At 61.8% G+C, this 57671-nt stretch carries 50 protein-coding genes (2 of these 50 running past the window's edge); 19 read left to right on the forward strand and 31 right to left on the reverse strand.

What is annotated here, in order from left to right; all coding sequences use genetic code 11:
* A protein-coding gene (locus ACTJK7_RS20795; RefSeq protein WP_064383270.1) for an ammonium transporter crosses the window boundary here: on the forward strand, positions 1-195 show its 3' portion. The gene continues 1014 nt to the left of window position 1, outside the view; the window shows 195 of its 1209 coding nt (coding positions 1015-1209); its start codon lies beyond the left edge, outside the window; its stop codon occupies positions 193-195.
* Here ACTJK7_RS20795 and ACTJK7_RS20800 read toward each other — a convergent pair.
* A complete protein-coding gene (locus tag ACTJK7_RS20800; protein WP_440780166.1) occupies positions 192-1904 on the reverse strand; it encodes a cation:proton antiporter in 1713 nt (570 codons plus the stop codon). The genes ACTJK7_RS20795 and ACTJK7_RS20800 overlap by 4 nt on opposite strands.
* 190 nt (positions 1905-2094) lie before the next feature.
* Here ACTJK7_RS20800 and ACTJK7_RS20805 point away from each other — a divergent pair, with 190 nt between their 5' ends.
* The 3 genes from ACTJK7_RS20805 to ACTJK7_RS20815 all read left to right on the forward strand — a co-directional run bounded on the left by ACTJK7_RS20805 (position 2095) and on the right by ACTJK7_RS20815 (position 3777).
* Entirely contained in the window at positions 2095-2331 is a 237-nt protein-coding gene (locus ACTJK7_RS20805; protein WP_007955734.1) for a glutaredoxin family protein, read from the forward strand.
* A 165-nt stretch (positions 2332-2496) separates the two neighbouring features.
* Positions 2497-2814: a transcriptional regulator gene (locus tag ACTJK7_RS20810; RefSeq protein WP_085655135.1), complete on the forward strand. Its 318-nt coding sequence runs from the start codon at positions 2497-2499 to the stop codon at positions 2812-2814.
* Between the two features lie 69 nt (positions 2815-2883).
* Positions 2884-3777, forward strand: a complete 894-nt coding sequence (locus ACTJK7_RS20815; protein WP_064383265.1) for a pseudouridine synthase — start codon at positions 2884-2886, stop codon at positions 3775-3777.
* An 82-nt stretch (positions 3778-3859) separates the two neighbouring features.
* On the opposite strand, the gene ACTJK7_RS20820 is transcribed toward ACTJK7_RS20815, so the two are convergent.
* Positions 3860-4081 (reverse strand): YgdI/YgdR family lipoprotein, encoded by a 222-nt coding sequence (locus tag ACTJK7_RS20820; protein WP_039770418.1) that lies wholly within the window; start codon positions 4079-4081, stop codon positions 3860-3862.
* Between the two features lie 78 nt (positions 4082-4159).
* Positions 4160-4762 carry a molybdenum cofactor guanylyltransferase MobA gene (gene mobA / locus ACTJK7_RS20825; RefSeq protein ID WP_085655133.1) on the reverse strand — a complete coding sequence of 201 codons (603 nt, stop codon included), beginning with the start codon at positions 4760-4762 and terminating at the stop codon, positions 4160-4162.
* A gap of 81 nt (positions 4763-4843) precedes the next feature.
* Here mobA and moaB point away from each other — a divergent pair, with 81 nt between their 5' ends.
* Together moaB and ACTJK7_RS20835 are read left to right on the forward strand one after the other, a co-directional pair.
* Complete coding sequence (gene moaB / locus ACTJK7_RS20830; protein WP_064383262.1) at positions 4844-5383, forward strand: molybdenum cofactor biosynthesis protein B; 540 nt, start codon at positions 4844-4846, stop codon at positions 5381-5383.
* Positions 5367-6593, forward strand: coding sequence for a molybdopterin molybdotransferase MoeA (locus ACTJK7_RS20835; RefSeq protein WP_108562897.1), 1227 nt, complete (start codon positions 5367-5369; stop codon positions 6591-6593). Before moaB ends, ACTJK7_RS20835 begins: the two co-directional genes overlap by 17 nt.
* 56 nt (positions 6594-6649) lie before the next feature.
* Here ACTJK7_RS20835 and ACTJK7_RS20840 read toward each other — a convergent pair whose 3' ends face one another.
* Positions 6650-6958, reverse strand: coding sequence for a hypothetical protein (locus tag ACTJK7_RS20840; RefSeq protein WP_170928973.1), 309 nt, complete (start codon positions 6956-6958; stop codon positions 6650-6652).
* 315 nt (positions 6959-7273) lie between these two features.
* On the opposite strand from ACTJK7_RS20840, the gene yegS reads away from it, so the two are divergent.
* Positions 7274-8191, forward strand: coding sequence for a lipid kinase YegS (yegS, locus tag ACTJK7_RS20845; protein ID WP_085655128.1), 918 nt, complete (start codon positions 7274-7276; stop codon positions 8189-8191).
* Here the strand turns inward: yegS and ACTJK7_RS20850 are convergent.
* From ACTJK7_RS20850 to ACTJK7_RS20860, 3 genes are all read right to left on the reverse strand, one after another.
* Entirely contained in the window at positions 8175-8834 is a 660-nt protein-coding gene (locus ACTJK7_RS20850) for a response regulator (protein ID WP_007955750.1), read from the reverse strand. The genes yegS and ACTJK7_RS20850 overlap by 17 nt on opposite strands.
* Entirely contained in the window at positions 8831-9724 is an 894-nt protein-coding gene (locus ACTJK7_RS20855) for a sensor histidine kinase (RefSeq protein ID WP_108562896.1), read from the reverse strand. The genes ACTJK7_RS20850 and ACTJK7_RS20855 overlap by 4 nt, the downstream gene beginning before the upstream one ends.
* Positions 9725-10206: 482 nt before the next feature.
* A complete protein-coding gene (locus tag ACTJK7_RS20860; protein WP_011335268.1) occupies positions 10207-10677 on the reverse strand; it encodes a hypothetical protein in 471 nt (156 codons plus the stop codon).
* Between the two features lie 452 nt (positions 10678-11129).
* Here ACTJK7_RS20860 and ACTJK7_RS20865 point away from each other — a divergent pair, with 452 nt between their 5' ends.
* Together ACTJK7_RS20865 and ACTJK7_RS20870 are read left to right on the forward strand one after the other, a co-directional pair.
* A complete protein-coding gene (locus ACTJK7_RS20865) occupies positions 11130-12065 on the forward strand; it encodes a chemotaxis protein CheV (RefSeq protein ID WP_003226705.1) in 936 nt (311 codons plus the stop codon).
* Positions 12066-12155: 90 nt separating this feature from the next.
* Positions 12156-12962: an MOSC domain-containing protein gene (locus tag ACTJK7_RS20870; protein ID WP_064383254.1), complete on the forward strand. Its 807-nt coding sequence runs from the start codon at positions 12156-12158 to the stop codon at positions 12960-12962.
* A gap of 71 nt (positions 12963-13033) precedes the next feature.
* Here the strand turns inward: ACTJK7_RS20870 and ACTJK7_RS20875 are convergent, their stop codons facing one another.
* The 8 genes from ACTJK7_RS20875 to ACTJK7_RS20910 all read right to left on the reverse strand — a co-directional run bounded on the left by ACTJK7_RS20875 (position 13034) and on the right by ACTJK7_RS20910 (position 22364).
* Entirely contained in the window at positions 13034-13318 is a 285-nt protein-coding gene (locus tag ACTJK7_RS20875; protein WP_440780165.1) for a pyrimidine/purine nucleoside phosphorylase, read from the reverse strand.
* 81 nt (positions 13319-13399) lie between these two features.
* Complete coding sequence (locus tag ACTJK7_RS20880; RefSeq protein ID WP_064383252.1) at positions 13400-13942, reverse strand: exonuclease domain-containing protein; 543 nt, start codon at positions 13940-13942, stop codon at positions 13400-13402.
* 69 nt (positions 13943-14011) lie between these two features.
* A complete protein-coding gene (locus ACTJK7_RS20885) occupies positions 14012-15973 on the reverse strand; it encodes an acetyl/propionyl/methylcrotonyl-CoA carboxylase subunit alpha (protein WP_440780164.1) in 1962 nt (653 codons plus the stop codon).
* Between the two features lie 117 nt (positions 15974-16090).
* The gene (locus ACTJK7_RS20890) at positions 16091-16888 is read right to left on the reverse strand and encodes an enoyl-CoA hydratase/isomerase family protein (RefSeq protein ID WP_236197117.1); all 798 of its coding nucleotides are present in this window, start codon (positions 16886-16888) and stop codon (positions 16091-16093) included.
* Positions 16885-18042: a citronellyl-CoA dehydrogenase gene (gene atuD, locus ACTJK7_RS20895; protein ID WP_007908685.1), complete on the reverse strand. Its 1158-nt coding sequence runs from the start codon at positions 18040-18042 to the stop codon at positions 16885-16887. The genes ACTJK7_RS20890 and atuD overlap by 4 nt, the downstream gene beginning before the upstream one ends.
* Positions 18043-18071: 29 nt before the next feature.
* Positions 18072-19688, reverse strand: coding sequence for a geranyl-CoA carboxylase subunit beta (atuC, locus tag ACTJK7_RS20900; protein ID WP_440780161.1), 1617 nt, complete (start codon positions 19686-19688; stop codon positions 18072-18074).
* A 3-nt stretch (positions 19689-19691) separates the two neighbouring features.
* Positions 19692-20561 carry an SDR family oxidoreductase gene (locus ACTJK7_RS20905; protein ID WP_108562889.1) on the reverse strand — a complete coding sequence of 290 codons (870 nt, stop codon included), beginning with the start codon at positions 20559-20561 and terminating at the stop codon, positions 19692-19694.
* 12 nt (positions 20562-20573) lie between these two features.
* Positions 20574-22364 (reverse strand): acyclic terpene utilization AtuA family protein, encoded by a 1791-nt coding sequence (locus ACTJK7_RS20910; RefSeq protein ID WP_108562888.1) that lies wholly within the window; start codon positions 22362-22364, stop codon positions 20574-20576.
* A 194-nt stretch (positions 22365-22558) separates the two neighbouring features.
* Here ACTJK7_RS20910 and ACTJK7_RS20915 point away from each other — a divergent pair, with 194 nt between their 5' ends.
* From ACTJK7_RS20915 to ACTJK7_RS20925, 3 genes are all read left to right on the forward strand, one after another.
* Entirely contained in the window at positions 22559-23182 is a 624-nt protein-coding gene (locus ACTJK7_RS20915; protein WP_007955773.1) for a TetR/AcrR family transcriptional regulator, read from the forward strand.
* A gap of 90 nt (positions 23183-23272) precedes the next feature.
* Positions 23273-24070 (forward strand): substrate-binding periplasmic protein, encoded by a 798-nt coding sequence (locus tag ACTJK7_RS20920; protein WP_064384020.1) that lies wholly within the window; start codon positions 23273-23275, stop codon positions 24068-24070.
* Between the two features lie 87 nt (positions 24071-24157).
* A complete protein-coding gene (locus tag ACTJK7_RS20925) occupies positions 24158-25171 on the forward strand; it encodes a GNAT family N-acetyltransferase (RefSeq protein ID WP_440780160.1) in 1014 nt (337 codons plus the stop codon).
* A 72-nt stretch (positions 25172-25243) separates the two neighbouring features.
* Here ACTJK7_RS20925 and ACTJK7_RS20930 read toward each other — a convergent pair whose 3' ends face one another.
* Complete coding sequence (locus ACTJK7_RS20930) at positions 25244-25798, reverse strand: RNA polymerase factor sigma-70 (protein WP_011335256.1); 555 nt, start codon at positions 25796-25798, stop codon at positions 25244-25246.
* 379 nt (positions 25799-26177) lie between these two features.
* Here ACTJK7_RS20930 and ACTJK7_RS20935 point away from each other — a divergent pair, with 379 nt between their 5' ends.
* Positions 26178-39179: a non-ribosomal peptide synthetase gene (locus ACTJK7_RS20935; RefSeq protein WP_440780159.1), complete on the forward strand. Its 13002-nt coding sequence runs from the start codon at positions 26178-26180 to the stop codon at positions 39177-39179.
* A 243-nt stretch (positions 39180-39422) separates the two neighbouring features.
* Positions 39423-40235, forward strand: a complete 813-nt coding sequence (locus tag ACTJK7_RS20940) for an alpha/beta fold hydrolase (protein WP_108562885.1) — start codon at positions 39423-39425, stop codon at positions 40233-40235.
* Between the two features lie 31 nt (positions 40236-40266).
* Here the strand turns inward: ACTJK7_RS20940 and dsbG are convergent, their stop codons facing one another.
* The 4 genes from dsbG to ACTJK7_RS20960 all read right to left on the reverse strand — a co-directional run bounded on the left by dsbG (position 40267) and on the right by ACTJK7_RS20960 (position 44409).
* A complete protein-coding gene (dsbG, locus tag ACTJK7_RS20945) occupies positions 40267-41037 on the reverse strand; it encodes a thiol:disulfide interchange protein DsbG (RefSeq protein ID WP_085655122.1) in 771 nt (256 codons plus the stop codon).
* Entirely contained in the window at positions 41013-41885 is an 873-nt protein-coding gene (locus ACTJK7_RS20950) for a TlpA disulfide reductase family protein (RefSeq protein WP_108562884.1), read from the reverse strand. Before ACTJK7_RS20950 ends, dsbG begins: the two co-directional genes overlap by 25 nt.
* Entirely contained in the window at positions 41885-43615 is a 1731-nt protein-coding gene (gene dsbD / locus ACTJK7_RS20955) for a protein-disulfide reductase DsbD (RefSeq protein ID WP_440780158.1), read from the reverse strand. The genes ACTJK7_RS20950 and dsbD overlap by 1 nt, the downstream gene beginning before the upstream one ends.
* 122 nt (positions 43616-43737) lie before the next feature.
* Positions 43738-44409: a hypothetical protein gene (locus ACTJK7_RS20960; RefSeq protein WP_440780157.1), complete on the reverse strand. Its 672-nt coding sequence runs from the start codon at positions 44407-44409 to the stop codon at positions 43738-43740.
* 304 nt (positions 44410-44713) lie between these two features.
* Here ACTJK7_RS20960 and ACTJK7_RS20965 point away from each other — a divergent pair, with 304 nt between their 5' ends.
* The 5 genes from ACTJK7_RS20965 (at position 44714) to ACTJK7_RS20985 (ending at position 49170) form a co-directional block, all read left to right on the forward strand.
* Entirely contained in the window at positions 44714-45394 is a 681-nt protein-coding gene (locus ACTJK7_RS20965) for a response regulator (protein WP_064378569.1), read from the forward strand.
* Positions 45394-46716 (forward strand): ATP-binding protein, encoded by a 1323-nt coding sequence (locus ACTJK7_RS20970; protein WP_108562881.1) that lies wholly within the window; start codon positions 45394-45396, stop codon positions 46714-46716. The genes ACTJK7_RS20965 and ACTJK7_RS20970 overlap by 1 nt, the downstream gene beginning before the upstream one ends.
* Before the next feature lie 106 nt (positions 46717-46822).
* Complete coding sequence (locus ACTJK7_RS20975) at positions 46823-47308, forward strand: GNAT family N-acetyltransferase (RefSeq protein WP_108562880.1); 486 nt, start codon at positions 46823-46825, stop codon at positions 47306-47308.
* A gap of 142 nt (positions 47309-47450) precedes the next feature.
* Positions 47451-48863 (forward strand): aspartate aminotransferase family protein, encoded by a 1413-nt coding sequence (locus ACTJK7_RS20980; RefSeq protein WP_108562879.1) that lies wholly within the window; start codon positions 47451-47453, stop codon positions 48861-48863.
* A gap of 82 nt (positions 48864-48945) precedes the next feature.
* Positions 48946-49170, forward strand: a complete 225-nt coding sequence (locus ACTJK7_RS20985) for an MbtH family protein (protein ID WP_011335246.1) — start codon at positions 48946-48948, stop codon at positions 49168-49170.
* Positions 49171-49380: 210 nt separating this feature from the next.
* Here ACTJK7_RS20985 and ACTJK7_RS20990 read toward each other — a convergent pair whose 3' ends face one another.
* The 11 genes from ACTJK7_RS20990 to soxR form a co-directional block, all read right to left on the reverse strand.
* A complete protein-coding gene (locus ACTJK7_RS20990; RefSeq protein ID WP_440780156.1) occupies positions 49381-50280 on the reverse strand; it encodes a metal ABC transporter substrate-binding protein in 900 nt (299 codons plus the stop codon).
* Positions 50281-51180, reverse strand: coding sequence for a metal ABC transporter permease (locus ACTJK7_RS20995; protein ID WP_085655116.1), 900 nt, complete (start codon positions 51178-51180; stop codon positions 50281-50283).
* Positions 51180-51923 (reverse strand): metal ABC transporter ATP-binding protein, encoded by a 744-nt coding sequence (locus ACTJK7_RS21000; protein WP_064378562.1) that lies wholly within the window; start codon positions 51921-51923, stop codon positions 51180-51182. The genes ACTJK7_RS20995 and ACTJK7_RS21000 overlap by 1 nt, the downstream gene beginning before the upstream one ends.
* Positions 51920-52849 (reverse strand): metal ABC transporter substrate-binding protein, encoded by a 930-nt coding sequence (locus ACTJK7_RS21005; protein ID WP_064378561.1) that lies wholly within the window; start codon positions 52847-52849, stop codon positions 51920-51922. The genes ACTJK7_RS21000 and ACTJK7_RS21005 overlap by 4 nt, the downstream gene beginning before the upstream one ends.
* A 35-nt stretch (positions 52850-52884) precedes the next feature.
* Positions 52885-53451 carry a DUF6162 family protein gene (locus ACTJK7_RS21010; RefSeq protein ID WP_064378560.1) on the reverse strand — a complete coding sequence of 189 codons (567 nt, stop codon included), beginning with the start codon at positions 53449-53451 and terminating at the stop codon, positions 52885-52887.
* Complete coding sequence (locus tag ACTJK7_RS21015) at positions 53448-53780, reverse strand: hypothetical protein (protein ID WP_064378559.1); 333 nt, start codon at positions 53778-53780, stop codon at positions 53448-53450. The genes ACTJK7_RS21010 and ACTJK7_RS21015 overlap by 4 nt, the downstream gene beginning before the upstream one ends.
* On the reverse strand, positions 53777-54319 hold the full coding sequence (locus tag ACTJK7_RS21020; protein WP_085655110.1) for a thiamine pyrophosphate-binding protein: 543 nt from the start codon (positions 54317-54319) through the stop codon (positions 53777-53779). Before ACTJK7_RS21020 ends, ACTJK7_RS21015 begins: the two co-directional genes overlap by 4 nt.
* Complete coding sequence (locus tag ACTJK7_RS21025) at positions 54316-55515, reverse strand: PepSY-associated TM helix domain-containing protein (RefSeq protein ID WP_108562877.1); 1200 nt, start codon at positions 55513-55515, stop codon at positions 54316-54318. Before ACTJK7_RS21025 ends, ACTJK7_RS21020 begins: the two co-directional genes overlap by 4 nt.
* A 252-nt stretch (positions 55516-55767) precedes the next feature.
* The gene (locus ACTJK7_RS21030) at positions 55768-56643 is read right to left on the reverse strand and encodes an alpha/beta fold hydrolase (RefSeq protein WP_108562876.1); all 876 of its coding nucleotides are present in this window, start codon (positions 56641-56643) and stop codon (positions 55768-55770) included.
* 141 nt (positions 56644-56784) lie between these two features.
* Complete coding sequence (locus ACTJK7_RS21035; RefSeq protein ID WP_074687912.1) at positions 56785-57243, reverse strand: VOC family protein; 459 nt, start codon at positions 57241-57243, stop codon at positions 56785-56787.
* 153 nt (positions 57244-57396) lie between these two features.
* Positions 57397-57671 carry the 3' portion of a redox-sensitive transcriptional activator SoxR gene (gene soxR, locus ACTJK7_RS21040; RefSeq protein ID WP_440780154.1) on the reverse strand. It continues 184 nt past the right edge of the window, so only the last 275 of its 459 coding nucleotides appear in the window; the start codon falls outside the window, past its right edge — the gene reads right to left on this strand; it ends in the stop codon at positions 57397-57399.

Here is a 57671-nt window from a genome sequence, read left to right on the forward strand (position 1 = left end):
CTGGGTGGGCTCGGCGGTGTCAGCCTGATCAGCCAGTTGATCGGCACCGCCCTTGGAGTGGCGGTGGCGTTGATCGGCGGTTTCGCCGTGTACGGCTCGATCAAGGCGCTGCATGGTCTGCGCCTGAGCCAGGAACAGGAGTACTACGGCGCTGACCTGTCGCTGCACAAGATCGGCGCGGTGAGCCAGGACTAGGTCTCTTCATCGTCGGCTCCGGGGTAAAAACCGTGAAGCAGGCGATAACGATCAATGCGCACCTGATCGACTTTCTCCTGCACCCGGTGCGCGGGAAACCCAAGCAGGATCAGGGCGTGGGAACCGAGCATCAGGCTCGACTCCAGCAGTTCCGGCACCACTTCGCTGGCGCCGGCTGCTTTCAACTCGGCCGACTGGCTGTCGTCCCGGGTGCGCACCAGGATCGGCACTGTCGGGTTGAGGCGTCGGGCCTCCTTGAGAACCCGCAGGGCCACGTCGGCTTGGTCCACGGCAATCACCAGCAATCTGGCGCGCAATAAGCCGACGGCGATCAAAAGATCGCCGCGGGTTGAATCGCCGTAGTGGACGTCGCGTTCGGCGGTGGCGGCTTCCTGTATCCGCACCGGATCGTTGTCCAGCGCGACGTAGGTTTGCCCGGCATTGCGCATGAAGCGTCCGATCGACTGACCGACACGGCCGTAGCCACAGATCACCACATGCCCGTCGAACCCGGCATTGAGGGCACTGATTTCCTCGATCTGTGCTTCCTGATTGGGCTTGCGGTGCAGGGCGGCGGCGATGCGTGGAGCGGCGCGTAACAGCAGGGGTGTCAGCAGCATCGAGCAGAACGTGGCGGCGAGCAGCAGGGCACCGAGTTCGGCGGGGAGCAGCCGTGTCTGTTGCATCTGCGCCATCAGGGCGAAGCAGAACTCACCGCCCTGGGCGAGGGCAAGGCCGCTGCGCCAGGCCGTTTCACTGTCGCTGCCGCGCCATTTCACCAACAGCGCCACCACCAGACCTTTGATAACCAGTAATCCCAGAGTCATGCCGATAATCAGCAGGCTGTGGCTGGCGAACAGTTGCAGGTCGATCAGCATGCCGATGCTGACGAAAAACAGTCCCAGCAGAATGTCGCGAAACGGCCGGATATCGGCCTCGATCTGATGCCGGTAATGGCTCTCGCCCAGCAGCATGCCCGCGAGGAACGCGCCGAGGGCCGGAGACAGGCCCAGCAGGTGGGTCAGCCAGGCTGTCAGCAATACGATCACCAGGGCCAGCAGCACGAACAGCTCCGGCGAGCGCGACGCCGCGACTTCCTGGAACAGGCGGGGCAGCAGCCAGCGGCTGGCCAGCAACAAACCGAAAAACAGCAATACGGTCTTCAACAAGGTCAGGGGCAGCGCCCAGTACCAGGCCTGATCACTGCTGCCGGCGAATACCGGCACCAGCGTGAGCAGCAATACGGCTACCACATCCTGAAACAACAGAACGCCGACGGCGTTCTGGCCGTGGCTGCTGAAGATTTCGCCGAGACTACCCAATTCCTTGGTCACAATCGCCGTGGATGACAGCGACAGGCCGGCGCCCAGCAGCAAGGCCGGTATGGCCGGCATGCCCAGCAGCATCAGCACGCCTCCCAGCAGAAGAGTGGTGACCAGCACCTGCTGGCTGCCCAGACGGAAAACCACCTGGCGCAGGGCAATCATTTTCGACAGAGAGAATTCCAGCCCCAGGGAAAACAGCAGAAACACCACGCCCAGTTCGGCAAGATCCGGCAAGTGTTCGCTTTCATTGATCCAGTCGAACGCCTTCGGCCCGACCATCAACCCCACGCACAGGTAGCCCAGCACAGGGGGCAGGCGCAGGCGTCGGAACAGGGCAATCATCACCAGGGACGACGCCAGAATGATCAGCAGATTGGCAAACACAAGACACTCCGGGACAGGTCAGGCTCTTCAAGCGTAGAGGTAAAAAACACCGGAGCATCGCGTAAATGGCGATTTTGTGGGCTGATTTACATCAGGGTTTTACGAGGGGCGGGATCGAACCCGGAGGGTGGGTCGACGGGCTTTGCGGGCAAGCCTAGAATGATCACTCGATTTTTGGGGTTGAGCGCACATGCTTCCTGAATGCCAGTTGTTCGGCACCCTGGGGTGCCATTTGTGTGAAGTCGCGGAGGCCGAACTGATGCCGTTTGTCGAGCATGGTCTGCTGGTTGAGCTGGTGGATATTGCTGACGATGAATCGTGGTTCGAGGCCTACAGCCTGCGGATCCCGGTCTTGCGCAGGGTCGATACCGGCGCGGAACTGGGATGGCCATTCAGTGCCGATCAGGTGGTGGCCTTCCTGCGTTGAGGTTTTTTTCTTTTCTGCATTGATGGCGTCCGCCACCTTCGCTTAATCACGGCTTGGCACTGTTCGGGTTATTCGGTTACTGTATGCGCATACAGTAATTGGGTTGGCCTGCCATGCCGTTCTCGGGCATTCATCAGGGCAAGCCGGATGTCAGAGGGAGCAACCGTGGTCAATGTCGAACAGTTGAAAAGCAGCGTGAACGGGATGTCGATTGACGTGGTGAGCGAGGCCGTCCGCGAATTGCGCCTGGACGGTCTGGTCACGGAAGGCAAGACACCCTTCAACAAGCTGCATTTCAATACGTGTTTTGCCGAGATCGAAGCCTTGTTCCAGCGTGCCGGCTATCACAAGCAACTGGATGTGGTCGGATATCAGGGACTTCTGTACGCCTTGTACGATCCGGGCCGCTGGGAGGCCGTGGATGTGTTGCGCTGGCTCAAAGAGTTCACCGAGGCGGCGGCGCTCAAATCGATCCCCGCCTGATTCTGCGCTAGGTCTGCTGCGTTCGGTGTTGGATAATGCCGTTCTGCTTTGAGGGTTCGAGTTCTCCATATGTCCAGTACGCCCACGTTTTCCGCCGCACAGAATCAGGCCAGCACGCTTTATCTGCCCCCCGGTAACTGGCGGACAGTGCTCGACTGTCTGTGTGAGCATTTCAGTGCCATCGGGCGCGACCAGTGGCTGGATCGAATCGCCCGGGGGCGGGTGCTTGATGGCCACGGCCAACCAATCGCGCTGGATTTGCCCTACAAAGAAGGGCTGCGTATTCACTACTTTCGAGAAGTGCCGGATGAAAAGCCGATCCCGGTAGTCGAGTCGATCCTGTATGCGGACGATCATCTGGTGGTGGCGGACAAGCCGCATTTCCTTCCTGTGACCCCGGCAGGCGAGTACGTCGAACAGACGTTGCTTCGCCGGTTGATCCGGCGTCTGGACAATCCTCATCTGGTGCCGCTGCACCGGATTGACCGGCACACGGCTGGGCTGGTGATTTTCTCTGCCAACCCGCAGACGCGGTCGGCGTATCAGTCGCTGTTCCCGACGCGGCAGATCGAGAAGCGCTATGAGGCCATTGCTGCCGCGCTGCCCGGGCTGGAATTCCCGTTGGTGCACAAGAGTCGCATGATCGATGGCGAACCGTTTTTCCGCATGCAGGAAGGGCCGGGTGTGAGTAACACCGAAACGGCGGTGGAGGTGCGTGAAAAGAATGGTGACCTATGGCGGTACGGCCTCTATCCGGTAACCGGCAAGAAGCATCAGCTGCGGGTACACATGACGGCGCTCGGGGCGAGCATCTGCAATGATCCGTTTTACCCTGAAGTGCTCAAAGACGCGGTGGATGATTATGCCAATCCGCTGAAACTCCTGGCGCAAGGCCTGCGGTTCATTGATCCGGTTACGGGAGAGCCCCGTGAGTTCGAGAGCCGCATAACGCTGGATTGGTGATCCCGACATCGATCCTTTTCGGTGAGATACGAAAAAGCCCGCATATTGCGGGCTTTTCTGTATCGGGTGTCGAACTGAAAAATCAGAGCTCTTTGACAGTACGAACCTGATCCTTGTTGATGCGAGTGTGCTTGCCGTCCAGTTGTTCGAATTCGTAGAAGCCCGAATCTTCATCATACTTGGGGGCGTCGACAGCCTGGATTTCGCGACCGTCATTCAAGGTGATCACTGTTGGCGAAGCGCAACCGGCGAGGGTGGCGAGGCCCAGTGCGAGCATGAAAGTGGCGAGGGTCCGTTGAGTCATGAGTGTGTCTCCGAAGGGAAATTCTTTTGGTTACTGAGCTTGAGACGTATACAAGGCGTGCAAGTTCCTTGAATGCTGTCAGTCTGACACAGTGTTGTGTGAACTCAACAGTTCAGGGGTGTTGAGGTTAGCCAGGCGTGGGTCGTTGTCAGGGCAAATCAGGGCCTGGGCATCAAGGTCGCGCATCAGCCGGCCGGGGCTGCGTTCTCCCGCGTTCCAGGCTCTTTCGAATGCGGGCAGGAGTGCCGCGGGAATCACGCAAAGCAGGGGCTCCCAATGTTCGTCATGTCGCAACATTAAAGGTTTTTCAGGATTCAGACCGGCCGCCTCGCGCATGTCTCGCAACAGCGCAAGATCGATTCGCGGCACATCGCAGGGCAGCACCAGCAGATGGGGGTGGCGAGCGGCTTTCAGACCCGCAAGTATTCCAGCCAGCGGGCCGGGAAAATCTTCCTCGTCATCGCTCACCAGTTGGTCGGCAAAGGGTGCATAGCGCTCACGATTGCGGTTGCACGAAATGATCAGATCATCTGTCATCGGACGAACCTTGCGCTGCAGATGCGCAATCAGCGGTTCACCGTGCCATTGCACAAGTCCCTTGTCCTGTCCGCCCATTCGCTGACCGCGTCCACCCGCCAGCAGCAGGACGGAGCAGGGTGATAATGGCGTGTTCGAGGTCATGGCAGCTCTCCGCAGGGGCGGCGTAAAAAGGGGGCGCTGTGATATAACACCGGGCTGTTTCTCCTACAACTGGACGAGCCTATGAAAGCCAAGGCTGATGTGCCTTTCGCACCACTCAATATCGCGGTGCTGACGGTCAGCGACACCCGAACCCTGGAAACCGATACTTCCGGTCAGGTCTTCGTCGACCGCTTGATGGCCGCAGGTCACCATCTGGCGCAGCGGGTGCTGCTCAAAGATGACCTGTACAAAATCCGTGCGCAAGTCGCTCAGTGGATTGCCGATGACGTCGTGCAAGTGGTGCTGATTACCGGCGGAACCGGTTTCACCGGCCGCGACAGCACCCCGGAAGCGGTCGCTTGCCTGCTGGACAAGCAGGTTGATGGTTTTGGTGAGCTGTTCCGCCAGATCTCGGTGGCCGACATCGGCACCTCCACCGTGCAATCCCGGGCTTTGGCGGGACTGGCCAATGGCACGCTGGTCTGCTGCCTGCCAGGTTCAACCAACGCGGTCCGTACCGGTTGGGACGGCATACTCGCCGAGCAACTGGACTCACGTCACCGCCCGTGCAATTTCGTCACTCATCTGAAACAGGCGGCGCCTTGTGAATCCCGTGGGTAAGCCGGGCAAGACCGGCAGCCTGATGCCTGTCGAAGCGGCATTGGCGCGGTTGCTGGAAATGGCCGAGGGCTCGCGGATTGTCGAGAGCGAGTGTTTGCCACTGGCGCAGGTTCAAGGGCGGGTGCTGGCGCAGGATCTGGTTTCGACACTGGATCTGCCGCCATGGCCGAACAGCGCCATGGACGGTTATGCCTTGAATCTGGCCGACTGGACCGGCGAGCCGATGCCGGTCAGTCAGAAGATCTTTGCCGGACAGGCGCCCGAGCCCTTGAAGCCGGGTACCTGTGCCCGGATCTTTACCGGCGCGCCGGTGCCTGCGGGTGCCGACTGTGTCGAGATGCAGGAAAACGTCGAGATTCATGCCGATGAGCGCGTGAGGTTCATCGAAACGATGGTGGCAGGGCAGAACATTCGCCCGCAAGGGCAGGAAACGACTGTCGGGGAATTGGTCCTGGCCGCCGGAACCCGGCTGGGTCCGATCGAACAGGGGCTGGCCGCATCGCTGGGTTGTGCAGAGCTCGAAGTGGTTCGCCGGGTTCGTGTGGCGGTGCTGTCCACGGGGAACGAATTAGTCGAACCGGGCACAACACTGGGGCCGGGACAGATCTACAACAGCAATCGGGTGTTGTTGTGCAGCTGGTTGCAGCGTTTGGGATGTGAAGTGGTGGATGCCGGTATTCTGCCTGATGACCTGTACATCACCCGTGAGCGACTTGGAGAGCTGCAGAATGTAGACCTTATTCTGTCGACCGGTGGCGTATCGGTCGGAGAAGCGGATTTCCTTGGAATTGCATTGAGGGAAGAGGGTGAGCTGACCCTCTGGAAACTGGCAATCAAACCCGGCAAGCCGCTGACGGTCGGACATTTTCGTGGCGTTCCGGTGATTGGATTGCCGGGAAATCCTGCCTCGACACTGGTGACTTTTGCCTTGTTGACCCGACCTTACCTGTTGCGTCGCCAAGGCGTGCAGGATGTCGAGCCGCTGAAGTTTTCAGTCCCAGCAGGATTTGTCTGGCCTCAGGCCGGTAACCGTCGTGAATTTCTGCGTGGTCGCCTGGAGCAGGGACTGGCGATTATCTACCGTAACCAGAGTTCGGGTGTTCTGCGCAGCGCTGCCTGGGCCGAGGGGTTGGTGGAAGTGCAGGAAGGGCGAGTCTTGGCCAAGGGAGACCAGGTGCCATTCATTCCACTCAGCGAGCTTCTCGATTGATTGCAGGCATTTGAAAGGCAGGCACAGTCGCTAAACGATGCCTGCCTTTCAACGGGTCAACGGCCGAGCAGTGTGACGAGCTGATCAAACCGGCTGTTGGCAATCCAGCCCAGCAGTCCGAGCACCATCGCTGTCGCACCTGCCGAGTAGGCAAGACGGTGTTTGATGGCTTTGACGTCGCCTCTGACTTCGTCCATGTCACGTCGAATGTACTTGAGGTGGGTTTCCAGCTCGATGACGCGCGTTTCCATATCGTTTTCTCCAGTATTTCTGGCGTTGCATTTGAATTCGTCTTTAATACTGGCGCGACTGTCGGAGAGAGAGGCAACCGGACTCACGGATACTCTTGCTTCATGGCTTTGCATGGAAACACCCGCCTGATGTGATGGGGTTTTGTGGGCAAATGCCGGAATGCAAATTGTCGAAAGTCCTGAAACTGTATGCACTCATTACATGCACATCCTTGTGTAAGTGAATTGAAGATTGCTGACGCCGCCACACGTTCTACCAATGACCAGGCTTGGTCAATTGAGCTGATTCCTTATGTTCTGTACGAAAAATTACCGGTTATGTAGGACGGGCAGGACTGGCTTCAGGAATTAATCAGAAGGCGTGCGACTTTTTTACCCGCGCTGAGGGTCAAGATATCTTGTACTGATTCAATTCCGGGAGTAATCGAAATGAGTGAACGCAAGGCATTGTTGATCCTGCATGGCAAGCAGGCACTCAACGAGGCGGTTCGTGCCGCTGTCGAGAACAAGCGAAAGCAGGGCTGGGAACTGGCTGTGCGCCTGACCTGGGAAGCTGGCGATGCCCAGCGACTGGTAACGGAGGCGCTGGCGGCGGGATATCGCCAGATCATCGCCGGTGGTGGAGATGGCACTCTGCGTGACATTGCCGAAGCGCTGGCGGCCCAGCCGGGAAAAGCCGCTCTGGTGCTTTTACCGCTGGGAACTGCCAACGACTTTTCCCACGCGGCGGGTATTCCGCTGGAGCCGGCCGAGGCGCTTGAGTTGCTTGAAGCGCCCGCCCACGATATCGATCTGGGTGAAGTCGGCGGGCAGATCTTCCTGAACATGGCGACTGGAGGATTCGGCAGCCAGGTAACGGCCAATACGTCGGAAGATCTGAAAAAGGTGTTGGGTGGTGCAGCCTATCTGTTCACCGGTTTGACGCGGTTCAGTGAACTGCATGCCGCTTACGGTGAATTGCAGGGGCCGGATTTTCATTGGCAGGGCGAGTTGCTGGCTCTTGGTATCGGAAATGGTCGTCAGGCCGGCGGCGGACACGTGTTGTGCCCCGAAGCGCTGGTGGACGACGGTCTCTTGGATATCAGCATCCTGCCGGCGCCGCAGGAGTTGGTTGGCACGCTGAAAAATCTGCTCAGCGACGGCTTCGGCATCGACAACATGTTTGTGCGCGCCCGTTTGCCATGGGTTGAAATCAAGGTCGCCGAAGGGCTTTACATCAATCTCGACGGCGAGCCACTGGAGGGCGAAAGTTTGCGGTTTGCGGCGCGCGCCGGGGCGTTGCGTGTGCATCTGCCGAAGGATTCGCCGCTGTTGAGCGCAACGCCTCGACTCAGTCGTCCAGACTGATGATCTGTTCACGCACGGCAAACAGCACCAGGCCCGCCACATCGTAGATCTGCAGGCGTTTCATGATCTGCGAACGGTGGGTTTCCACGGTCTTGATGCTCAGGCCCAGCCCATTGGCGATTTCCCGTGTGGATTTGCCACGCACGATCAAGCGCAGGATTTCCAGCTGGCGAGCCGTCAGGTTGTGTGATTCGGCGACTTCCGGCTGCTGCTTGAGATTACGGGTCAGTGCCTGATTGATCACGGTATGGGCGATGGCAGGACTCAAGTAGCGCTCGTTGTTGCGCAGCGCTTCCAGTGCATGTTCGAGCTCGGTGGCCGTGGTGTCCTTGAGCAGATAGCCGTGAGCACCGGACTCCAGCGCCTGCATGATCAGCGCGGGGTCGGTGTGCATCGACAGAATCAGCACTTTGGCGTGCGGGCGTACGCGTCTGAGCCGTTGCAGGGCCTCCAGACCGCCGGTTTCTTTCATGGAAATATCCAGCAATACGATATCGGGAGACAGCAGCTCGACCATCTCAAGCAACTGCGAGCCGTCATTGGCCTCGCCGATAACCGCATAACCGGGAATATCCAGTACCAGGGCGCGCACGCCGGCCCTGATCAGCGAGTGGTCATCCACCAGAAGTAAGTTACAAGTCAACGCATAACCTTATTCGTACTGGCCCGCTCGAGTGCACGGGGCGCCCAGGGGAATAGTGCTTCGATTTGAGTACCTTTGCCGGGCTCGCTGGTCACACTGAGTGTGCCGCCCAGTTGCTCGATGCGTTCGGCCATCCCGGCCATGCCCCGTTGTCCTTCACGACCTGGATTGGCCGCCGGGGAAAATCCCAGACCATCATCGCTGATCAGCAGGGTCAGACCCTGCGGCAGGCGTTGCACGCGGATCAACAGGTTTTTGGCCTGCGCGTGGCGAAGGATGTTGGTCACCGCTTCCTGAGTGATGCGAAAGGCGGCGACGGCCATTTCTTCGGGGATTCCATTCAGGCGCTGCTGGCAGTCCAGACTCCAGTGCACCGAAGTATTGGTCAGTACCTTGAGCAGGTGTGCACGCAGGCTCGCTTCCAGACCAAGGCTGGTCAATTGCCGTGGGTTGAGAATGGCCGAAACGTCGCGCACTTTATTGAGGGTTTCTTCCAGCGTCTCGCAAAGTACCGAACAGTGTTCCTGCATGTCCGCGGGCAAGCGACGCTTGAGCCATTCGCTTTGCAGTTTGGCGGCCGTCAGCAACTGGCCGATATCGTCATGCAGTTCACGGCTCAGGCGATGGCGCTCGTTTTCCTGGACTTCCAGCAAACGGTCGGCCAGTTCCTGAGGCTGGAACTTGATGGATTTGCGCGACAGGCGATGTTGTGTCCAGACGCAGCCCGCAGCCGCCACATTGATCAGCAGCAGGCCGAGCGGCAGCTGCGCTGACAATCCATAGGTCAACAGACTGCCCAGAGCCGAACCTGTACACAGCAGAAGTGTGAACCTGCGGGCATTTTTTCGGGAGGGAGGCCATGTGGTGATTGACTTGAGGCTGGCGTACATAGCGGATGGAGCCAATGGATGTTCGCTGCGGGCAGACCGGTCAGAAGGGCTGGCGGTCTCTGTCTGGAAAACTGTCATTCAGGTTGTTGATTTCAAAATGGTTCAGTGATCGATAATTGAGCGACAAGTTCGGTGGTGACCGATCATCGAAGTCACAATGCCATTAACTGAAACAACTAACGGGCGGCATAATACCACTTAACATACCGTTGGTCGCGTTTGGCCTATATGTCCAAAGAGTCAGGAAACAGGCCATGTTGGACGAAGGTTCCATAATGGAAAGTTGAAATACCTGATCCGATAATTATCGATGCGGTCGCAAGTTTTCTTTTACACAGGAAAACCCTGATATCAGCAGAGGGTAGTCTGCATTCAGTGAGCGTAATTATTTATTGGGGGGTGTCGCAGGCAGGCATGAACTATTCATTAGCGACATTCGACTGCGAAAGCTGACCGGCTCAAACGGCCCAAGGCGTGCCCGATTACGCTTGCCGTTCCGACCAGGCTACGAGGGTCAGGGACTTGCCAGTGTGCGGCAATTGAAAGTGGGTCTGGCCGACCTGGCAGGCAAAGGCTTCGATCAGCGACGCCTGCTCGCTTTCATCCAAGCCCAATTGGCCGGTACTTGGGTCAACCAGTTCCAGTTGCCAGGCCATCAGGGTGAAGCAGTCTTTCAGTGCTTCCAGGGCCTGCGCATGCAGATCCACATGATCCTGAACCTGGGTGAGCAGGCCATGCAGGTGCAGGGAAAATTCGGATATCGCCTCAAGTGCCAGGGCATCGGCCTTGTTTGCCAATTTGAGTAGAGTACTGAGCATGCAGTCAATCGCGTCCCTGTCATTGCTGATCAGCTGCAAGTGACTGAGGCATTCTTCAGACTTGGCCAGGAGCGTTTCAGCCTCGACGAGAAATTCGGGGAACCGCTGCGCCCAGTCACTACGGTCGTTCGGCATGCTTATCTCCACCACGTCATGTCTGATGAGGGAATGCCGTGTGTGTCGACGATCGTGAACCGTCGCGAGACCGCGCCCCGGTGTGCATTGGCACAGACCTGGGGTTTCAAGAGGATGTGTTTCCACTGAACTGCGATCGCACACAATAGCCTGACTCCGTTCATGCAATGAGAATGGCGTCACATTAATGGCTATTGGATATCGCGAACATCAGGTTGGGCCTGATTGTCACTAGGGGATTCCCTTAGGCACGGGAACCTGTGGCGCAAATCGGGGTCGCGCCGAAGAGAATGTAGCAGATGATTTCACCGAGCCAGTAAAGCATGATGTTAATGTGACATCAATGCTTGTGCATGGCATTTTGTTGGTGATTTGTGACGGGATCAAGATCCGCCAGATTCAGCCGATAACCCCCAATAGTGAATTCATCAGAACAAGCCCAGGAGTCATTGATGGCCGGCATTCTCGACACGGTAGACCAACGCACGCAACTGGTGGGTGAGAATCGCCTGGAAATTCTCATGTTTCGACTGGCCGGACGCCAATTGTTCGCGATCAACGTGTTCAAGGTTCAGGAAGTCCTGCAACTGCCGAAGCTGACCCTGATGCCCCAGCGTCACCCGTTTGTCTGCGGTGTGGTCAACCTGCGTGGCCAGACGCTGCCAGTGATCGACCTGTCCCAGGCGATCGGCATGCGTCCGCTGGTGCCGGGCCCGAACAGCACGATCATCGTTACCGAGTACAACCGTTCGGTGCAGGCGTTCCTCGTCGGTGGCGTGGATCGCATCGTCAACATGAACTGGGAAGCCATTCTGCCGCCACCGACCAGTGCCGGTCGCCAGCATTACCTGACAGCCATCAGTAAGGTCGACGATCAACTGGTGGAAATCATCGACGTCGAGAAAGTCCTCGCCGAAATCGTGCCGTACAACGCCAAGGTCTCCCGCGACAAACTGGACGACCCGGTGCTGGAACGCGCCCGTGGCCGCGAAGTGTTGCTGGTGGACGACTCCAACGTGGCGCTCTCGCAATTGCGCGACACCCTCGGCCAGTTGGGCGTGAAGATGCACATCGCCAGCGACGGCCTCAAAGCCCTGAACATGCTCAAGGCCTGGGCCGACACCGGGGTGAACATGACCGACAAACTGCTGATGGTGTTCACCGACGCCGAAATGCCGGAGATGGACGGCTATCGCCTGACCACCGAAATCCGCAACGATCCGCGCCTGCGTGGCCTGTATGTGGTGCTGCACACTTCGCTGTCCGGCAGCTTCAACGATTCGATGGTGAAGAAGGTCGGGTGCGACAATTTCCTCTCCAAGTTCCAGCCGGACAAATTGGTCGACGTTGTGCGCCAGCGTCTGATGCTCGACGAAGTACCGGCCTGATCAACCTGTCGAGGCTGACCTCGCGTCAGCCTTTGATTCGCTGACAAAGCTCGTATAGGGTGGCGTTTTTGACCCACCAGGGAGCTGGCCATGCTGCGTCTGAGCGCGCTTTATCGTTACCCGTTGAAATCCGCAAAGGGCGAGGTCCTGCAAGGGATCGGCCTGGACAAACTGGGGCTTGAGGGCGACCGACGCTGGATGCTGGTGGACGAGGCCAGCGGGCGATTCCTGACCCAGCGTGCCGAAGCGAAAATGAGCCAGCTCTCGGCGCTGTGGAACGCCAGCGGTGGCCTGACGCTCAGCGCGCCGGGGCACTCGGCAATCGATGTCGCTTTGCCCGGCAGCGACGATGACCTGCGTGGCGTAACCATCTGGCGCGATACCTTGCGCGTACCGGATGCCGGTGAAGAGGCGGCCCGTTGGGTCAGCGATTTCATCGGTAAACCGACGCGCCTGGTGCAAGTGCCGCTTGAACGCGCTCGTACGACTCAGGCCGGGTACGGCAACGACGACGATCAAGTGGCGTTCGCCGACGGCTTTCCACTGTTGCTGATTGGTGAGGCATCACTGCAACACCTGTCGCAGGAAGTCGGGCGCCCTCTGGAAATGCTGCGGTTCCGGCCGAATCTGGTGATCGAAGGCAGTGATGCTTACGCCGAGGATGGCTGGAAGCGGATTCGGATCGGCGATGTCGAGTTCCGCGTGGTCAAGTCCTGCTCGCGGTGCATTCTCACCACGATCGATCCGCAGACTGGTGAGCGCAGCGCTGACCGCGAGCCGCTGGCAACCTTACAGAAGACTCGCGCCCAGGCCGACGGCGCGATGTTTGGCCAGAACCTGGTCAATGACAGCAATGGCCGGCTTGAAATCGGCATGCCGGTGGAAATCCTCGAATAACCGCTCCTGAAACGAAAAATGCCCGTGTCCTTGGACACGGGCATTTTTCATGACCGCAGGAAACCGGGGTTTCAGCCGCGGTATTCGCACAGGTAGGCGGTGTCGACGGCCACTTTCAGCTGGAACTTGCTGTTGGCTGGCACGTTGAACTGGCTGCCGGCAGCGAAAGTTTCCCATTCGCTGCTGTCCGGCAGTTTGACGGTCAGTGCGCCCGAAACCACGTGCATGATTTCACGCTGGCTGGTGCCGAATTCGTATTCGCCCGGGGCCATGACGCCGATGGTCGCAGGGCCTTCAGCAGTGCCAAAAGCGATCGACTTGACGGTGCCGTCGAAGTACTCGTTGACTTTAAACATGGGCGATTCCTCTCGAAAAGGGCTTAAAAGGGTCAAAAAGGGGCGGCCAGTATGCACAAGGCTCCGGGCGTCGTCATCTGTCTAGAGTGGCAATACCAGTGGCAACAGGCGTGCGGTATTGCGCGCATCTTCCAGCGCCCGGTGCTGTTGACCGTTGAACTGCATACCCGCCAGTTGCAACGCGCCATTGAGGCCCAGGGGCCGTTCGAGGCGTCGGGCCTTGGCAAAGCGCTGTTTCAGATTCATGTGCGGCACCCGGCTCAGGGCGCTGTCGAGTTGCAGTCGCTGCCATTCCTGAAGCAACTGCTTGCGATCGTAATCGCCCCAGCTGGCCCAGCCTTCAAGGCGTGTCTGGTGCTGACCGAGCCAGCGTTCGAACGCCGGCCACACTTCACTCAACGGCTGCGCTGCGTCGATGTTGGCCTGGGTGATGTGCGTGAGTTCGCGGCAAAACGGCGTCAACAAGGGGCGCCGCGTCGGTTTGACGAAGCGCTGAAAGTGATCCTGCTCGCGACCCGCGCGATCCACCAGGGTCGCGCCGATCTCGATGATCTCCATTTCCGTAACCGGCCAGCCACCCTCATCGGTGGTGGCTTCCAGATCTATGACCAGCCAATGGGGCATCGCAGGGTTCCTGATTTCCGCGTCCTGATTATTCAGAGCGTAGTCAAACCTTGCGAATGCGCGCGGCGACTACTCGACCTGCAACAGAACCTGACGATTTTTCACCTGATCGCCGACCTTGACCTGCACCCGCTTGAGCACGCCGTCGATGCCGGCCTTGAGCGGGTGCTCCATTTTCATCGCCTCCAGCACCACCAGCAGCTGGCCCTTGCTGACCGGGCTGCCTTCGCTGACGAGCACATCGATGATGGCGCCATCCATCGGGGCTTTCAACGTGCCGGAACTGACGCTGGTCTGACTGTCGATCACCGCATGAGTTCGATCCACCAGGTGCAGGCTGCCGGGGTGGGTGAACAGCCAGAGCTGCTCGTCGCACAGGCGATAAGCGTGGCGCTGGCGCAGGCCATCGACCTCCAGTGTCACGGCCCCGGCGGTGTGTTCGATGAGTTTGAGTTCGATGACGCGCTCCGCAACCTGCACTTCAAACGTGTTGTCCGGGCTGGCGCGCAGTTGCACGTTCCAGTCGCGGGCGTCGAGACCGATGCGATAGAGCAACGGCGCACCGGCGTTGTTGCGCCATCCGGACAACGGGGCGCGGTGTTGCTGGGCGGCGGCCTGGTAAAACAGCAGCGCCGCGATGGCCAGTTCTTCGGCACTGGGCGAATAGGCGTGCAGGCAATCGTGATCGGCGAAATGTTGAGGGATGAAGCCAGTACCGAACTCGCCGCTGATGAATTGCGGATGCTGCAACAGGCTGGCGAGCAACCGCTGATTGCTTTGCACGCCAAGCAACACGCTGTCCTGCACCGCGCACAGCAGTTTACGCCGGGCCTCTTCACGGGTAGCGCCGTGGGCGATCAGTTTGCCGAGCATCGGGTCATAGAACGGTGAAATCGACTGGCCTTCGATCAGGCCGTGATCAATCCGTGAACCGCGATCCAGTGCCGGCGCCCAGGCTTCGACACGCCCGGTCTGCGGAAGAAAACCCTGGGCCGGATCTTCGGCGTAGAGGCGCACTTCCATGGCGTGGCCATCGAGTTTCACCTGCGCCTGGGTCAGCGGCAGCGGCTGACCTTCGGCGACCGACAGCTGCCATGCCACCAGATCCAGCCCGGTAATCAGTTCAGTCACCGGGTGTTCGACCTGCAACCGGGTGTTCATCTCCAGAAAGTAGAACCGGCCATCGGTATCAAGCAAAAATTCCACGGTGCCGGCACCTACGTAGTTCACCGCACGCCCGGCCTTGAGTGCCGCTTCGCCCATCGCCTGGCGCAGTTCTTCGGTCATCACCGGGCAGGGCGCTTCTTCGATGACTTTCTGATGGCGGCGCTGAATCGAACAGTCGCGCTCACCGAGGTAGATCAGGTTGCCGTGGTGATCGCCGAACAGCTGCACTTCGACATGGCGCGGTTCGATCAGCGCCTGTTCGAGGATCAGTTCATCGCTGCCGAAACCGTTCAAGGCTTCGGAGCGCGCCGTGCGCAATTGCGCCGGCAATTCTTCGGCGCTGTGCACCAGCCGCATGCCGCGCCCACCACCGCCGGCGCTGGCCTTGATCATCAATGGATAACCGATGCGTTCAGCTTCGCGTGTCAGGGTTGCGTCGTCCTGCTCGGCACCTTGATAGCCGGCGATGCAGGGGACGCCGGCGGCGAGCATGGCGATTTTCGATTGGCGTTTGCTGCCCATCAGTTCGATGGCTTCGACGCTGGGGCCGATGAAGGTCAGGCCGGCCTGTTTGCAGGCACGGGCGAATTCGGCATTTTCCGAGAGAAAACCATAGCCGGGATGGATCGCGTCGGCGCCGCTGCGGAGGGCGGCGTCGAGGATGGCCGGGATGTTCAGGTAGGACTGCTGCACCGGCGCCGGGCCGATGTTCACCGCTTGATCGGCCATCTGCACGTGCAGTGCATCGGCGTCCGCGTCGCTGAAAACCGCGACCGTGCGATAACCGAGGGCCTGCGTGGTGCGCTGGATGCGGCAGGCGATTTCACCGCGGTTGGCGATCAGGATTTTATGGATGACGGGCATGGTGGTTTTTCCTGAATGTTGGCGGTGGATTGAAGGGCCTCATCGCGGGCAAGCCCGCTCCCACAGGATTCAGTGGTGCTCACAAAAACTGTGGGAGCGGGCTTGCCCGCGATGCTTCTAAGGGGCCCACCTCGGTTTGCGTTTTTGCACAAACGCCATCGTGCCTTCGATGCCTTCGGCACCGGTCACCGCTGCGCTGAACCACTGCGCGGCTTCGTCCAGCAGTTCACTCGACGGCTGGCCGGCGCTGGCCAGCAGCAGTTTTTTCGTCACGGCATTCGCTTCGGGGGCGCAGCACAGGACATGGTCGAGCACTTCATCCAGTCGCTCGGCGAGCGCCTGTGGATCCTGCTCGACAAAATGCACCAGCCCCAGACGCCGGGCCTGATGGCCGTCGAAGCGGGCGGCGGTCAGGGCCAGGCGTCGGGTCTCGGTCAGGCCGATGCGCTGCACCACAAACGGCGCGATCTGCGCCGGTAGCAGGCCGAGACTGGTTTCCGGCAAACCGAATTGCGCCTGATGATCGGCGATGGCGATATCGCTGACACAAGCCAACCCGAAGCCGCCCCCGAGCACCGCGCCCTGCAACACCGTGATCAGCACTTGCGGCGCGTGCTGTGCTTCTTCCAACAACGACCCGAACGCTCGGTTCAATTCGCGATAGGCATCGCTGCCCTGGGCGCGGGCGTTAGCCATGTCCTTGATGTCGCCGCCGGCACAGAAATGCCCGCCGGCACCGCTGAGCACCAGTGCGCGAACGCTGCGGTCATCGCGCACGCTGGCCAGCACGGCGCGCAACTCGGCGACCATTTGCAGGCTCATGGCGTTGCGGCTTTCCGGGCGATTGAGGGTGATGTGCAACACGCCGTTGTGCCGTTCCAGCAGCAGCGTATGGCAATCGGGCAGGGCGCTCATTTCTTTTTCCCCGGCAGGATGCCCATCAGTTTGCAGATGATCCCCAGCATGATTTCATCGGCGCCGCCGCCAATCGACACCAGCCGCACGTCGCGGTAGGCGCGGGCCACCGGGTTGTCCCACATGAAGCCCATGCCGCCCCAGTATTGCAGGCAACTGTCGCTGACTTCCCGACCAAGGCGCCCGGCCTTGAGCTTGGCCATCGAGGCCAGTCGGGTGACGTCCTGGCCTTTCACGTATTGCTCGGTGGCCTGATAGACCAACGCCCGCAGGCATTCGATTTCGGTCTGCAATTCGGCGAGGCGGAAGTGGATCACCTGATTGTCGATCAGCGCGTTGCCGAAGGTCTTGCGCTCCTTGCAGTACTCGATGGTGCTGTCGACGCAGTATTCGAGGCCCTTGATCATGTTGGCCGCACCGAACAGGCGTTCCTCCTGGAACTGCAGCATCTGCATCATGAACCCGGCGCCTTCGTGGCCGATGCGATTGCGCTGGGGCACGCGCACGTTGTCGAAAAACACCTGGGCAGTTTCCGAGCTGCGCATGCCGAGCTTGTCCAGGTGCGAACTGAGGCTGATGCCCGGCGTGTTCATCGGCACCATGATCAGCGATTTGTTGATGTGCGGCTTGTCGTCCGAGGTGTTGGCCAGCAGGCAGATGAAGTCGGCGCTCGGCGAGTTGGTGATCCACATCTTGCTGCCGTTGATCACATAGTCGTCGCCGTCCTTGCGCGCGGTGGTCTTCAGCCCGGCGACATCGGAACCGGCGCCGACTTCCGAGACGCCGATGCAGCCCACCTGCTCGCCGGTGATGGCCGGGCGCAGGAACTCTTCGCGCAATTCATCGGAGCCGAAACGGGCGAGGGCCGGGGTGCACATGTCGGTCTGCACGCCGATCGACATCGGAATGCCGCCGCAATGGATGGTGCCGAACTCTTCGGCCGCGACGATCGAATAGCTGTAATCCAGGCCCATGCCGCCGAATTTTTCCGGCTTGGAAATCCCCAGCAGACCGAGGTCGCCGGCCTTGCGGAAAATCTCGTGGATCGGAAAGCGCCCGGCCTTTTCCCATTCATCGACATGGGGGTTGATCTCGTGCTCGACGAACTGGCGGACGGTGCGGCGCAGAGCTTCGTGTTCCGGGGTGAAGATCATTGTTGTTGTTCTCCTTTGATCCGAGGCGATCAGAACCGGCTGACGCCGAAGCTGTTGGGTTGCAGCCTGCGTACGTCGGCTTCGTGGCAGATGTCCAGCAGGTAGCCGAGCAGGGTGCGGGTGTCGCGCGGATCGATCAGCCCGTCGTCCCACAGGTTGGCGCTGCCGTAGAGGGCAGTGGACTGGCTGTCGAGTTTCTGCGCGGTGACCTGCTCCAGCATGTCGAGCATTTTCGGGTCGGGCACCAGGCCGTCCTTGAGCTGTTTGGCTTCGGTGACGATGCGCAGCACCTTGCCTGCCTGGGCGCCACCCATCACGGCGGTACGGCTGTTGGGCCAGGCGAAGATGAAGCGTGGATCGAGCCCGCGTCCGCACATCGCGTAGTTGCCCGCGCCGTAGGAGCCGCCGACCACAATCGTCAGTTTCGGCACCCGCGCATTGGCCACGGCCTGGATCAATTTCGAGCCATGCTTGATCACGCCATGCTGTTCCGATTCGGTGCCGACCATGAAGCCGGTGGTGTTGTGGAAAAACAGCAGCGGTGTCTGGCTCTGGTCGCACAGCTGAATGAACTGTGCCGCCTTGCTCGCACCATTGGGCGTGATCGGGCCGTTGTTGCCGATGAAACCGCAGGCGCGGCCCTGAATTTTCAGGTGGCCGCAAACGGTCTGCTGATCGAACTCGCCTTTGAACTCCAGGAAGCGCGATTCGTCGGCTATCCGAGCGATGATTTCGCACACGTCGTAGGGTTTTTTCGGGTCGTCCGGGATCAGCCCGAGCAGTTCGTCGATGGGGTACAGCGGCTCCTTGAATTGCGGCTCGGGCAGCCACGGCAGTTGCTCGTTCCAGTTCAGCAGGCTGACGATTTCCCGCACCTGACGCACGCCGTCGGCGTCGTTTTCCGCCAGGTATTCGGCGGTGCCGGCGACTTGCGCGTGCATCTCGGCACCGCCCAGTTCTTCGTCGGTGGCGACTTCACCGGTCGCCGCTTTAAGCAATGGGGGACCGGCGAGAAACAGCTTGGCCTTGCCGCGCACCACCACCACGTAATCCGACAACCCCGGCTGATACGCGCCGCCCGCGGTGGCCGAGCCGTGCACCACAGTGATCTGCGGCAAACCCATGGCCGACATTCGCGCCTGATTGGCAAAACTGCGCGCGCCTTCGACGAAAATTTCTGCCGCGTAGTTGAGGTTGGCGCCGCCGCTTTCGGCGAGGGTGATGACCGGCAGTTTGTTTTCCTGGGCGATCTGTTGCAGACGCAAGGACTTTTTCAGGCCCGACGGGGAAATCGTTCCGCCCTTGATCTCGCTGTTGTTCGCCACGATCAAGGCGCGCACGCCGGACACGTAACCGATGCCTGCAATCAAGCCGCCACCGGCCGAACTGCCGTCCTTGTCGTCGTGCAGTTTGTAGCCGGCCAGGCTCGCCAGTTCGAGGAATGGCGCGCCGGGGTCGAGCAACAGATTCAGACGTTCACGGGGCAACAGTTGTCCACGTTTGTCGAATTTCGGTTTGGCTTCGGCAGCCTTGTGCAGCAGGTTCTGTTCGAGTTGCTGGACTTGCTCGATGGCGGCGAGCATCGCTGCGCGGTTTCGGGCGAAGGCTTCGCTGTGCGGGTCGAGTTGGGACTGGATCTGCGGCATGGCTTACTCCTTGTCCTTCAAAACGTCCGGCATATAGGCCCGGTGAAAACCGTTGAAGGATTCGCTGTGGGTCGCCTTGTGCAGCGGCCAGGCGCGACTGCCCAGACTGGCTGCGCCGTCGATGCGCAAGGTGCTGCCGCTGATGAACGCGGCAGCCGGGCTGAGCAGAAACACGATCGCGGCGCTGACCTCCGATTCGGTGCCGATGCGCTTGAGCGGCACGTGTTCGCGCAGGGTCGGGATCACGGCTTTGAAGGCGCCTTCGTAGGTGTCCATGCCGCTGGAAGCGATCCAGCCCGGCGCCACCGCATTCACCCGCACCCCGGCATAACCCCATTCAAACGCCGCCGTTTTGGTGAAGTTGTCCATGCCCGAGCGAGCCGCGCCGGAGTGGCCCATGCCGGGCATGCCGCCCCACATGTCGGCGAGCATGTTGACGATGTTGCCGCCGTGTTTGCTCATCGACTGGTTGAACACTTCCCTGGCCATCAGGAAACCGCCGACCAGATTGGTCCGCAGTACGGTTTCGAAGCCTTTCTGATTGATCGAGGCCAGGGGCGACGGGTACTGCCCGCCGGCATTGTTGACCAGTCCGTGGATCGGGCCGTGTTCGCGGATCAGTTCGCTGACCAGCGCCTTCACGGCTTCTTCTTCACGGATGTCGCAAGCCTTCCAGTGCGCCCGGCCACCGTCCTCGGCAATTTCGGCAGCGACGGTTTGCAGCTTTTCCGGCTTGCGTCCGACCAGCACCACGGTCGCCCCGAGCGCCGCCAGTTCATGGGCGGTGCAACGCCCGATGCCACTGCCGCCGCCGGTGACGATGACGGTCTGGCCGCTGAACAGATCAGCCCGGAAAATCGATTCGAACGCCATGGTGCCAATCCTCTAGTCGAACTGTTCGGCGATGCTCTGCGGCACCGGGATCTGGATTTCCAGTAGTTGTTGGGCGAAGGCCTTGCCTTGCGGGTCGATGCGCAGGCTTGCCACGCCGCCGCCACCGAGGGCGTTCTCCAGCAGGAAGTTGAGGCTGTGGGTGCCCGGCAGATACCAGCGCTCGACCCGGCCGTGAATCGGGTCGAGGACATGGCTCATCCAGTCCACGACCACCGCCGGGGTCAGCGCTTCGGCGATCCACGGCAGGTATTCCGGGCGGCGCGGCAGGACGCCGATGTTGCTGTGATTGCCCTTGTCGCCGGAACGCGCCACGGCCAGTTTCACCAGCGGCACACTCGCGTCGGCGCGGCCCTGGGGTTTGGGTGTTTCGTGGGGCAGGGGCAGATCCTGACTGTCGAGGGTGGCGGGGGCGGGCAGGGCGAACGGATGAGATTTGCCGGCGATGTCGATCTGCAAGGTGCAGGCGCTTTTGTCGATCAGGAACGAGAACAGCCGGATCAGCGGATACACCGTCGGCCGCCCCCCGACGATGCCGGTCAGGCCCGGCGCCATGCCGGTCGCGGCCTGGGCGATCTCGCGGGAGAACAGGATCAGCGCCTGTTTGTTCGGGTGGCGCACGGCGAGTTTGATCACCACTTCGCGGCTGTCCCGACGCTGGCCGTGAGGGCCGTAGGTGGCTTCGCTGCCGAGCAGTTCGACATCGGTTTCGGTGTACGGTCCCAAGCCTTTTTGTTCGAGCATTTCCGAAGTCTTGTCGAGGATCGCCCGACTGACGCGCCGGGCTTTTTCCACGGCATCGATGCCGGCGATCAGGCAACTGGCGGTGCAGCGGAAACCATCCGGATACGTGGCGCTGACCTTGTATTGGTCGCTGGGCGGCAGGCCTTTGGCGCCGTGGACCCGGACGGCGTTTTTGCCTTGTTGCTGAAGTTTGACCTGGCTGAAATCGCAGACCACATCGGGCAACAGATAAGCCTGCGGATCACCGATTTCGTAGAGCATCTGCTCGCCGACAGTCAGCGGCGTGACCAGCCCGCCGGAGCCTTCCGGTTTGCTGACGATGAACTGGCCGTCGGCGCTGACTTCGACGATCGGGAAACCGATGTGTTCGTAGTCCGGCACGTCGCGCCAGTCGGTGAAATTACCGCCGGTGCATTGCGCGCCACATTCGATGATGTGCCCGGCCAGGGCGGCTTGCGCGAGTTTGTCGTAGTCATGCCACGACCAGCCGAATTCGTGCACCAGCGCGGCGCTGACCACCGCGCTGTCGACCACCCGGCCGGTGATCACGATGTCGGCACCCAGGCGCAGGGCTTCGACGATGCCCGGCGCGCCGAGGTAAGCGTTGGTCGACACGCACATTGGCGGCAGCGGGGCGCCGCTGAACATTTCCGTTATGCCTTGGGAGGCGAGGTGTTTGAACTGGGGTTGCAGGTCATCGCCCGACAGCACTGCAATTTTCAGTGCTACGCCAGCCTTGTCGCAGGCCGCTTGCAGGGCGGCGGCGCAGGCCTTTGGGTTGACCCCGCCGGCATTGCTGATGACGCGAATGTTCTGTTCGGCCAGTTGCGGCAGCAGGGGCGTGAGGACTTCGATGAAATCCCCGGCAAATCCCGCCTGCGGGTCCTTCATGCGCGCGCCGGCCATGATCGACATTGTGATTTCGGCCAGGTAGTCGAAGACCAGATAATCCAGCTGTCCTGCGGCCACAAGCTGCGCGGCGGCGGTCGAGGTGTCTCCCCAGAATGCGCTGGCGCATCCGATGCGAACCGTGGTGGGCATTTTGATCTCCGACTCAGCAACCTGTGACAGAAGTGCATCGAGGCTACCAAGCAAGCGCTTGGTTTGTAAACACCTGGAATTTTCTTCTGCCCAAGCGCTTGCTTGGTCGCGGGTGGCGGCTTAAATTGCCCGCGCAACCCCGCCGTTTCTGCGGCGTACGGCACACTTGAATGATCGACTGTAGGAGACAATGGGTGGATGAGCAAAAAGCCCTGAGGGTCATGCGTGAACTGGTCGATGCCGGCCAGCTGACCGATCCGGACAGCGCTCGCGGCAAACTGCTGCAAGTGGCGGCCCACCTGTTCCGCAACAAGGGCTACGAGCGCACCACGGTGCGCGATCTGGCCGGTGCCGTGGGGATTCAGTCCGGCAGCATCTTTCATCACTTCAAGAGCAAGGATGAAATCCTGCGGGCAGTGATGGAGGAAACCATCCGCTACAACACCGCACTGATGCGCGCAGCCCTTGCCGATGCCGCCGATGTGCGTGAGCGGGTGCTGGCGCTGATCCGCTGCGAATTGCAGTCGATCATGGGCGGCAGCGGCGAGGCGATGGCGGTGCTGGTGTATGAATGGCGCTCGCTGTCCGAAGACGGCCAGGCCAAAGTGCTGGCGCTGCGAGACATTTATGAAGACCTCTGGCTGCAAGTGCTGGGTGAGGCCAAGGAGGCGGGGTTCATCCGTGGCGACGTGTTCATTACCCGACGTTTTCTCACGGGCGCGCTGTCCTGGACCACCACCTGGTTCCGTGCCGGCGGCAGTCTGAGCCTGGATCAACTGGCCGAAGAGGCGCTGATTCTGGTGCTCGAAGAGCGCTAGGCGCTTTCTATCGGGCCGGGAAACTGGCTAACTTGGCGAAACCGCCTAGCTTGAATGCATGATCGGTACTTTTTCGGGGAGTGGGGTGTTTTGAAGTCTTCGCCAATTCGGACGGCCGCCGGGCTGATGCTCGCAGCGCTGGCTGCTTTATGGGTATTGCCTGCTCCGGCGGCGCAGGTGGTTCGGGTGGGCGCAGCGCATTTTCCGCCCTACACCATTCGCCCGGAAAACGGCGCCGACACCGGCCTGCTGCCGGAGCTGGTCGCCGCGTTGAACAGCGCCCAGAGCGACTATCGTTTTGAACTGGTACCCACCTCGATTCCTCGCCGGTTCGGTGATTTCAAGGATGGCCGCACCGACATGGCAATCTTCGAAAATCCGGAGTGGGGCTGGAAGGACATCCCCCACACCACCGTCGACATGGGTCTTGAGGACGCCGAGATTTTCGTCGCGCAGAACAAACCCGGACGCCAGCAGAATTACTTCGCCGATCTCAAGGGCAAACGGCTGGCGCTGTACAGCGGTTATCACTACGAATTCGCCAATTTCAACGCCGATCCCAAATACCTCGCAGAAACCTACAGCGCCACGCTGACCTATTCCCACGACAGCAACCTGCTGATGGTCTTGCGCGGACGCGCAGACATTGCCTTGGTGACCCGCTCGTACCTGTTCGATTACCTGCTGCGTAATGAAAAGGTGCGTGACGAATTGCTGGTGTCCCAGCGTATCGATCAGATCTATCACCATTACGCGATTCTTAGTCCGAAGGCACCGATCACCGGCGAAGCGTTCGGCAAACTGCTGCAAGGGCTGCGCGACAACGGGCAGATGTTGAAGATCTTCGATCCCTACAAGATCGCGGTGGTGCCGGTAGCGCATCAATGACCGGCGGTTTTTGCCGAGCGGCCTAAATTTTTCGCCCCGGCTCACGTCCCATCGTTGAACTGTCGACGATTATCGTGAGCCCGACCCATGTCCAATCTGAATGACCTGACTGCCCTGGCCCTGCCTTCGGGCAGCCAACTGCTAGCCGATGCCACCGAAAGCCGTCTGAGCCTGAGCCTGGACGGGCAACCGCTGATTCGCCTGTGCCTTGATCGTGAAGGCCGGGGGCCGATCCAGATCGATGAACGCTACGCGCTGCCGCCAGGCCAGGCGCTGTGGGCCGCCTGTTATTGGCTGTTTGCCCGGGATCCGGCGCGTCAGCAATTGATCTGGCAACTGGATCAGGCGCCGACCGAAGCCTTGCTCGGCGGCTTGCTGGTGAGCACTGAAGTGGCGGGCGAATACCGCTGCGAGCGCACGCTGTTCTGGCAACTGCCGCAACCGTGGCTGGGGGTCTCGCTGACCGGCAGTTATCCGCAGCAGATGGTCATCAGCAACGGCAAGCGCCATCCGTTGCGCCCGGTCAAACCGCGCGGTGAGGTTTATCGGCGTTTCGATGCGCGTCTCGGTGCCTGGATTTCTCTGCGAACGGTGGAGATCGAGCAGGATCTGGCGCGTTTCAATCGCTGGCAGAACAGCCCGCGAGTCGCCAGTTTCTGGCAGGAAGAGGGCAGCCTCGAACAGCATCGCGAGTACCTGAGCAAACTCGACGCCGATCCGCACACGCTGACCTTGATCGGTTGTTTCGATGATCAGCCGTTTGCCTATTTCGAAGCCTACTGGGCCAAGGAAGATCGCATCGCGCCGTTCTACGATGCCGACAATTACGATCGCGGCATTCACATGCTGGTCGGGGAAGAAAATCATCGCGGCCCGCACAAGGTGGCGAGTTGGCTGTCGGCGCTGGTGCACTACCTGTTTCTGGATGATCCGCGCACGCAGCGGGTAGTCGCCGAACCCCGTGCCGACAACGCGAAAATGATTGGCCACATGCACAACCAGTGCTTCCACTGCGAGAAGGAATTCGACTTCCCGCACAAGCGTGCGGCGCTGATGATCCTTGGGCGCGAGCGGTTCTTCGACCGGTGCACGCTGGTGTGACATTTCGCTGACAACAAAAAAGATCGCAGCCCTTCGACGAAGGCTGCGATCTTTTTTTGCGGCCGATTTTTGTCAGCGACGGTTTGCGGTCACTGCATCGGCGCGACTGCTCGACACCTTGCGGCAGTGCACCAGCGCGTCGCGAATCATGAAGTTGACCAAGGTCGGCGAAACGCCGAGTTCCTTGGCGATGTCCTTCTGCGGCACGCCGTGCAGGCGGTACATCTCGAACGCATAGCGAGTGCGGACCGGCAGCTCGGTCAGCGCATCGGCGATGTGTTCCAGGGTCGAGAAGTTGATGTGCGAGGTTTCCGGCGAAGCGCCCTGAATGACCACGTTCAACCCTTCCTCCTCGGGGCCGGCGTACTTTTGCTCCAGCGCCTGTTTGCGGTAGTGATCGATCGCCAGGTTGCGCACGATCTGGAACAGATAACTCAGCTGGGCCTTGATCGACGACGTGATCGGCGGGGCCGATTGCAGTCGGAAGAACGCATCCTGCACCACGTCTTCGGCGCGTGACCGGCAGCCGGTGATGCGGGCTGCAATCTTGACCAGAATCAGTCGATTGTCGACGAATGCCTGAAGTAGCGGTGAATCGCACCTGCTTGTGGATACTTGTTCCGTCATGGAAATCACCTTGCTGCCAATAGGTTAGTGGGACGCCTGGGGGCGGGGTCGTCCTACACATCGAGCGACAAATTATGTTGAATGATAATGATTGTCAATTGAGAAAGAGAACTAATGATCCATAACAGTGCGAACTGAGAACTGCCACACGCCGCCGCACTCGCCCAAGCGCCCAGCCCCGTTGGCGATCCAGCCTGCCGACTAATTATTTCAAGACGTCATCCGTTCTCATTGGTGAATGGATCCGGGTACGCAGCCCCGGACCTACCGCATTCCAATGCCTTGCACGGTCGGCGAAGACCGTGTCCCGCATGCCTTGCACGGGCATGCCGCAGCCAACCCGATTCCACCAGCAAGCCGAATTCAGGCAGGAAACCTCATGACCGACGCGTTCGAACTCCCCAGCACCCTGGTCCAAGCCCTTCAGCGCCGTGCGGCCCTGACGCCGGATCGGCTGGCCCTGCGCTTTCTCGCTGAAACCGAGGAGCAGGCTGTGGTGCTCAGTTATCGCGAACTCGATCAACGCGCACGCGCCATCGCCGCCGCGTTGCAGGCCGAGGCCGGATTCGGTGATCGCGCGGTATTGCTGTTCCCGAGCGGTCCGGATTACGTCGCGGCGTTCTTCGGTTGCCTGTACGCGGGTGTGATCGCGGTGCCGGCCTATCCGCCGGAATCGGCCAAGCGTCACCATCAGGAACGCCTGCTGTCGATCATCGCCGACGCCGAACCGCGTCTGCTGCTGACCAGCGCCGACCTGCGCGACGCCTTGCAGCAAATCGAAGGCGCGCCGCCGCTGTTGTGCGTCGACACCCTTGACGCTGCACTGGCCGAGCGCTGGGTCGAACCGACCTTGCCGCAAGATCACATCGCCTTCCTGCAATACACCTCCGGCTCCACCGCGCTGCCCAAGGGCGTGCAGGTCAGCCACGGCAACCTGGTGGCCAACGAACGGCTGATCCGCCACGGCTTCGGCATCGATGTGAACCCGGACGACGTGATCGTCAGCTGGCTGCCGCTGTACCACGACATGGGCCTGATCGGCGGTCTGCTGCAACCGATCTTCAGCGGCGTGCCGTGCATCCTGATGTCGCCGGCGTACTTCCTCGGCCGGCCGTTGCGCTGGCTCGAAGCGATCAGCCAGTTCGGCGGCACCATCAGCGGCGGGCCTGACTTTGCTTATCGACTGTGCAGCGAGCGGGTCAGCGAATCGGCGCTGGAACGCCTCGACCTGAGCCGCTGGCGCGTGGCCTATTCCGGCTCCGAGCCGATCCGGCTCGACACCCTCGAGCGTTTCGCCGAGAAGTTCACCGCGTGCGGTTTCAGCGAAGACAGCTTCATGGCGTCCTACGGTCTGGCGGAAGCGACCCTGTTCGTCGCCGGCACACCGCGCGGCACCGGGATTCCTGCACTGCGCGTCGATGATCAAGCCCTGGCGCAGAATCGAGCCGAAGCGGGCGAGGGCAGTCCGATCATGAGCTGCGGCATCAGCCAGCCGGAACATGCGGTGCTGATTGTCGAGCCGAACACCCTTGAAGAACTGGCCGACAACGCTGTCGGTGAAGTCTGGGCTGCCGGCCCGAGCATCGCCCTCGGCTACTGGCGCAACCCCGAGGCGACTGCCAAGACCTTCGTCCAGCACGCCGGCCAGACCTGGCTGCGCACCGGTGACCTGGGCTTCATGCGCGACGGTGAACTGTTCATCACCGGTCGCCTGAAAGACATGCTGATCGTGCGCGGTCACAACCTCTACCCGCAGGACATCGAAAAGACGGTCGAGAACGAAGTGGAGGTGGTGCGCAAGGGCCGTGTCGCGGCGTTTGCGGTCAATCAGAATGGCGAGGAGGGCATCGGCATCGCGGCGGAAATCAGCCGCAGCGTGCAGAAAATCCTCCCGCCTGAAGCGCTGATCAAAGCCATTCGACAGGCCGTGGCCGAGGCGTATCAGGAAGCACCGAGCGTGGTTGTGCTGCTCAATCCGGGCGCGTTGCCGAAAACTTCCAGCGGCAAGCTGCAACGTTCGGCCTGCCGCAATCGTCTGGCTGATGGCAGCCTCGACAGCTACGCCGTATTCCCCTCAGCCACTGCTGAAACCGCTCAGGACTCGACCGCGTCCGCCTCCGAACTGGAAGCGTTGATCGGCAAAGTCTGGGCCGAGCAACTCAACGTCAAACAGGTCAACGCCGACGATCATTTCTTCCTGCTCGGCGGCAACTCGATCGCCGCCGCTCAGGTGATCGCCAAGGTCCGTGAGGAGTTGGGCCTGGAGCTCAATCTGCGTCTGCTGTTCGAAGCCCCGACCCTGTCTTCGTTCGCCGCCGCCGTGGCGCAACAGCAACAGGACGGCGGCAGCGCCCAAGGCGAAATCACCGCGTTGTCGCGCAACGAAGCCTTGCCGCAATCCCTGGCACAAAACCGTCTGTGGATCACTTGGCAGCTCGACCCGCACAGCAGCGCCTACAACATTCCCGGCGCCCTGCGCTTGCGTGGCGAACTGGACGAGGACGCCCTGCGCGCCAGCTTCCAGCAACTGATCGAGCGCCACGAATCCCTGCGCACCCGCTTCTTTGAACGCGACGGCGTGGCCCTGCAACAGGTCGAAGCGGCGGGCGAGTTCAACCTGCAACTGATTGACATAAGCGACCTGCCGGCCAGCGAACGTGAAGCCCGCGCACAACAGATTCGCGAGGACGAAGCCCGCACCCGGTTCGATCTGGAAAAAGGCCCGCTGCTGCGGGTGACGCTGGTTCGCCTCGACGACGAAGATCACCAACTGCTGGTGACGATGCACCACATCATCGCCGACGGCTGGTCGCTGAACGTGTTGATCGACGAGTTTTCGCGTCTGTACGCCGCCGCGTCCCAAGGCCAGCGTGCCGAACTGGCGCCGCTGCCAACCCAATACGCCGACTACGGCAGTTGGCAGCGCCAATGGCTGGCGCAAGGCGAGGGTGAGCGACAACTGGCGTACTGGAAAGCACAGTTGGGGGAGGAGCATCCGACCCTGGAACTGGCGACCGACCATCCGCGCTCGGCCAAGAAAAAGCACAGCGCCGCGCGTCATAGCGTTCGCCTGGGGATCAGCCTCAGCGACGCCATTCGCCAGACCGCTCAGGCCTATCAATCCACGCCGTTCATGCTGCTGCTCTCGGCTTTCCAAAGCCTGTTGCATCGCTACAGCGGCCAACGCGACATCCGCATCGGCGTACCCAACGCCAACCGTCCGCGTCTGGAAACCCAGGGCCTGATCGGCTTCTTCATCAACACCCAGGTGCTGCGTGCCGACGTCGATTCGCGTCTGCCGTTCACCGGACTGCTGGCGCAAACCCGTCAGGCTGCGCTCGGTGCCCAGGCGAATCAGGATCTGCCATTCGAACAACTGCTCGAAGCCTTCCCGCAGGCCCGCGAACAAGGTCTGTTCCAGGTCATGTTCAACCATCAGCAACGCGATCTGAGCGCGCTGAAACGTCTGCCGGGCCTGCTCGCCGAAGAACTGCCGTGGCACAGCCGCGAGGCCAAGTTCGATCTGCAACTGCACAGTGAAGAAGACCGCAACGGGCGCCTGACGCTGTCCTTCGACTACGCCGATGAGTTGTTCGACGCCGCGACCATCGAGCGCCTCGCCGAGCATTTCAGCAACCTGCTGCGAGCGGTTTGCGAACGTCCGGAACAAACCATCGGCGAGCTGCAACTGCTGACCGCCGCCGAACACTCTCAGCAAACTGCGTGGAGCGTCGCCCCGTGCACTCCGGCGCAACAATGGCTGCCGGAACTGCTCAACGAACAAGCCCGGCAAAATCCGGATCGCACTGCGCTGCTGTGGGACGGCGGCAGCCTGGACTTCGCAGAATTGCACGCCCAGGCCAACCGTCTCGCCCATTACCTGCGCGACAAGGGCGTCGGCCCGGATGTGTGCGTGGCCATCGCCGCCGAGCGTTCGCCGCAACTGCTGATCGGTCTGCTGGCGATCATCAAGGCCGGTGGCGCCTACGTGCCGCTGGACCCGGAATACCCGGCTGAACGCCTGGCTTACATGCTCAGCGACAGCGGCGTCGAACTGCTGCTGACCCAGACTGCATTGCTCGGCCGCTTGCCGGCCAGCGAAGGCGTCAGCGTGATCGCCATGGACACCCTGCACCTGGAAAACTGGCCGAGCCAGGCACCGGGCCTGCACCTGCACGGCGACAACCTCGCCTACGTGATTTACACCTCCGGCTCCACAGGCCAGCCGAAAGGCGTGGGCAACACTCACGCGGCGCTGGCCGAGCGTCTGCAGTGGATGCAGAACACTTATCGCCTGAACGACACCGACGTGTTGATGCAAAAGGCGCCGATCAGTTTCGACGTGTCGGTGTGGGAGTGCTTCTGGCCGCTGATTACCGGTGCGCGCCTGCTGATCGCCAGCCCCGGCGAACACCGCGATCCGCACCGCATCGCGCAACTGGTTCAGCAGTACGGCGTGACCACGCTGCACTTCGTGCCGCCGCTCCTTTCGCTGTTCATCGACGAACCGTTGAGCGCCGAGTGCACCAGCCTGCGTCGCGTGTTCTCCGGCGGTGAAGCGCTGCCGGCAGAACTGCGCAACCGCGTGTTGGCGCAACTGCCGGCGGTGCAACTGCACAACCGTTATGGCCCGACCGAAACCGCGATCAACGTCACTCACTGGCATTGCAGCGTGGCCGATGGCGAGCGTTCGCCGATTGGCCGTCCGCTGGGTAACGTGGTTTGTCGCGTGCTCGACAGCGATCTCAATCCAGTGCCGGCCGGTGTGCCGGGTGAACTGTGCATCAGCGGCATTGGTCTGGCCCGTGGTTACCTCGGCCGTCCGGCGCTGACCGCCGAGCGTTTCGTGGTCGATCCGCTGGGCGAGCAGGGCGCGCGTCTGTACCGCACCGGTGACCGCGCCCGCTGGACCCACGATGGTGTGATCGAATACCTCGGCCGTCTCGATCAGCAGGTCAAACTGCGCGGCTTTCGCGTCGAGCCGGAAGAGATCGAAGCGCGTCTGCTGGCTCAGGCCTGCGTGGCTCAGGCCGCCGTGCTGGTGCGTGAAACCGTCGCCGGCCCGCAACTGATCGGCTATTTCACCGCCACCGATGCCAGCGAAGATCAGGACGCGCAAACTGCTCGCCTGAAATCCGCACTGGCCGCCGAACTGCCGGAATACATGGTCCCCGCGCAACTGATGCGCCTGGACGCCATGCCCCTGAGCCCGAGCGGCAAACTCGACCGCCGCGCCTTGCCCGAGCCGCAATGGCAAGTGCGCGAGCACGTCGAGCCGGTCACCGACCTGGAACAACAGATCGCCGCGATCTGGCGCGAAGTGCTCGGCCTGAAGCAGGTCGGCCTGCGCGACGATTTCTTCGCCCTCGGCGGTCACTCGCTGCTGGCCACCCAAATCATCTCCCGCACCCGGCAGGCCTGTGACGTCGAACTGCCGTTGCGCGCCTTGTTCGAGCACAGCGAACTCGGTGATTTCGCCGAGCAGATCCGCCAGATCCAGGCCAGCGGTCGCACCAACAAACAGCCGCCGATCGACAAGGTTGATCGCAGCAAACCGGTGCCGCTGTCCTACTCACAACAGCGCATGTGGTTCCTCTGGCAGATGGAGCCGGACAGCCCGGCGTACAACGTCGGCGGCATGGCGCGCCTGCGTGGCGTCTTGCATGTCGAGCGTTTCGAAGCGGCGCTGCAAGCGTTGATCCTGCGCCACGAAACCCTGCGCACCACGTTCCCGAGTATCGACGGCGTGGCCCGTCAGCAGGTGCATGCCGAGACCGGCGTGCGCATGGACTGGAAGGATTTTTCGAAATTCGCCGCCGATGTGCGCGAGCAGAAAGTCCAGCAACTGGCCGACGACGAAGCGCACCTGCCGTTCGATCTGGAAACCGGTCCGCTGCTGCGCGCCTGCCTGGTCAAGACCGCCGAGCAGGAGCATTACTTCGTCCTGACCCTGCACCACATCGTCACCGAAGGCTGGGCGATGGACATCTTCGCCCGTGAACTCAGCGCGCTGTACGAAGCGTTCGTCGACGATCGCGAATCGCCGCTGGAACCGCTGCCGGTGCAGTACCTCGACTACAGCGTGTGGCAGCGCAACTGGCTGGAATCCGGTGAGCGTCAGCGTCAGCTCGACTACTGGACTGCGCAACTGGGCCGCGAACATCCACTGCTGGAGCTGCCAGGCGACCGCCCGCGTCCGCCGGTGCAAAGTCACCAGGGCGAGCTGTTCCGTTTCGACCTCAGCGACGATCTTGCCGCGCGGGTTCGGGCGTTCAACGCGCAGAACGGTCTGACCCTGTTCATGACCATGACCGCCGCCCTCGCGACCTTGCTTTACCGCTACAGCGGCCAGACCGATCTGCGCATCGGCGCGCCGGTGGCCAACCGTATCCGCCCGGAAAGCGAGGGCCTGATCGGTGCGTTCCTCAACACTCAGGTGCTGCGTTGCCAGCTCGACGGCCAGATGTCGGTCGGCGAATTGTTCGAGCAGGTGCGTCATACCGTGATCGAAGGGCAGTCCCATCAGGATTTGCCGTTCGATCATCTGGTTGAAGCCCTGCAACCACCGCGCAGCGCGGCGTACAACCCGCTGTTCCAGGTGATGTGCAACGTGCAGCGCTGGGAATTCCAGCAAAGCCGCATGCTCGCCGGCATGACCGTCGAGTACCTGGCCAACGATGCGCGGGCGACCAAGTTCGATCTCAACCTGGAGGTCACCGATCTCGACCATCGCCTCGGTTGCTGCCTGACGTACAGCACTGATCTGTTCGACGAACCGACCATTGCACGCATGGCCAGGCACTGGCGCAATCTGCTTGAAGCGTTGATCGCCAACCCGCAGCAACGCCTCAGCGAATTGCCGCTGCTCGATGCGCCTGAACAACAGCAATTGCTCGACAGCCTTGGCGTCGAGCCGGGCGAGCGTCGTCTCGACCAGTGCATCCATCACCTGTTCGCCGAGCAGGCACTGGTGCGCAAAGATGCGCCGGCCCTGACCTTCGCCGGGCAGACTCTGAGCTACGCCGAACTCGACGCTCGCGCCAATCGCCTGGCCTGGGCCCTGCGCGAGCGCGGTGTCGGCCCGCAAGTGCGAGTCGGTCTGGCGCTGGAGCGTTCGCTGGAAATGGTCGTTGGCCTGCTGGCGATCCTCAAGGCCGGCGGCGCCTATGTGCCGCTGGACCCGGAATACCCGCTCGACCGCTTGCATTACATGATCGAAGACAGCGGCGTCGGCCTGCTGCTCAGCGACCGCGCGATGTTCAAGGCTCTCGGCGAACTGCCGTCGAACGTGGCGCGCTGGTGCCTGGAAGACGACAGCGCCGCGTTGGCCGATTACCCGGCTACCGAGCTGCCCTTTATCAGCCTGCCGCAGCATCAGGCGTACCTGATTTACACCTCGGGTTCCACTGGCAAGCCGAAAGGCGTGGTGGTGTCCCACGGTGAAATCGCCATGCATTGCCAGGCGGTGATCGAGCGCTTCGGCATGCGTCCGGACGACTGCGAGCTGCATTTCTATTCGATCAACTTCGACGCCGCCACCGAACGTCTGCTGGTGCCGCTGCTCAGCGGCGCGCAGGTGGTGCTGCGTGCGCAGGGTCAGTGGGACGCGGAAGAAATCTGTGGCCTGATCCGCGAACATCGGATCAATATCCTTGGTTTCACCCCGAGCTACGGCAGCCAGTTGGCGCAGTTCCTCGCGACGCAAAACGACACTCTGCCGGTGCGCATGATCATCACCGGCGGCGAGGCGCTGACCGGCGAGCACCTGCAACGAATTCGCGCAGCGTTCAAGCCGAGCCTGTTCTTCAACGCTTATGGCCCGACCGAAACTGTGGTCATGCCGCTGGCCAGCCTTGCGCCGGAAGTATTGGAAGAGGGCGCCGGCAGTGTGCCGATCGGCAGCGTGATCGGTGATCGCGTGGCCTACATTCTCGACGCCGATCTGTCGCTGGTGCCGCAAGGCGCGACCGGTGAATTGTTTGTCGGCGGCGCCGGTCTGGCGCTGGGGTATCACGAGCGTGCGGGCATCACTGCCGAACGTTTCGTCGCCGACCCGTTTGCCGCCGATGGCGGGCGCATGTACCGCACTGGCGACCTGGTGCGCCAGCGCGCCGATGGCTTGGTGGAGTATCTGGGGCGGATTGACCATCAGGTGAAGATCCGCGGTTTCCGGATCGAACTGGGCGAGATCGAAACCCGCCTGCTCGATCACGACTCGATCCGCGAAACGGTGGTGCTGGCGCTGGATGCGCCGAGCGGCAAGCAACTGGTCGGCTATCTCGTGACCGAGGTCGCTTCGCGAAGCGAAGCCGAGCAGGCCGAACTGCGCGAAGCCCTCAAGTCGCACCTGAAGACGCAACTGCCGGACTACATGGTGCCGACCCATCTGATTCTGCTGGCGAGCATGCCGCTGACCGCCAACGGCAAGCTCGATCGCCGCGCGTTGCCGGCGCCGGATCCGGAGCTCAATCGTCAGGATTACGTGGCGCCGAGCAACGAGCTTGAGCAGACCCTGGCGCAGATCTGGTGCGAGGTGCTCAACGTCGAGCAGGTCGGTCTCAACGACAACTTCTTCGAACTGGGCGGCGACTCGATCCTGTCGATTCAAGTGGTCAGCCGGGCGCGTCAGCAGGGCATTCACTTCAGCCCGCGCGATCTGTTCCAGCATCAGACTGTGCAGACCCTGGCGGCTGTCGCCAGTCGCAGTGAAACCGTCACCGCCGAGCAAGGTCTGGTGTCCGGCGAATCGAGTCTGACGCCGATCCAGCACTGGTTCTTCGACACCGACATTCCCGAGCGTCAGCACTGGAACCAGGCGTTGTTGCTGGAGCCGACTATTGCGCTGGAACCTCATCGTCTGGAGCAAGCGCTGTTGGCGGTGATCGAGCAGCATGACGCCTTGCGTCTGCGCTTCAGTGAGGTCAACGGTGCATGGCAGGCATCCCATCAACCGGTCACCGATGCCGCCGTGCTGTGGCAAGTCCGGGTACCGTCGATGGACAAGTGCGCCGCACTGTTCGCCGATGCCCAGCGCAGCCTCGACCTTGCCCAGGGCCCGTTGCTGCGTGCAGTTTTGGTCGATGGGCCGGACGCTCAGCAACGGCTGCTCATCGCGATCCATCACCTGGTGGTCGACGGTGTGTCGTGGCGCGTTCTGCTCGACGATCTGCAAACCGTGTATCGCCAGCTCGACGCCGATCAGTCGGTGAAACTGCCGGCGAAAACCAGCGCCTTCAAGGACTGGGCGGCACGCTTGCAGGCCTACGCCGGCAGCGAATCCCTGCGTGAAGAACTGAGCTGGTGGCAAGCGCACCTGGCCGGCCCGAATGCCGACTTGCCGTGCGAACACCCTGAGGGCGGTCGCGAGAATCGCCATGCGCAAACCGTCAGCGTGCGTCTGGATGGCGAGCGCACCAAGCAGCTATTGCAACAGGCACCGAGCGCCTACCGCACGCAGGTCAACGACCTGTTGCTGACCGCGCTGGCCCGCGTGCTGTGCCGCTGGAGCGGGCAGCCGTCGGCGCTGATTCAACTGGAAGGCCACGGCCGCGAAACCCTGTTCGACGAGATCGACCTGACCCGCACCGTCGGCTGGTTCACCAGCGCCTATCCGCTGCGCCTGACTCCGAACAACATCGAAGAAGCGGCCGGGCAGGGCGCTTCAATCAAGGCGATCAAGGAACAGCTGCGCGCCGTTCCGCACAAAGGCCTCGGTTATGGCGTGCTGCGTTATCTGGCCGATGACGCCAGTCGTCAGAGCATGGCGGCGTTGCCGAATGCGCCGATCACGTTTAACTACCTCGGCCAGTTCGACCAGAGCTTCGGCAACGATGCGCTGTTCCGTCCGCTCGACGAGCCGGTCGGTGCGGCCCACGATCCGCACGCACCGTTGCCGAACGAGTTGAGCGTCGACAGTCAGGTGTACGGCGGGGAACTGCTGCTGCGCTGGACCTTCAGCGCCGAACGCTATGACGCGCAGACCATCAACGAGCTGGCCGATGCCTACGTCGGCGAGTTGCAGAGCCTGATCGAACATTGCCTGCAGGACGAGGCCGGTGGCCTGACGCCGTCGGACTTCCCGCTGGCGAAACTCACCCAGGCGCAACTTGACGCGCTGCCAGTGCCGGCGGCGCACATCGAAGACGTGTACCCGCTGACGCCGATGCAGGAAGGCATGCTGCTGCACACCTTGCTCGAACCCGGCACCGGTCTGTATTACATGCAGGATCGCTACCGCATCAACAGCGAACTCGACCCCGAGCGTTTCGCTCAGGCGTGGCAAGCAGTGGTCGCCCGTCACGAAGCGTTGCGTGCGTCGTTCTGCTGGAACGTTGGCGAAGACATGCTGCAAGTGATTCATACGCCGGGTCGCACGCCGATCGAATATCTGGACTGGAGCGCCATCGCTGACGCCGAGCAAGAGCCGAAGCTGCAAGCGCTGCTCAAGGCCGAGCGCGAGGCCGGGTTCGATCTGCTCAATCAGGCACCGTTCCACCTGCGCCTGATCAAGGTCGGCGCGGCGCGTTACTGGTTCATGATGAGCAACCACCACATCCTGATCGATGCCTGGTGCCGCTCGCTGCTGATGAACGATTTCTTCGAAATCTACACCGCGCTGGGCGAAGGTCGCGAAGCACAATTGGCGGTGCCGCCGCGCTACCGCGATTACATCGGCTGGCTGCAACGCCAGAGCCTGGCCGAAGCGCGCCAGTGGTGGCAGCAGAACCTGCAAGGTTTCGAGCGCACCACGCCGATCCCGAGCGACCGTCCGTTCCTGCGTGAACACGCCGGCGAAAGCGGCGGCATGATCGTCGGCGACCGCTACACCCGACTGAATGTCGAGGACGGCGCCCGTCTGCGTGAGCTGGCCCAGGCCCATCAACTGACCATCAACACCTTCGCCCAGGCGGCGTGGGCACTGGTGCTGCGCCGCATGAGCGGTGATCGCGACGTGCTGTTCGGCGTGACCGTGGCCGGGCGCCCGGTGGAAATGCCGGAGATGCAGCGCACCGTCGGCCTGTTCATCAACAGCATCGCGCTGCGGGTGCAGATCCCGGCGGACGATCAGCGCGTCAGCGTGCGTCAGTGGCTGAGCGGTCTGCTCGACAGCAACATGCAACTGCGCGAGTACGAATACCTGCCGCTGTTGAACATCCAGGAACAAAGCGAACTGCCGAAAGGCCAGCCGCTGTTCGACAGCCTGTTCGTGTTCGAAAACGCCCCGGTGGAAGTCTCGGTGCTGGACCGCGCGCAGAGCCTCAACGCGACCTCGGACTCGGGCCGTACCCACACCAACTTCCCGTTGACTGCTGTTTGCTATCCGGGCGATGACCTTGGTCTGCATCTGTCTTACGACCAGCGCTATTTCGACGAGTCGACCATCGAGCGCATGCTCGGCGAGTTCAAGCGTCTGCTGCTGGCGCTGGTCGAGGGCTTCCATGGCGACATGGCTGACCTGCCGCTGTTGGGCCATGAGGAACAGGACTTCCTGCTCCACGGCTGCAACCAGAGTGAGCACGACTATCCGCTGGAGCAGAGCTACGTCGAGCTGTTCGAAGCCCAGGTCGCGCAACATCCGCAACGTATTGCCGCCAGTTGCCTTGATCAGCAGTTGAGCTACGAGCAACTGAACCAGAACGCCAACCGTCTCGGCCATGCACTGGTCGCAGCCGGGGTGCAGAGGGATCAACCGGTGGCGCTGCTGGGCGAGCGTAATCTGGATCTGCTGGGCATGATCATCGGCAGCTTCAAGGCCGGTGCCGGTTACCTGCCGCTGGATCCGGGACTGCCGAGCCAGCGTCTGCAACGCATCATCGAGCTCAGTCGTACGCCGGTGCTGGTGTGCACCGAAGCTTGCCGTGAACAGGCGACGACCTTGCTGGATGAGTTCAGCTGCGCCAACCGTCCGCGCTTGCTGGTGTGGGAAGAGGTTCAGGCCGGTGCGGTTTCGTCGGCGAATCCGGGGATCTTCAGCGGGCCGGACAACCTGGCCTACGTGATCTACACCTCGGGCTCCACCGGGTTGCCGAAAGGCGTGATGGTCGAGCAGCGCGGCATGCTCAACAACCAGTTGAGCAAGGTGCCGTACCTGAACCTGAGCGACGCCGATGTGATCGCCCAGACCGCTTCGCAAAGCTTCGACATTTCGGTCTGGCAGTTCCTCGCCGCGCCGCTGTTCGGGGCGCGAGTGGACATCGTGCCGAACACCACCGCCCACGATCCGCAAGGCTTGCTGGTGCATGTGCAACAGCAGGGCATCACCGTGCTGGAAAGTGTGCCGTCGTTGATTCAGGGCATGCTCGCTTCGGATCGTCTGAGCCTCGACGGCCTGCGCTGGATGTTGCCGACCGGTGAAGCGATGCCGCCGGAACTGGCGCACCAGTGGCTGCTGCGTTATCCGGAGATCGGTCTGGTCAACGCCTATGGCCCGGCGGAGTGCTCCGACGACGTGGCGTTCTTCCGCGTCGACCTGGCCTCGACTCGCGGCAGTTACCTGCCGATCGGTACGCCGACCGACAACAATTTGCTGTACCTGCTCGATGGCGCGCTGGATCTGGTGCCGCTGGGTGCGGTGGGTGAGTTGTGTGTGGCGGGCACCGGGGTCGGTCGCGGTTATGTCAGCGATCCGCTGCGCACCGCGCCGGTGTTCGTGCCGAATCCATTCGGTGCGCCGGGCGAGCGTCTGTATCGCACCGGCGACCTGGCGCGTCGCCGCAGTGACGGGGTGCTGGAGTACGTCGGCCGGGTCGACCATCAGGTGAAGATTCGCGGTTACCGGATCGAGCTGGGTGAAATCGAGGCGCGTCTGCACGAACAACCGGAAGTCCGCGATGGTGCGGTCGCTGTGCAGGAAGGCGTCAACGGCAAACATCTGGTTGGCTACCTGGTCGCCGCAGATTCTGCACTGAACCAAAGCGAACGTCTGGAGCGAATCAAGCAGCGCTTGCGCGCCGAACTGCCGGAATACATGGTGCCGCTGCACTGGTTGTGGCTTGACCGGTTGCCGCTCAACGCCAACGGCAAACTCGACCGCAAGGCCTTGCCGGCGCTGGAGATCGGCCAGTTGCAGGGCCAGGATTACCTGGCGCCGCGCAGCGAGCTGGAGCAGACCCTGGCGGATATCTGGACCGAGGTGCTGAAGGTCGAGAGGGTCGGGGTACGCGACAACTTCTTCGAACTCGGCGGCCATTCGTTGCTGGCCACGCAGATTGCCTCGCGGGTGCAAAAAGCCTTGCAGCGGGATGTACCGCTGCGAGCGATGTTCGAGTGCAGCACGGTGGAGGAACTGGCCGGGTACATCGAAGGGCTGGCGGCCAGTGACATTACCGAGGAGAAGGTTGATCGACTGAATGACCTGATGGCGGAGCTGGAAGGGCTTTAATCTCTGGCGCCTGTACCGGCCTCTTCGCTGGCAAGTCGAGTCGTCGCACCGCAGCTCCCACAGGTTCCGGCGATGTTCACAGGTTTTGTGTACGACGCTAACCCTGTGGGAGCTGGCTTGCCAGCGATGGCGTCGGTGCGTTCAACGCAATTGCGTCGGTACATGGATGTACGTTTGTATAGTTGACGATCCTGAACCGGCAGCCCAGTCTGCCGGTTCTCTTTTTTGTCGCGGGGGTGATCGATGGCTTTCTTCGAAGTAGACGGACAGGCGCTTCACTACATTGATCAAGGCACGGGCCCGGCGGTGTTGCTGGCTGGCAGCTACCTGTGGGACCAGGCCATGTGGGCACCGCAGATCGCTGCGCTGTCGCCGCACTATCGAGTGATTGCACTGGATCTGTGGGGCCATGGCGAATCCGGGCGCTTGCCTGAAGGCACCGCTTCGCTGGACGACATCGCCCGTCAGGCCCTGGCCTTGCTCGATCATCTGGACATTGATCGGGTGACGCTGGTCGGGCTGTCGGTTGGCGGCATGTGGGGCGTGCGCCTGGCGTTGTCGGCGCCGCAGCGGCTCAACGGACTGGTGCTGATGGACACCTACGTCGGCGTCGAGCCGGAGCCGACCCGCCAGTACTATTTCTCGCTGTTCAAACAGATCGAAGAAAGCGGCGGGATCTCCGAGCAACTACTGGATATCGTGGTGCCGATTTTCTTCCGTCCATGCATTGATCGGGCGTCGGCGCTGTATCAGGATTTCCGCGCCAAACTCGCCGGCTATTCGGCCGAACGCCTGCGCGACAGCATCGTGCCGATGGGGCGCATCACCTTTGGCCGTGACGATCTGTTGCCGCGTCTGGGCGAACTGAATGCGGCCACCACGCTGGTGGTCTGCGGCGATCAGGACAAACCGCGCCCGCCGTCGGAAGCACGGGAAATGGCCGAGTTGATTGGTTGCCCGTGTGTGTTGGTGCCGGAGGCAGGGCATATCTCCAATCTGGAGAATCCAGCCTTCGTGACCGACACGCTGCTGAAGTTTCTGGCTGGGCTGAAGTAACGAAAACGCCCACGCATTGCGTGGGCGTTGTTTATTTCGGGCCGAGAATCTTCGCCAGTTTGTCCGGCGTCGGCGCGCCTTGCTGTTGTTGCAGCTCGCCCTTGTCGTCCATGTAGAAGATCGCCGGGGTGGCCTGCAAGTCCAGGTCTTCCATCAGCTGCATGTTCGCTGCGAGTTTGGTTTGCACGGCGACCGGAATGTCCTTCAAGGCCTTGAGCGTGCTGGCCTTGCCGGCTTTCTCGTGATCTTCCAGGGCTTTGCTCGGGTCCTTGGCGGCGAGCAGGGCGGCGGCTTTGGCCGGGCTGTCTTCGCGGATGATGCCGACCATGATGTGTCGCAGCTGCACCTTGCCGGCCTTGACCCATGGACGGGCCTGTTCCCAGAACATGTTGCAGTACGGGCAGTTCGGGTCGCTGAACAGGTACACAGTGCGCGGCGCATCCTTGTTGCCGTCCTGAATCCAGTTGCTGGCCTCGAACTTGGCCCAGACTTCCTTGGCCATCGGCGCGTAGACCAGTTTTTGCAGCGGCGCGCTGCTCAGGTCGTTACCGTCGGCGTCGTACAGGTTGCCCAGCAGCACGTGCTTGCCGTCCGGGGTCAGGTACAGCGCCATGCCACGGTTCTGGTATTGCGCGGCGTAACCACGCAAGCCGTCCGGCGCGTCGAACTGGCCGACGATTTTTGCGCCTTTGGCTTCAATCTTCTTGATCGCTTCAGGCAATTCTTCGGCGGCCTGTACTGAGGGCAAGTGCAGCAGGGCTGCGCTCATGGTCAGCGTCAGCAGGTGGCGGAGGCGGGGCATGGCAGTTTCCTTGAAGAAGAGGTGGCCGGATTCAGGCTGGAAGCCGGGGTGTCGAAGTTTTCCAGGGCGCGGGCCAGGCTGGCGTTCGACAGCTCGCCCAGATGGCTGCCCAGCAGACGACCGTCCGGGCTGTAGAACAGGGTAGTCGGCAGGGCCATGGAACCCACGGCCTGGCCGAGGCGTCCGCTGCGGTCGAACAACACGTTGTTCAGGCTCAGGCCCTGGGTTTCGAGAAAAGTCGCAACGCTTTGCATGCTTTCGGCCTGGTTGACGAACAGGAACGTCAGGTCCGGGCGTTGTTGCTGGGCGTTTTCCAGCACCGGCATTTCCCGTCGGCACGGCGGGCACCAGGTGGCCCACAGGTTGATCACCAGCGGCCCGCCCTGATAGTCGGTGAGTTTCACGGTTTCACCGGCGGCGTTGCGCAAGGTGATGTCCGGCAGGCGCGTGCCTTGCTCGTAGATGTTCAGCGACAGGGTCGCCAGCACCCAGAACGCCACACCGCTGACCACACCGAAACCCAGCGGTCGACGCAAACCCGGCCGGCGCCAGCCGCGATACAGCGCCGCCAGCAACAGCACGATCACCCCCGGCCAGGCGAGGAAGCCGCCGTCGCGCAAGTCGATGATCTGCCAGAGATCGTTGCGATAGTGCCCCCAGTACATGGCGACAAACGCCATGCGCGCCGCCAGCATGCCGAGCAGAAACAGGCTGAACAGCGCCGACTCGGGGTTGTCACCGCCGCGCTTGGCCACCCGCCAGCCGACGAAGGTCGCCAGCGCCAGCGCGCTGATCAGCAGCAGGTGGTTGAGGGCGATGGCAAAGGTGCCGAGGGTGAAGGTCAGCATTAACGAGCGTCTCGGGTGGTGGTCCAGCGTTGCAGGAAAGTGTCGGCATCGACCTCGCCGGTGATGCGCTGGCTGCGGCGCTCTTCGCCGTCGGCGCCGATCCACACGAAACTCGGTGGCCCCGGCACTTTATAACGGCCGAGCAGTTCGCGGCTGGCGGCATTGTCGGCGGTGACATCGAGTCGGAGCAAGCGCACATCGCTCAGGGCCTGCATCACCCGCGCCTGGCCGAACACCTGTTTCTCCATGACTTTGCACGACACGCACCAGTCGGCGTAGTAGTCGAGCAGCGCCCATTGGCCCTGAGCTCTGGCGGCGTCAAGCTCACGTTGCAGGGCGGCGGGATCCTTGATCGTCGTGAAGGCTTCGTGGCCGTTCGGGGCCGCCGTGCCGACGCGGCCGGCGCTGTACACCTGCAACGGCTGATACGGGTCGTCACTGCCCCCCGCCGCACCGACCACCAACAGACTGCCCCACAAGCCCAGTAACAGCGAACCGGCACCGAACAACTGCGCCACGCGACCAAAGCCGTCGGATTGTTTCCAGGCGCTGTAAGCGGCAATCAACAGCAACGCACCGCACAGACCCAGCCACAGCGACGGATCCAGCACCGGACGCAGCATCAGCAGCGCGGTGGCGAGGAACAGGAAGCCGAACACGCCTTTGAGCAGATTCATCCACGCGCCGGGCTTGGGCAGGAAGCGATTGCCGACGGTCACCAGCAACAGCAGCGGTACGCCGATGCCGATGCCCAGAGCAAACAGGATCAGGCCGCCGTGCAGTGCGTTGCCGCTTTGCGCGATGTAGAGCAGGGCGCCGGCCAACGGTGCGGTCATGCACGGGCCGACCAGCAGACCTGACAGCGCGCCCAATACGCCGGCGCCGATCAGGCTGCCACCGCGCTGACTGCGCGAGGCGTGCTCCAGTCGATCCCGCAGGGCGACCGGCAATTGCAGCTCGAAGAAGCCGAACATCGGCAGCGCCAGAACCACAAACACCGCCGCGAACGTCCCGAGCAGCCACGGGTTCTGCAACCACGCCTGCAAGTTGGCCCCCAGCAGCGCGGCGATGACGCCCATCGCCGCGTACACCAGCGCCATGCAAACTACATAACTGCCGGCCAGTGCGAAACCACGACGCGGCGTGGCGCCGCTGCCCACCACCATGCCCGCCAGAATCGGCAGCATCGGCAATGAGCACGGCGCAAACGCCAGCAACAGCCCCAGGCCGAAGAACACCAGCAGGCTCCAGCCCAGTGAGTGCTGCTGAAGACCGCTGGCCAGTGCCTGATCCGGCGCTTCACCCGTTGTCGCTGCAGCTTTGCCGCCGAGGTCGATCACTCGGGTTTGTGGCGGATAGCAAAGACCGGCATCGGCACAGCCCTGATAACTGACCTTGATCTGGCCTTGGGCGGATGACGGGATTTTCAGCTCGAGGCCCTGGCGATAAACCGGTTGCTCGCCGAAATATTCGTCACTGTGGGATTCCCCTTCAGGCAGGGCCGGGACGTTCTGCGTCGCCAGCCCGTCGAATTTCAGACGCTTCTGATACAGGTAGTAGCCGTCGGCGATTTGCCAGAACAGTTGGGTCTCACCGGAATCCAGACGTTCCGAGGTCAACACGAATGCCTTGTCGACCGGAAGAAACTCCGGTTTTGAAGCAAAGGGATCGTTCCCCGCCTGGGCCAGACTTGAAATCAACAGTGCAAAAAACAGAAAAAAATGACGCATGGAGAAGCCTTGTCCCTGTGCAATTGAGGGGCACAATGGCGGGCAGTGATTAACCGATGATTAACCGGGGACATCCATGCGCCAAAACCGCGAAGCACTGAAGCTTCCAGCTAAATGGGCAGTCAGAGCCCCCGGGTTAATCCGGCGAATCTGCCATTGATATTGTGCGCATCTCCTTCGACTCGGCCTTTTTGCATGTTGTAAATCACGAATTGCTCATTAGCCAGGAAGATGTACCAGAGGTTATCGCTGAAAGTGGGGTCGATTTGCGCAGCGGTAATAAGACGATGTTTATACGGTTCAAGTCCAGGTAGTACTGAATTGGGTTGGTGGTTTATTTTTTGCGTTACAGTATCGAATGTCAGATGAGTGCCATCATTCAACAGGAAGCGAAACAGGTACTTGTGCCCGATTGCTTCCAGCCAGGTGCCGGCAACAATTCTGTCGAAGTACGGCAGGATAGGGGTCCAGAGAGAATTGGCGAGATTGTAAAAGGCATCAGCCTTGTCAGTGTCCTGGTTATAGGCGCAAACCCATGGACGATTGCCGTTGTAAAAGAACAACCAGCTAATGTCCTTGTCGCCCGCCTGTGTTTGTGTAAATCCGAAGCGCAGGTGCTTGGCATAGGCATCGAACCCTTCCCAGTTGCCCTTGATCGGTTTTGGATAATCATTCAGTACTTTTTCGTCGCCATTGTCATAGCGGGAGAAGATATCAGCATCTTTGAAGAAAAAATAAATCCGGTCAGCACCGGAGCGCCAGTCGATAGCGACAAAGTTATTGAGTTTGGACATTGGGTTTTCCTTTGATAAGTAGTGGTTATTATTCGGTTGTACCGGCTTTGTATCTTTTGCGCTTTGAGATTACCGTGGTGAATAACTTTTTCGCACTGGGTTTGTGATTGCTGTTTGTGTCAGTTGGAACTTGTTGAGTTGTTGTTTGTTAAGTTTTTAGTTGCCGTTGCGGCAGTCGGCTTTGATAAGAAACTCGCCCGTGGGCGTAGCCATCGGGATCGTGCTTTTCCTTGGCGCGGGCAGTGTCCATAATTGCCGCTTAATCCTCTGCTGCTTGAATCGCGTTTTTTCTCATGGAGCTCCCATGCACGTACTGGTTTGCGAAGACGACGAGTTGATCGCCAGCGGGATTGTTGCCGGGCTGACAGCGCAAGGCCTGACCGTCGAGCACGTCAACACGGCCTCCAAGGCGCGGGCGATTCTCAAGGTCGCCGAATTTGACGTGATGGTGCTCGATCTCGGCCTGCCGGACGAAGATGGCCTCAAGTTGCTGCAACAACTGCGTCAGCAAGGGCTGGAGATTCCGGTGCTGATCCTTACTGCGCGGGATTCGGTCACGGATCGGGTCGACGGCTTGCAGTCCGGCGCCGACGACTACCTGCTCAAACCGTTCGACCTGCGCGAACTGTTCGCCCGTCTGCAAACCCTGTTGCGCCGGGTGGCCGGGCGCAGCGTCAATCTGATCGAACATGGCGCACTGACCTACGACCCGAGCAGTCGCGAAACCACGCTGGCGGGCCGTCCGGTGGATCTGTCCCGTCGCGAACAATCCCTGTTGCAAGCCTTGCTGCACAACCGTGGCCGGGTGCTGTCCACCGAGCAGTTGAAGGACAGCGTCTACGGTTTCAACGATGAACTGGAGAGCAATGCGCTCAACGTGCACATCCATCACCTGCGCAGCAAACTGGGCAAGGGCATCGTCGAAACCGTGCGCGGTCTGGGTTATCGCCTGGGCCCGGCCGATGGCGGAGAAACCGACAAGTGATGAGTCTGCGCCTGCGCCTGAGCCTGACTCTCGGCGCTGCGTTTGCGCTGATCTGGGCCCTGGCGGCCGCCTGGATGCTCAGCGACCTGCGCAACCAGATGATGTTTTCCCTCGACCAGCGCCTGGTGGCGTCGGCGCGGATGGTCGCCGGCTTGCTGGAACAATTGCCGGCCATTCCGAGCAAAGGCGAGGGTACGCATTTCAGCGCCGAGCAACTGAACATTCCCGGCGGCATGGCGTGTCAGGTCAGCTCGCTGCGCGGAGAAATCCTCGCTCGCAGCCACAATAATCCGGAACAGGCACTGGAAGCGCAGAAAATGGGTTTCCACGATCAGATGATCGATGGCGCGCCTTGGCGCAGCTTCACCCTGGCTCGGGGCGATGTGCGAATTACCACCGCCGACCGGGTGATCGAGCGCGAAGCCCTGAACATGTCGATCCTGCTGGCGGCCTCGGTGCCGGTGGGCGTGGCGTTGCTCGGCTGCCTGTGCCTGTTGTGGCTGGGGATCGGCCAGGGCTTGGCACCGCTCAACCGCTTGCGTGAAGCCTTGATGCGTCGCAACGCGGATTCGCTCGAACCTTTGCAGTTGCAGTCATTCCCCAGTGAACTGAAACCGCTGCTCGAAACCCAGAATCAGCTGTTCCAGCGCATCGGCAGGACCATCGAGCGCGAACGTCGCCTGACCGGTGATGCCGCCCATGAATTGCGCAGCCCGCTGACCGCGATCAAGACCCACCTGCAAGTGGCGCGCATGACCGAAGGCAGCGCTCGCGATCAGTCCCTGGCCCGGGCCGAGGAGGGCGCCGACCGCCTGCACCGGACCCTTGAGCAATTGCTGTTGCTGGCCCGGGTCGAAGGCAGTCTGTCGTTCGACGACGGCGTGCAGTGCAGCGCCGAGCAGGTGGCGAAACTGGCGATTCAGGACTCGGCCAGCGACCAGCGCCAGCGGATCAGGCTTCACCTGCCGGAACACTTGTCCGCTGCGCCCCTGCAAATGCCGGCGGTCCTGTCGATCGCGGCGCTGCGCAACCTGCTGGATAACGCTTTGCGTCACACGCCGACGGACGGCGCGGTGGACCTGAGCCTGGAGACCACCGCCAATCGCGTGCGTTTCGTGGTACGTGATCACGGCCCGGGCATTGCCCCGGACGATCTGCAGCATCTGACCCAACGGTTCTGGCGCAACGGCCAGAGCACCGGGTGTGGACTGGGGCTGGCGATTGTCCAGGCCATCGTTCAGCGCTGCGCCTGCACCTTGCATTTCGACAGCCGCCCGGATGGTTTGCGGGTCGAGCTGACCATGCCGCTGCAACCGGTCTGACTTGATGCCGGGCACATCAAATGTAACCTCTCTCCATTAGTCATCCGTCGGCCGCGACGTTATTGTCGGCCAGCCTTTGACTCAATGGATTGAGGGAAACAGCGCCATGGAAGCACCCATCCACATCTGTCCCGCCACAGTCGCCGACGCCGGCATCATCAGCCGGATTCTCGAACGCTCGATCCGCGTCGGTTGCGCGCTCGATCATCGCAACGATCCACAACTGGTCGACCACTGGGTTCGCCGACAATCGGCGGAACACATCAGCGGATGGCTCGCTGATCCGCATCTCTATCTGAATATCGCGCTTCTTTACGATAAGCCGGTCGGCGTCGGCATGGCCGCAGCCAATGGCGAGGTCACCTTCTGTCATGTGCAGCCGGAGTGGTTTCGTCGCGGTGCGGGGCGCGCACTGATGGGCGATCTCGAGGGTTGGCTGCGGATTCGTGGCCAGCCTTGCGTCACGCTCGCCAGCACGCGAACCGGCGAGGCGTTCTACCGGCGCCTGGGGTATCGCGAAGCAGCATCTGCTTTCACGCATCACGGCGTTTTGAGCCTGCCGATGCACAAGCCGCTGGGGTTGTCGGCCTGACATTCGATCAAGGGTGTAAATCCTCGACACGCTGGTGCGTTTCCAGAACAGGAAAACCAGCATGTGCGCTCCGCGACCGGAACGCGCACCTGCCCGGTGTGCAGTTTTGGTCACTATCCATAGCGTATTGAGGGGTCGAGAGATGTCAGTCGCCACCAGCCTTATCGAAGAGTCGTCGGCCCGGATCGCCTCCGCGCCGGCAGAAACGCTGTATCAATTCAATGAGTCGCCGTTGCTGGCCCGCCAGAGCCAGCAGGAATCCAATGCCCGCAGCTACCCGCGCCGGATTCCCCTGGCGCTGAAGCGCGCCAAAGGCCTGTACGTCGAAGACGTCGAGGGCCGCACCTTCATCGATTGTCTGGCAGGTGCCGGCACCTTGGCGCTGGGGCATAACCACCCGGTGGTGATCGAGGCGATCCAGCAGGTGCTGGCCGATGAACTGCCGCTGCACACCCTGGACCTGACCACGCCGGTGAAAGACCAGTTCGTGCAGGACCTGTTCGGCCTGTTGCCGCCTGCATTGGCCAAGGAAGCGAAAATCCAGTTCTGCGGCCCGACCGGCACCGACGCCGTGGAAGCCGCGCTGAAACTGGTGCGCACCGCCACCGGGCGCAGCACCGTGCTGTCGTTCTCCGGCGGTTACCACGGCATGAGCCAGGGCGCCTTGAGCCTGATGGGCAGCCTGGGCCCGAAAAAGCCGCTGGGTGCGCTGCTCAGCAACGGCGTGCAATTCATGCCGTTCCCGTACGACTACCGTTGCCCGTTCGGCCTCGGTGGCGCGGCGGGTGTGAAGGCTAATCTGAGCTACCTGGAAAACCTGCTCAATGATCCCGAGGCTGGTGTGCAATTGCCGGCAGCGGTGATCGTCGAAGCGGTGCAAGGCGAGGGCGGTGTGATCCCGGCTGACGTCGAGTGGCTGCGCGGTCTGCGCCGCATCACCGAAAAGGCCGGCGTGGCGCTGATCATCGATGAGATCCAGAGCGGCTTCGCCCGCACCGGCAAGATGTTTGCCTTCGAACACGCCGGCATTACCCCGGACGTGGTGGTGCTGTCCAAAGCCATCGGCGGCAGCCTGCCGCTGGCGGTGGTGGTGTATCGCGAATGGCTCGACACCTGGCAGCCGGGTGCCCATGCCGGTACGTTCCGCGGCAACCAGATGGCGATGGCCGCCGGCTCTGCCGTGATGCGTTACCTGGTCGAGCACAAGGTCTGCGAACACGCCGCCGCCATGGGTGAACGTCTGAGCGAGCACCTGCACATCCTGCAGCGTGACTTCCCGCAACTGGGCGACATTCGCGGTCGTGGCCTGATGCTCGGTGTCGAGTTGGTTGATCCGAACGGCACGCCGGATGCACTGGGCCATCCACCTGCGTTTGCGCGCCTGGCGCCGCTGGTTCAGCGCGAATGCCTCAAGCGCGGGCTGATTCTGGAGCTGGGCGGGCGCCATGGTGCGGTGGTGCGGTTCCTGCCGCCGCTGGTGATCACCGCCGCCGAAATCGACCGCGTCGCCGAGATCTTCGGCCGTGCACTCAGCGCGGCGACCGCAGCCCTGTAAATTTTTCGCCGCGTCGAACGTTCTTTCTACATACCCGGCTGCACCGTCGTGCAGCCCACCCTTACAGCGATGGAGACACAGCATGACGTCAGTATTCGACCGCGAGGACATCCTCTTTCAAGTCGTGGTCAACCACGAAGAGCAGTACTCGATCTGGCCGGACTACAAGGCTATCCCGGAAGGCTGGCGCACCGTGGGCAAGAGTGGCCTGAAGAAGGAATGCCTGGCCTACATCGAAGAAGTCTGGACCGACATGCGCCCGCTGAGCCTGCGTCAGAAGATGGAAGCGCAAGCGGCTGCCCAGTAAGCCTTCAGCCAAAAAGAAACCCGCTGGACTGGAAACAGTCAGCGGGTTTTTTCATGTCAGGGATTTTTGTTGCCTGTGATGATCGTTCCCACGCTCTGCGTGGGAATGCCTCATTGGACGCTCCGCGTCCGCTTCGCAAGGGACGCGGAGCGTCCCGGGCTGCATTCCCACGCGGAGCGTGGGAACGATCAACGGGGGGGGCAACTGGCCTTAGGCGCCGCTCAGGCCCTTGAGCAGCACATCCACATTGCCTTCCAGCTCTGCCACCGGATCCGCCGCGTCGGTGCTCAGCACCAGCAGATGACTGCCCGATTCGGCAATCGCCGCTTTCACCGCGTCCGACGGCTGCCGATGGTGCAGCACCACCGCCACGTCATTGTCCTTGAGCGTTGCGGTCAACTTCTTCAGGTCTTCCGGCGTCCATTCGGCATCCGGTCGCGGATCCTGTCCGATCAACTCCAGATTCAGGCTACCGATCAGGTAACCGAAGTGATCGCTCAGGCTCATTACGCTCAGGTTGTCGGTACTGGCCAGGCGCGCCTCGCTGTCGGCACTGAGTTTCAGCAGGCGCTGCTTCAGTGCTGCCAGATTGGCCTCGATTTTCGGTTTGTCCTTCGGTGCCAGACGCACCAGATCTGCCGCCACCACGTCAGCCATACGCCCCATGTTGTTGCTCGCCAGCCACGGCTGGCTGTTCAGGCCGTCGACCTTGAGCCCCGGTTGCACGGCGATGCCGGGCAGGGCACCGTCCACCGGGCGGGCAGCGTCGACTTCGACGATGCGGATGTTGCTGCGGCGGGCGATCGGGTACAGCGGATCATCGGCCCACAGCGAGCGCACGCCGATCACCGCATCGGCGCCGGTGGCCAGTTTGCTCAGCGCCGGGGCGCCGCGACCGGTGAAGTAGGCTGTCTGGCGGCTGCCCGGCAGATTCGCCGGCGCCGCGCGCTCGAGGCTGATGTCGGTGCCCTTGAGCAGGACTTCGCCCAGACCATAAGTGATCGGCAGCGAGGCCAGCACCCGCAACGGTTTCTCGGCAGCCAGCAGAGGGCTCGAAACCGCGCCGGTGAGGGCGATGGCCAGGGTCAGTTGTCGCAATGAAAAAGCCATTTATCCAAGGTTCCCTTTCAGACTGGGGACGACGCCCCGGGCAATCGCGGCGAGGGCGAAGGCGATACCGGCGACCAGAATGATCGCGGCGCCGGACGGAATCGGCAGGTCGAACACGATCGGCGCAAGAATCCCGCACAGGGTACTGACCGTGGCGATCAGCACCGAGCACCAGAAAAAGCCCTTGAGCGACTGGCTGAGCAGGCGCGCAGCCGCCGCTGGAATCACCAGCAGCGCACCGACCAGAATCGCGCCAATGACTTTCACGGCGGCGACGGTGATCAGCGTCACCAGAATCACGAACAGGTAATCCAGGGTTTTCACCGCGACGCCGCGCACCGCCGCCAGTTGCGGGTTGAAGCTGGCCAGCATGATCCGGTTGTACAACGGCAGGGCCAGCGCCATGACCAGTGAGCCGACAATCGCCAGCACCAGCAGGTCATTGCCGTTGACCGTCAGCACCGAGCCGAACAGCACGTTTTCCAGAATGTGCACGTTTATCTTGCCCGCCAGAATCAGCAGCAGACTGGCACCCAGGGCGAGGGACACCGACAGGAATACGCCAATCAATGTGTCCGGAGCCAGGCCGGTACGGTTGCGCAAGTAGTTGAGCAGAATGCCGAACAGCAGGCAGTAGCCGAACAGGCTGCCGTACGGCCCGGTGTAGGGCTCGCCGAGCAGAATGCCGATGGCCACGCCGGTCAGTGCCGCGTGACCCACCGCCTCGGAGAAAAACGCGAAGCGCTTGACCACCACCAGCGTGCCGAGGCCACCGAGCACCGGGCCGATCAGCAGGCCGGCAAGCAGCGCATTGACCACAAAACCGTAGGCCAGGGCTTCCGGCAGGTAACCGGAGGCGGCCCAGCCCTGCACCATCAAACGAAAGGCTTCGTAACTCATCAGGCAGCGCTCCGTGGATGGGTCGAGAACAGGGTCAGCAAACGTTCCGGGGTCAGGGCCTGTTGCGGCGAGGCGTCGAACAGCACCCGGCGGTTGAGGCCGGTGACGCGATTGGCCAGACGCCCGACTGCTTCCAGATCGTGCTCGATCCACAGCACGGTGATGCCCGCCGCACGCCAGTCGCCCAGCAGGCGTTCAAAGACCTGAATCCCGGCTTCGTCGAGGGCCGACATCGGTTCGTCCAGCACCAGCAGTTGCGGTGCCGGAATCAGGCCCTGGGCGAGCAATACCCGCTGGCGTTCACCACCGGACAGCGCGCCCATCCGCCGCTTGCGTTTGTCCTGCATGCCGACCCGCTCCAGCGCATCACCGATAGCGCCGGCGTAGCGTTTGCTCAGACCGAGAAAGGCCGGGCGGCGCTGGCACATGGCGGCCATGAAATCATCGACGGTCATCGGCAGGCCCCGATCAAACTCCAGCGCCTGCGGCACGTAGCCGATGGTGCCGGGCTCGCCTGGCCATTGCAGACTGAGCCGGCCCTGATGCGGCATCTGCCCGAGCAGGGTCTTGATCAGCGAACTCTTGCCACCGCCGTTGGGGCCGACCAGCGCATGCACGCTGCCGGGCTGCACCTGGAATGTGACCTTGTCCAGAATCGTCGTGCGGCCGAGGGTCAGGCTGACGTCAGCGAAATCCAGGGTCGGGCCGCTGCTGGCTATCGACAGGTTTTCCTGAGCTGTCATGCGCCGGACTCCTGAATCGCCCGAACCACGGTGTTGAGGTTGCCGGTCATTTCCTTTTCGTATTTGTCGGCGGTGTATTCCCCGTAGGAAATGTGCGACAGCGGGTACAGCTTCACACCGGATTCGCGCTGAATGGTGTCGACGTAGGTGGAGGGGAAATCCATCTCGGAGAAGATCACTTTCACGTCCAGTTCCCGCAGTTGATCGATGGTTTTCTTCAACTGGCTCGGGCTCGGCTCGATGCCGTGGGCCGGCTCGACCACGGCGGTGACTTCCAGACCGAACTCGCGCAGCAGGTAGTCATAAGCGGCGTGCACCGTGGCAACCCGCAGTTCGGCGTTCGGCGCCTGGGTCAGTTTGGCCAGGGCGTCGGCGCGCATCTGCCGCAGGCGTTTGCCGTAGGCGCGGGCGTTTTGGGTGTAGGCCTTGGCGTTTTCCGGGTCGAGCTTGCCCAGCTCCCGGGCGATGTTGTTGACCTGGGCAATCGAGGCGCTGATCGACAGGAACGTGTGCGGGTTCACCACCTTGCCGGCACCGCGCGCGGCCACCCCGGTGGCGGCCAGCAACGGCACGTTTTCGTTGGCTTCGATGGTCTTGATCTTCGGCGTTTCGCTGGCGGCGATCATGCGGTCGGCGAAGTCGTCATGGCCGACCCCGTTGAGCACGATCACGTCCAGCCCGCTGATGCGCTTGATGTCTTCGGCGCGCGGCTCGTAGGCGTGCGGGTTGAAGCCGGCGGGAATCAGCGGCACGACTTCGGCCTTGTCGCCGACGATGTTCGCCACATAGCTGTAATACGGATGAAGGGTGATGCCGATGCGCAGGCGCTTGGCCTGATCGGCGCTGGCCAGCGGGCTCAGCAGCCAGGCGCAGAGGCCGATCAGTAGCAGGCGCAGGAAAGGACGGCGTTGAGATGAACTAGGCATGGGCAAGCGGTCTTCTCTCGAATGAAGGCGAGGGTTCAATGACGATGTTCGCGGGTCACCCCGGCATCGAATTGCGCGACGATCTGTTTCCATCCGGCAGCGGTCAGCGCTGCGTCGGACAGGTCTGCCGGCGCCTGCAGGTCGCTGGCGCGGTTGAGCCAGATGTCCGGCGCGGCGTCGTTCAGGCGCATCAGAAACGAGCCGGCCACGGCGGGTGCCTGGCTGTGGCCGAAGTAGGCGGCATTGGCCAGCAATTGCCAGACATGGCCGCCACGGCTCACAGAGCTGGCGTCCTGGGCGAACGGTGCGAAACCTTCATCCGCCAGGTTCTGCGGGGTCGGCAGCGCTTGCTGTTCCTCGCGCAGCAGGCGGATCTCGTCGAGGGTTACCCGCAAGTCGGCATAGATGCCTTGCTCGCTGGCGCCGAGATCGCGACGGGCATCGAGCTGATGGCTGGAAACCGGCTCCGGTTCGTGGGAGACGCCGCGCCATGCGACTACCGATCCGGCGACCGCGAGGATCAGCAGGCACATCAGCAGCACGTTGAGGGTTTCATGCCCGGCACCGGCCGGGCGTACAACCTGGGTGGTCGGTGGGATCATGGGGCTTCGATATCCGCTTGGTCGATTTCGACCACGTGGCCGGGGCCGGCGTCGAACAGCACGTAGAATTCGGCGCCGGGTTTCTTGAAGGTCAGGGTCGAATCGGCGCCGAGCTTGCCCGGCACCAGGATGGTTTCGTCGTAGCCGATCACATCGAGGGTTACCCCCGGTGCGCCGCTGCCGTCGGAGAAGCCGCCGGTGCATTTGATCTGCTCGGCGTCGATGGCCTTGCACTCGCACATCGGATTGTGGGCCAGGGCGCTGGTACTGAAACCGGCACACAGTGCCAGCCATGCGGCGCTCATGCCAAGGCGGAAAGGACGGCTCATGGTTTGGCTCCTTGTTTGTTCAGCCAGGCCACCGTGGCGGGGGAAGCCTGGCTCAGTGGAATCGAGGCTTGATGCATGCTGCCGTCCCAGCCTTCCATGGTGATCCACAGTTCGGCGTCGGCTTTGGTTCTTTCCGGCACCGGCAACTGAATGCCCATGCGGTATGGCGTGCCGAAGAAGATCGAACCGGCGGCTCGCAGGCTGCGCGGCTTGCCGATGCGCAGGTAAGTGGCCTTGACCGGCTCGATACAGGCCTCGCACAGCGCGGCATTAAAACCTTTCAGATAGCCTGCCGGGCCGTCGGAACGCGGGGCCTCGTCACGCAATTCGGCCAGACGCAGACTCCATGGCCCGACCTGGATTTCGCCGATCTCGCGCTCGCCCAGGCCGCTGTCGCCACGGAACAGCGCAGCGTCGGCAAAGTATTTGGGCATGAAGCCCAAGGGGATCAGCAGCAATAGCACATTGATGTGGAAGCGCCATTTGTGCCAGATCACGCTCAGCCGTGAAGGCTGAGCCACGCTAGTGGACTTGCTCACAGGTTGGCCTCCGACGTTTCACCGCGCAGGGCCGGTTGCGCCTGCACGCGCTGTTTCTTGTGCTCGCGCTTGAGGGCGTTGGCGGTGGCCAGCGCGGTGCGCTTGGTCCAGATCAGCAGGCCGCTGAGGACCATCATGCTCAGCAGCAGGCCGAAGAAGAACCAGATCAGCTTGATCCACAGACCGCCGAAATCACCGGTGTGCAGCGGACGCATGGATTCGGTGACGAACTCCAGTGACGTGCGATCGGACAACAGCCGCGAGGCCGCCACGTCACCGCTGTACGGATTGAGCGTGGCGGTCTGGTACATCAGCGGATACCAGCCGCGACCGCCGATATCCAGGTGCGCGTAGGCATTGCCCGGCAGGCTGATGAAGCTGGCTTCCAGGCCGGGGATTTTTGTCTGGGCGATTTCGATGGCGCGGTCCAGGCTGATACGCGGCGGTGGCGAACCGTCGCTCGACAATGGCACGGCTTCGCGGGACATGGCCGGAATGATCGGCTCGCTGGAAATGGAAATCTGGTTGTCCGACAGCAGCGCCTGGATCAGGAACCAGGTGCCGGTGACCGAAATCACCGCGATGAACCATATCGACCAGATGCCGCTCAAGCGGTGGAAGTCGCCCCAGAAGATCCGCGCGCCATGATTGAAGCGCAGGGTCGGGCGGAAAAAGCCTTTCCAGAAGCGCTTGTACACCACCAGCCCGGTCACCAGCGAGGCCAGCATCGGCAGGCCGAGGAACGACACCAGATACCACCCCCAGCTGAAACCGTTGGTGAACGGCACCAGCCACCAGCCATGGAGTGCGCGGGTGAACGCCTTGAAGTTGAAGTTTGGCGCCGTGCCCTGGATCACCCCGGTGTAGGGGTTGACGTAGACCGTCAGCGAACGGCCGTCGGGATAGCTGACCTCGACGTCGAGGGCAAAGTGCGACTCATCCGGGCGGTTGATGCTCTGCACCAGGGTCTGAGGTTCGGCTTTCTTGATTTCGGCGAGGATCTGGTCGTAACTCAGGCGCGGTGCATCGTCCGACGGTGCGCTGGCGCGCATCTGCGGGTTGGCCAGCCAGACGATTTCCTGGCTGACCACCGCCAGGGTGCCGGTGACGCAGACGATCAGCACGAAAAACCAGATCGGCAACGCCAGCCAGCTGTGTACCAGGAACCACAGTTTCGAGCGGGACTTCTTCGACATGATGACGGGTCTTGATTCAGTGAGAGGGAGCGGTACTACGGGCTTCGCAGCACGGGTTCCCCTGAAAGGCCGGTCGTGGCTTTTGCCTACGCGACCGGCCCGCATCTCTATAAGACGGATGACCGAAGCAAATCCCGATAAACGATATGAAAGTAAATGTTTCGCGATTGCAGGTTGCTGTCGCGTGGGCGAATTTCTCCGGGGCAGGCGAAGCAGTCCGACGGCGCATGCCGCCGGATTGGAGGAGGGGAATCAGCGGAGAAAGTCGAGTGCTTCGGTCAGTAACAATTCGGGCACTTCTTCGGCGAGGTAATGCCCGGCAGGCAAAGCCTTGCCCCGTACGTCGGTGGCAACCTGTTGCCATTCCCTCAGCGGATCGAAGCAGCGACCGACGGTGCCCTCGGCGCCCCACAGCACCAGCAACGGCAGGGTCAGGTGACGGTCGGCCGCGAGATCGGCGCGATCATGTTCCAGGTCGATGCCGGCACTGGCGCGGTAATCCTCGCAGATCCCCCGAGCACTGCCGGGACGTTCCAGGCAACGCCGGTATTCGCTGAATGCCTCGTCGGTAAAGGGCGCGAGCCCGGCGCTGCGACTGCCCATGACGCTGCGCAGATAGCCTTCAGGGTCGGCTTCGATCAGGGTTTCCGGCAGCGGTGCCGGACGAATCAGGAAAAACCAGTGCCAATAGGCCCGGGCAAAGGCTTCGTTGGTCTGGCTGTACATCGCCAGCGTCGGCGCGATGTCGAGCAGGACCATGCGCTGCACGACGGCGGGATGATCGAGCGCCAGACGATGGGCGACTCGCGCGCCACGGTCGTGGGCAAGGATCGAGAACTGCTCGAAGCCCAACGCGTTCATCAATTCCACGCCGTCGCGGGCCATCTCGCGCTTGGAATAGTTGAGGTGAGCTTCATCCGCCGGCGGACGACTGCTGTCGCCGTAACCACGCAGGTCGGCAGCGACCACAGTGAAGTGTTCGGCCAGTTGCCCGGCGATCTTGTGCCAGATGACGTGGGTCTGCGGGTGCCCGTGCAACAGTAGCAGGCCCGGGCCGCTGCCTTTGATGCGGTAGGTGATGTCCACACCGTTGACGTGGCGCTGGTCTTTGACGAATCCGGCAAACATCGGGTGATCCTTTATTCAGGCGCGTGGCCTGCATCCTGAAATCACCGGGCATTAATGACAAGACGTGAAGCGTGGTTCGACGGTTCATGAATCGTGTTCGCCCATCCCCGCGCGCTGCGCGGGAATGGACACTCGGCGTTGTTAACCCTGCTGGAACATCTCTTTCGCCCGCTGCTCGATCTGTGCCTGGGTCAGGTCCTCCTTGCGCGTGGCGAGGAACCACAGATGCCCGTATGGATCTTTCAATGTCCCGCTACGGTCGCCGTAGAACTGATCCTTGACCTCGGACACCGAGGTCGCGCCAGCCTCCAGCGCACGCTGAAAGGATTTGTCGACATCGGTCACGTACAGATGCAAACCGACCGACACTGCTTTGTCCGGATTGCTCAAAGGCCCTTGATCGCATGGCGAGCCGAGCATGATCGCACTGTCGCCGATGCGCAGTTCGGCGTGGCCGATGCCGCCGTCGGGCATGCTCAGGCGCATGACTTCGGTGGCACCGAATGCTTTTTTATAGAAATCGATGGCTTCGGCAGCTTTGTGAATGCCGAGGTACGGGGTAATGCTGTGATACCCCTCGGGAATGGGTTTGACGCTCATGGCGGTACTCCCTGTTATTTGTTGCCTGGTTTTTATTAGCGGTTGAAGGTGTGCCTTCGCCGGGGTTGCCGGTCGCTCAACTATAGATCCGTGCCGCCGCCATGGCCGAACAGCCGACGAGCAGCCCTCGCGACGCCGGAGCGGAGCGAGTCCTCAGTCGGGAACGTCGAGAAAGTGCGCTCCCGGCCCTCGCTCGCCCAGCATGTCGCCCTGATTGCGCAGCGGGCAGGCCTCCATCGACAGACACCCACAACCGATGCAACCGGTCAGCCGGTCGCGCAGCAGCAGCAACTGATTGATCCGCTCGTCCAGCTCTCGCCGCCACTGCTCCGACAGCACCTTCCAGTCCGCTGCCGTTGGTGCGCGGTTGTCCGGTAGCTGTTTCAACGCCTCGCCGATTTCCGCCAGTGGAATGCCCAGGCGTTGCG

This window comes from Pseudomonas sp. 22085, assembly GCF_052045815.1.
GTDB classification, from domain to species: domain Bacteria; phylum Pseudomonadota; class Gammaproteobacteria; order Pseudomonadales; family Pseudomonadaceae; genus Aquipseudomonas; species Aquipseudomonas glycinae.

Bases quoted from the DNA above. Each gene is read 5' to 3' on its own strand.
- ACTJK7_RS20985 (WP_011335246.1), top strand. From the start codon at position 48,946: ATGACGTCAGTATTCGACCGCGAGGACATCCTCTTTCAAGTCGTGGTC.
- ACTJK7_RS20940 (WP_108562885.1), top strand. From the start codon at position 39,423: ATGGCTTTCTTCGAAGTAGACGGACAGGCGCTTCACTACATTGATCAA.
- ACTJK7_RS20965 (WP_064378569.1), top strand. From the start codon at position 44,714: ATGCACGTACTGGTTTGCGAAGACGACGAGTTGATCGCCAGCGGGATT.
- atuD (WP_007908685.1), bottom strand. From the start codon at position 18,042: ATGATCTTCACCCCGGAACACGAAGCTCTGCGCCGCACCGTCCGCCAG.
- yegS (WP_085655128.1), top strand. From the start codon at position 7,274: ATGAGTGAACGCAAGGCATTGTTGATCCTGCATGGCAAGCAGGCACTC.
- ACTJK7_RS21025 (WP_108562877.1), bottom strand. From the start codon at position 55,515: ATGTCGAAGAAGTCCCGCTCGAAACTGTGGTTCCTGGTACACAGCTGG.
- ACTJK7_RS20885 (WP_440780164.1), bottom strand. From the start codon at position 15,973: ATGCCCGTCATCCATAAAATCCTGATCGCCAACCGCGGTGAAATCGCC.
- ACTJK7_RS21035 (WP_074687912.1), bottom strand. From the start codon at position 57,243: ATGAGCGTCAAACCCATTCCCGAGGGGTATCACAGCATTACCCCGTAC.
- ACTJK7_RS20855 (WP_108562896.1), bottom strand. From the start codon at position 9,724: ATGTACGCCAGCCTCAAGTCAATCACCACATGGCCTCCCTCCCGAAAA.
- ACTJK7_RS20975 (WP_108562880.1), top strand. From the start codon at position 46,823: ATGGAAGCACCCATCCACATCTGTCCCGCCACAGTCGCCGACGCCGGC.
- ACTJK7_RS20880 (WP_064383252.1), bottom strand. From the start codon at position 13,942: ATGCCCCATTGGCTGGTCATAGATCTGGAAGCCACCACCGATGAGGGT.
- ACTJK7_RS20925 (WP_440780160.1), top strand. From the start codon at position 24,158: ATGTCCAATCTGAATGACCTGACTGCCCTGGCCCTGCCTTCGGGCAGC.
- ACTJK7_RS20905 (WP_108562889.1), bottom strand. From the start codon at position 20,561: ATGGCGTTCGAATCGATTTTCCGGGCTGATCTGTTCAGCGGCCAGACC.
- ACTJK7_RS21030 (WP_108562876.1), bottom strand. From the start codon at position 56,643: ATGTTTGCCGGATTCGTCAAAGACCAGCGCCACGTCAACGGTGTGGAC.
- ACTJK7_RS20840 (WP_170928973.1), bottom strand. From the start codon at position 6,958: ATGCAAAGCCATGAAGCAAGAGTATCCGTGAGTCCGGTTGCCTCTCTC.
- ACTJK7_RS20805 (WP_007955734.1), top strand. From the start codon at position 2,095: ATGCTTCCTGAATGCCAGTTGTTCGGCACCCTGGGGTGCCATTTGTGT.
- moaB (WP_064383262.1), top strand. From the start codon at position 4,844: ATGAAAGCCAAGGCTGATGTGCCTTTCGCACCACTCAATATCGCGGTG.
- ACTJK7_RS21000 (WP_064378562.1), bottom strand. From the start codon at position 51,923: ATGACAGCTCAGGAAAACCTGTCGATAGCCAGCAGCGGCCCGACCCTG.
- ACTJK7_RS21015 (WP_064378559.1), bottom strand. From the start codon at position 53,780: ATGAGCCGTCCTTTCCGCCTTGGCATGAGCGCCGCATGGCTGGCACTG.
- ACTJK7_RS20935 (WP_440780159.1), top strand. From the start codon at position 26,178: ATGACCGACGCGTTCGAACTCCCCAGCACCCTGGTCCAAGCCCTTCAG.
- ACTJK7_RS20870 (WP_064383254.1), top strand. From the start codon at position 12,156: ATGCTGCGTCTGAGCGCGCTTTATCGTTACCCGTTGAAATCCGCAAAG.
- ACTJK7_RS20950 (WP_108562884.1), bottom strand. From the start codon at position 41,885: ATGCTGACCTTCACCCTCGGCACCTTTGCCATCGCCCTCAACCACCTG.
- ACTJK7_RS20890 (WP_236197117.1), bottom strand. From the start codon at position 16,888: ATGAGCGCCCTGCCCGATTGCCATACGCTGCTGCTGGAACGGCACAAC.
- ACTJK7_RS20960 (WP_440780157.1), bottom strand. From the start codon at position 44,409: ATGTCCAAACTCAATAACTTTGTCGCTATCGACTGGCGCTCCGGTGCT.
- dsbD (WP_440780158.1), bottom strand. From the start codon at position 43,615: ATGCGTCATTTTTTTCTGTTTTTTGCACTGTTGATTTCAAGTCTGGCC.
- mobA (WP_085655133.1), bottom strand. From the start codon at position 4,762: ATGACCTCGAACACGCCATTATCACCCTGCTCCGTCCTGCTGCTGGCG.
- ACTJK7_RS21010 (WP_064378560.1), bottom strand. From the start codon at position 53,451: ATGATCCCACCGACCACCCAGGTTGTACGCCCGGCCGGTGCCGGGCAT.
- ACTJK7_RS20910 (WP_108562888.1), bottom strand. From the start codon at position 22,364: ATGCCCACCACGGTTCGCATCGGATGCGCCAGCGCATTCTGGGGAGAC.
- ACTJK7_RS20860 (WP_011335268.1), bottom strand. From the start codon at position 10,677: ATGCCGAACGACCGTAGTGACTGGGCGCAGCGGTTCCCCGAATTTCTC.
- dsbG (WP_085655122.1), bottom strand. From the start codon at position 41,037: ATGCCCCGCCTCCGCCACCTGCTGACGCTGACCATGAGCGCAGCCCTG.
- ACTJK7_RS20815 (WP_064383265.1), top strand. From the start codon at position 2,884: ATGTCCAGTACGCCCACGTTTTCCGCCGCACAGAATCAGGCCAGCACG.
- ACTJK7_RS20970 (WP_108562881.1), top strand. From the start codon at position 45,394: ATGAGTCTGCGCCTGCGCCTGAGCCTGACTCTCGGCGCTGCGTTTGCG.
- ACTJK7_RS20980 (WP_108562879.1), top strand. From the start codon at position 47,451: ATGTCAGTCGCCACCAGCCTTATCGAAGAGTCGTCGGCCCGGATCGCC.
- ACTJK7_RS20930 (WP_011335256.1), bottom strand. From the start codon at position 25,798: ATGACGGAACAAGTATCCACAAGCAGGTGCGATTCACCGCTACTTCAG.
- ACTJK7_RS20990 (WP_440780156.1), bottom strand. From the start codon at position 50,280: ATGGCTTTTTCATTGCGACAACTGACCCTGGCCATCGCCCTCACCGGC.
- ACTJK7_RS21005 (WP_064378561.1), bottom strand. From the start codon at position 52,849: ATGCCTAGTTCATCTCAACGCCGTCCTTTCCTGCGCCTGCTACTGATC.
- atuC (WP_440780161.1), bottom strand. From the start codon at position 19,688: ATGCCGCAGATCCAGTCCCAACTCGACCCGCACAGCGAAGCCTTCGCC.
- ACTJK7_RS20995 (WP_085655116.1), bottom strand. From the start codon at position 51,180: ATGAGTTACGAAGCCTTTCGTTTGATGGTGCAGGGCTGGGCCGCCTCC.
- ACTJK7_RS20875 (WP_440780165.1), bottom strand. From the start codon at position 13,318: ATGTTTAAAGTCAACGAGTACTTCGACGGCACCGTCAAGTCGATCGCT.
- ACTJK7_RS20865 (WP_003226705.1), top strand. From the start codon at position 11,130: ATGGCCGGCATTCTCGACACGGTAGACCAACGCACGCAACTGGTGGGT.
- ACTJK7_RS20820 (WP_039770418.1), bottom strand. From the start codon at position 4,081: ATGACTCAACGGACCCTCGCCACTTTCATGCTCGCACTGGGCCTCGCC.